The following is a 57,391-nucleotide window of genomic DNA, read 5'->3' on the forward strand; positions in this document are numbered from 1 at the left end:
GAACGGCTCAAGCAACTTCCCAACGAAAAACGGCCCGGACGCTCTTGCGTTCGGGCCGTCAAATCCAGACCATTTCGTTATACCGTTCGAGTCCTCAAAAGAGACCTTAACTGAACGGCATTAGGCCTCGAGCCGGTTTTTTCATTTCCGCGTTAGTCTTTCCAGCGCCGCTCCGATCGAATGGAGCAGCGCATCAAAAGGGCACAGCGGTTTTAGCTTAGAACTGATCCCAGCCGTCATTCGCGCTGGCCGCCGCAGCACTCGTCGCGCTCGCCAGCGCAGCGACCGGCGCCACAGTCGCCGCGCGTGCAACGTGTTGCTCCGGTGCCGCCTTGTCCCGCCGAGGCATTTCTTTCCGCGCGGCGAGAGTAGAAGTGGAAGCGCCAGCCCGAGCAGACCCCATACCCGAACCCGCCGCGGCGAAGCCATCGCCAGCCCCCATCATCACCGCGTTTCCGGCCACCCGAAAAAACGCCACCGCTTCATTCAACTGCTGCCCCTGGTCCTCCATCGAGCGCGATGCGGCCGCCGCCTGCTCGACCAGCGCCGCATTCTGCTGCGTGACGTTATCCATCTGCGTGATCGCGAGATTGACCTGCTCGATGCCGCGGCTCTGTTCGGTCGATGCCGCCGCGATCTCCGCCATGATGTCGGTCACGCGCGCGACCGCCTGCGTGACTTCGGTCATCGTCTCGCCCGCCTGGCCCGCGAGCGTCGAGCCGTCGCGAATCCGCTCGACCGACGCCGCGATCAGATCCTTGATCTCTTTGGCCGCGCTCGACGAGCGCTGCGCGAGGCTGCGCACCTCGCTCGCAACCACTGCGAAGCCGCGGCCCTGTTCGCCGGCGCGCGCCGCTTCGACGGCCGCGTTCAGCGCGAGGATGTTGGTCTGGAACGCGATCCCTTCGATGATGCCGGTGATGTCGGCGATCTTTGTCGAGCTGTCGCTGATCTCCTGCATCGTGCTGACGACCTGGCCGACCACCGTGCTGCCTTTCTGCGCGACCGCCGACGCATTCGACGCCAGCGTGCTGCCCTGTTGCGCGTTCTCCGCATTCTGTCTGACCGTCGAGGTCAGTTCCTCCATGCTCGACGCGGTTTCCTGCAGCGACGCGGCCTGCTGCTCGGTGCGCTGGCTCAGGTCCATGTTGCCGGCGGCGATCTCGCGCGCCGCGCCGGCGATGCTCGTGCTGCTATCGCGCACCCGCGTGACGATCGCCGTGAGCCGCTCGTTCATCTCGCGCAGCGCGCCGAGCAGTTTGCTGGTTTCGTCCTTGCCGTCGACGCTGATGCGCGTGCGCAGATCGCCTTGCGACACCGTGCGCGCGACGTCGATCGCAAAGCCGAGCGGGCCGGTCACCGCGCGCGCGATCAGCCAGCACGCGCCGATCGCAAAGCCGACCGCGACCACGCAGACCGCGATCAGCAGGTTGCGCTGGCTCTGGTAGTGCGCGGCGTAGTCGCTGATCCGCTGCTCCTGACGGCTGCGCGTGTACTCGGCGTAGGTATCGGTCGCGCGAACCAGCGCGGCGAGCAGCGGGCGGCACTTGTCGTCGATTTCGACGCTCGCCTGCTCACGGTTGCCGTCGAGCGCAAGGCCGACGATGCGGGTCGCGACCGGCCCATACTGGGCTTCGATGCGATTGATCTCGGCCACCAGTTCGCGCGCCTTCTCCGACGTATCGGTCGCGCTCGAGATCATGTCGTTGAGCTGCTTCAGATGCGTCTGGACGTCGGCATGCGCGCGCAGCACCTCGGCCTTTTCCAGTTCGATGTCCTGGGCTTTGGTCACGAGCACCAGATTGCGCGCGGCGATCGCGCGCCGGTCGATCGCGGTTCGCACCTGCACGACCATGTCGGCGCGCGCGTTGATGCCGCGCACGTATTGGGTAAAGCCGTCGGTCGAATCGCTCAGCGCTTTCAGCGAAAGCCCGGATACCGCGACGACGATCAGCGAGAGCATGCCGAAGCCCGCAATCAGCTTGCTTTTGATGGTGAGGCGGTTGAAGTTCACTTGTTATTTTCTCCAGTACCGAACGCAAAGCGTTCGTCATGGACTCTCAGGTCCGGGTCCGTGGGGCACGTTTTGAACACCGCTGTTGGTCGCCGCGGTTTTCCGCGTTTTTTTGCCCGCTCTGCATCGCCGCTCACGCGACGGTGCAGATCGGTGCCCCACCTACTGGATATCGGATCGCGCCGATCGGACTTGAGCAAAACCGGGTTTCTCCGGACAAGCTTTCACGCGATGAGCGAAGAAGGCGGAATGTTTCATTGTTTTATGCGCATGATGAAAACGTTTTCTTTCGATTGGTTTTCATCCGCCGCACCCGGCGCGGGCCGTTGGCAAGCCAGCGCGGCCCGTGCGCGGCGGCGTTTCCTTGCGGGCGCAACGGTTTGTTGCGCGCCGACAATGTTTTTGTTCCGCTGCGCAGTTCGGACCCGATTGAGGTAGGCTTGCGAAATCACAATGTCCCCCGTTTCGCGTTGCTATAGGAAGCCCTGGCGCGCGAGCCCCTGGTAGTCTGTCTCTACGTATGCGATCAACATCGGAGCCTAACAACCGCGATATCGGTGCCGCGTTGAGCGACCTGGATGGCGCGCGCGACTGGATGGCGTCGATCTGCGGCCCGCACGGGCTGCAGGTCAGCCGGCCGGAACGGCTGCGGTTTCACCAGTCGGGCACCGTGCTGCGCTCGATGGCGACCACGATCGGCTACGTCGAGTACGGCACCGACGTGACGGTCGCAGTGCGTGAGAACAGCCCGCTGAACTGCTACAGCGTGAGCCTGCCGGTGGTCGGCGAGCAGGAGCTGGCCGCGCACGGCAAACGCTGGCTGTCCGATCAGGATCGCGGCGTGATCGTCAGTCCGCAGGAATCGCAGGATCTCTCGATCACCGGTAATTGCCGCAAGCTGCACGTCGCGATTCCGCGCTCCGCGCTTCAGCAGGTGCTGCAAACGATGCTCTCGCGCCCACTCGAATCTCCGCTCGTGTTTCAGCCCGACATGGACGCCGCCGCCGGCGACCAGGCGTCGTGGTGGCGCATGGTCAAGTTTCTGGTCGGCGAAATGGAGCGCAGCGGGCCGTCGCTCGGGCATCTTTATATGTCGGGCGAACTGGAGCTGACCTTGCTGAAAGGCCTGCTGCTGTCGCAGCCGCACAACTACAGCGAGCAACTGGCCAACGCGTCGGCATTGACTCCGCCGCATTACCTGACCCGCGCACGCCAGTTCATCCACGACAACGCGCGCGAGCCGATCGCGCTCGAAGACATCGAACGCGCGGCGGGCGTGTCACGCTTCAAGCTGTTCGACGGTTTTCGCCAGTACTTCGGGTGCGCGCCGATCGCGTATCTGAAGCGTTACCGGCTCGAATCGGTGCGGCGCGAGATTCTCGAAGACCGCTCGGTGCGCAATATTTCGTCGGTGGCGTTGGGGTGGGGGATGTCGCATCTGGGCCGCTTCTCGACCGAGTACAAGGCGCTGTTCGGCGAGTCGCCGTCCGATACGCTCAAGCGCGCAGCCAGACGCTGAACGCGCACCGCGACGCGCGCCACGCGACGCCCACCACGCGACGCGCACAACGCTAGGCGCACCGAAATATCCGCAGCAAAGAAAATGTCCCGCCCGGCGCTGTCGCGCCGGCACGGGACATTCGGGCATTGCAGCGCACCCGCTTAACGCGCGTTGCTCTCGCCGAACTTCTCGTAGTACAGCCGGTAGTCCTGAATACCTTGCTCGCCGAGCCAGCCCTTGATCGCTTCGACCATCGGCGGCGGTCCGCACACGTACATGTCGAAGCCGTTCGATTCGAGGAACGCGCGGTTGAAATGCTCGGGGATCAGACCGGTTTTGCCGGACCATTGCGGCGCCGGATTCATCACCACCGTCTCGACCGCGAAGCCTTCGATGCTGGCCTTGTAGTTATTGATGCGCTCGGTCTCGCACAGATCGGCGGCATGGGTGACGCCGTAGTACAGGTGCACCGGCTGCGCGCAATTGCGCTTCGCCGCAAGCTCGTCGAGCATGCCGAGGAACGCCGACAGACCGGTGCCGCCCGCGACCATCACCAGCGGACGTTCGACCTGGCGCAGATAGAACGCGCCGAGCGGCGCTTCGAACTCGATCGTGTCGCCGACCTTGCAGCGCTCGCGCAGATAGTTGCTCATCGCGCCGTTCGGCAGCAGGCGGATCAGGAACTGCAGCTCGTTGCGCTCGTTCGGATGATTGGCGAACGAATACGAGCGCCAGTCTTCGGTGCCCGGCACCTTCACGCGCGCATACTGGCCCGGCAGAAAATCGAGCTGACGGGCGTACGAACTCGCGTCGACGCGCAGGATCGCGGTGGTCGCCGACACCAGCTCCACGCCGCTCACCGTCGCGCTGACCGCGGCGGTGCCGGCGCCTTCGCACAGCGTCGAGTCAAAGTCGAAAAAGAACGACGCATCCGACTTCACGCGGGTCTGGCACGACAGGATCTTGCGCTGCGCGAGATCTTCTTCGCTCAGCGTTTCCTCGTCGACGTAATCGAGCGTGTATTCGCCCGCCTCGCAGCGGCCCTGGCAGGTGCCGCACACGCCTTCGCGGCAATCGAGCGGAATGTTCACGCCGTTGCGCAGCGCCGCGTCGAGCAGCAGCTCGTTCGGGCCGACGTCGAAGAAGGCGGTTTTGCCGTCGGCGAAATTCAACGCGACTTTATGTTTCATCGTCGTGCTCCCGCTTACAGATGATAGAAGTCCAGCACGGCGTTGATGTGGTCGTTCAGCAGCAGCACGTGCTTGCGCGTGATCTTCCAGCTCTCGCCCGCGGGCTTCAGGTCGTACACCGCGCGGCCGTAGAAGTAGTCGGTCGAGCCGTGACGGGTGTACATCGTCGACCAGTTCACCGCGGCTTCGACCAGCGAGTCAGCGCGCTCGGTCAGACGCACGTTGCTGATCTGGTGCATCGTGCGCGGCAGCGGCGTCGACGCGGCCGATTTACCGGTGCGCAGACGGAACACGCGGTCTTCGAGGCCGGCGCGATCCGAGTAATAAATCAGCGACATGCCCTGCTTCGGATCGGTCGTGTACACGTGCTCCGAATCCCACTGCGGGACGTGGAACGTGCTCTGTTCATCGAACAGGTCGAGGTACTCGTCCCATTGCTGCTTGTCGCACAGGTCCGACTTCAGATACAGAAACTGCTCGACGGAATGTTGGAGTTGGCTCATGCCTGCTCTCCCTTCGATTCGTTGGATTTAGCGAGGCCCTTCAGGATCGTGTCGCGCCAGGTGCCGTGCTGGTTCACGTACAGCCCTTCGTGGGTCAGTTCGGTGCCGGTCAGGTTCGGCTTGATGCCGAGCAGCGTGGTGTTGCGCGTCTCGCCCGCTTCCCACTTGTGATGGCCGCGCGAGATGTCGCTCCAGCGCTCCAGACGCGCCTGGAAGCCGCGCTGCTGCTCGCGGAATTCGACGAGGTCGTCGGGCGTGCCCATGCCGGACACGTTGAAGAAGTCCTCGAACTGACGGATGCGGTTCTCGCGATCCTCGGCCGACTCGCCCTTCACGCCGATGCACTGGCTGATGATCTCGGTCTTGTTCCACGCGAGCGGACGCACGATGCGCAGCTGCGAGCTGATCTGATCCATGAAGAACAGACTCGGGTACACGTTCAGGTTGCGCAGCCGGTGCATCATCCACTCGGCCTTGTCCTTGCCGTACGCTTCGACGAGGCGCGGCATCACGCTCTTGTAGCCGGGGCGCACGTCCGGGTTCGGCATGTCGCTGAACAGCACGCTGTGGCCGTTTTTGAACGCGAACCAGCCATCGTCGGTTTCCGCGTCGCCCGCGCCGAGCTTGCTGTAGTCGAGCGTGCCGCTCGGCGTCTCGCCTTTCTTCGCGTTCGATTCGATACGGTGCTGCACGGTCGCCACGTAGTTATAGTGCACGGTGCTCACGTGATAGCCGTCGAGACCGTTTTCGTTCTGCAGCTTCCAGTTGCCGTCGAACGTGTACGTCGACTTGCCCGGCAGCACTTCGAGTTCGCCGGTCGGCGATTGCGCGACCATCATGTCGAAGAAGATGCGCGCGTCGCCCAGGTACTCTTCGAGCGTGTCGGTGCCGTCCACATCGAGGCTCACGAACACGAAGCCCTTATAGCTTTCGATGCGTGCTTTCTTCAGGCCGCGCGTCGACTTGTCGAAGTCTTCGCAGTATTCGCCCGGCGCTTTCACCTTCACGAGGCGGCCGTCGTTCTTGTAGCACCATGCGTGGAACGGGCAGGTGAAGGTCGACTGGTTGCCCTTGCTCATCCGCGTGAGCGTCGCGCCGCGGTGCTGGCACGCGTTGATCATCGCGTTCAGTTTGCCGGCGCTGTCACGCGAGATGATCAGCGGCTGGCGGCCGGCGCGCATCGTCAGAAAGTCGTTGTTGTTGGCGATCTCGCTTTCGTGACATGCGTAGATCCAGGCCTTCTCGAAGATGTGTTCCATCTCGAGCGAGAACAGCTCGGGCTCCGTGAACATTTCCCGGGCAATCCGGTAGACCCCTTCCGCCGGCCGGAAGTCCAGACAGCCGCTGACGAATTCGCTCCATTCGGAGGCACTGCGTTGCTCGCTCATGATGTGTCCACTCCTTGTCAAATCGTTTGAATAACGACATGCCCGATTGAATACCCAATCGACGGGGCGAACTATCCAGTCAATTTGCATTCGCTATCCGATAAATTTGGCGGCCTCCGGGCAACCGGATAGAGCGGCGCGGGCACCGGCCGGCCCGGGCTTTGCCGGCGCGGCAAAGCGGCCGAAACGGCGCGCGGATCGGCAAAAACCCGGCTGTTCGCTCGATTGAGCGGCAAAGGGTCTGCTACGCTAGTTATTCGAGGGCCGTGAACTCAGGGTAATTACCGAGGCGCGGCCGTTTTTTCACGCGCGGGGTTTCGCGCATGTCAGAACGAACAACGAATGGTGACGCGCCGACCGAACGCCGTGATTGGGATCAGCATCGTGCTCGCCGGCGCGATTCTCGCGATCGCCGTCGCGCTGCTCGCGCAGATGCGCATGGATGCGTTGCGACGCGCGCAGGATGCGATCTTCAACGTGTCGTTGCTGGTCGAGCGCGACGTGTCGCGCAATCTGGAGATCTACGATCTGTCGCTGCGCGCGGTGATCGATGGTCTGAAGCAGCCGGGCGTGCTCGAACTGCCGCCGCAAATCCGCCAGATGGTGCTGTTCGACGGCTCGATCAGCGCGAAGGACATGGGCTCGGTGTTCGTGCTCGACGAACACGGCGACGTGCGCTTCGATTCGCGCGAATGGCCGCCGCGCCCGGCCCATCTCGCCGACCGCGATTTCTTCACCGCGCAGCGCGACGCGCCCGACCGTGGCCTCTACATCAGCCATCCGTTCAGCCCGAGCGGTAAAGAGGAAGATCTGCGCATCGCGTTGAGCCGGCGCATCGCGCGGCCCGACGGCGGCTTCGGCGGCGTGGTGGTCGGCACGTTGCGGCTGACTTACTTTCACCGGCTGTTCGACGGCATGAAGCTCGGGCCGAGCGGCTCGATGGCGCTGATGCTCAGCGACGGCACGATGCTGATGCGCCGGCCGTACGAAGCGAAAACGATCGGCATCAACCTGACCGGCACCGCCAACTTTTCGCGCTTCGTGCAGCGGCCGAGCGGCGACTTTTACGGCACCGCGGCGATCGACCATGTCGAGCGCTGGTACGCGTTCCGTCATATCGACATCTATCCGCTGATCCTCGACGTCGCGCTGTCGACCAACGACATCTACATTGAATGGCGGCGGCGCGCGTGGATCATCGGCACGCTGATCGCCGCGCTCGACGTGACCATCATCACGCTCGCGATCCTGTTCGCGCAGCAGTTGCGGCGGCGCCGCGCGGCCGAGGAAGAACTGCGCGAACTCGCGCGTACCGACGGCCTGACCGGGCTGAACAACCGCCGCGCATTCGAGGAGCACCTGAACGCCGAATGGCGGCGCGCGCAGCGCAACGACCGGCCCCTGTCGGTGCTGCTGATCGACGTCGACAACTTCAAGGGCTTCAACGACCTGTACGGCCATTCGGCCGGCGATGAAGCGCTGGTCGGCGTGGGCCGCTGCATCGCTCAGAACGTGCGGCGCCCGGGCGACACCGCCGCGCGCTACGGCGGCGAGGAGTTCGCAGTGCTGCTGCCGGACACCGACGCGGCCGGCGCGCTGCAGATCGGCGAGCAGATCCGCGCGGCGGTGCAGGCGTTGCAGTGCCGCCATGTGGCGAGCGCGCATCACGTGCTGACGGTGAGCGTCGGCGTGGCGACCGCGCAAGGCGCGGGCTTCGCCAGCAGCCGCGCGCTCGTCGACGCGGCCGACCACGCGCTCTACCGCGCGAAGGACGCGGGCCGCAACCGCGTGCTTGCAGATGAGGAAGCGGTGGACGCGGCGGACGGCGGGGAGGCGGCCGATCGCGCGCTGAGCACGCCGGATACGGAAGGGCGCACGCGCTGAGCAAGCGGCTGCGCTTGCGGGGTGCGCCGCATGCCGAACGGTCCGCCGGCGGGGGCTCCCGGCTCCGCCGAAACGATTCACCGCCGCGCCCGCCGCTGCCGCTTGCCAGCCCTTATTGCTCTCCGTAAACTCGCGCGTAATCTGCCGGACCGCCCGTTTCCGGGCGCGCCGCCGGCCTATAAGCAAACCACCAAACCACGCCGCCCCCACCAGGAGAATCCCCGCGATGGCCGCATCCTATTTCCCCCGCTGGCGCCGCCAGCCCGCCGCCGCCGAGGGCACCATCGTCGGTATCGACGAGCGGCTCGGCTGGCCGCAGATGGTCGCGATGGGCGTCCAGCACGTGGTCGCGATGTTCGGCTCGACCGTGCTCGCGCCGCTGCTGATGGGTTTCGATCCGAACCTGGCCATCTTCATGTCGGGGATCGGCACGCTGCTGTTCTTCGTGCTGGTCGGCGGCCGGGTGCCGAGCTACCTCGGGTCGAGCTTCGCGTTCATCGGCCTCGTGATCGCCGCGACCGGCTACGGCGGCCACGGCCCGAACCCGAACATTCCGGTCGCGCTCGGCGGGATCATCGCGTGCGGGGTCGTCTATGCGGTGATCGGCCTGATCGTGTCGGCGGTCGGCACGCGCTGGATCGAAACGCTGATGCCGCCGGTCGTGACCGGCGCGATCGTCTGCGTGATCGGTCTGAATCTCGCGCCGATCGCGGTGCGCGGCGTGAGCGGCAGCAATTTCGATTCGTGGATGGCGCTCGTGACCGTGCTGTGCGTCGGCGCGGTCGCGGTGTTCGCGCGCGGGATGCTGCAGCGTCTGCTGATCCTGATCGGCCTGCTGCTCGCGTACGCGATTTACGCGATCGTCACCAATGGCCTCGGCATCGGCGGCAAGCCGATCGATTTCTCGATCGTCGCGAACGCCGCCTGGTTCGGCATGCCGCACTTCATGGCGCCGGTGTTCGACCCGCACGCGATGGCGCTGCTCGCGCCGATCGCGGTGATCCTCGTCGCCGAAAATCTCGGCCACATCAAGGCGGTCAGCGCGATGACCGGGCAGAACCTCGATCGCTATATCGGCCGCGCGTTTCTCGGTGACGGCCTCGCGACCATCGTGTCCGGCTTCGCGGGCGGCACCGGCGTGACCACCTACGCGGAGAACATCGGCGTGATGGCGGTGACCAAAATCTATTCGACGCTGGTGTTCGTGATCGCCGCGCTGATCGCGCTGCTGCTCGGCTTCTCGCCGAAGTTCGGCGCGGTGATCCAGACGATTCCGGGGCCGGTGCTCGGCGGCGTGTCGATCGTCGTGTTCGGGCTGATCGCGGTGACCGGCGCGCGCATCTGGGTCGTCAACAAGGTCGACTTCTCCGACAATCGCAACCTGATCGTCGCCGCCGTCACGCTGGTGCTCGGCGCCGGCGATTTCTCGCTGAAGCTCGGCGGCTTTGGGCTCGGCGGGATCGGCACGGCGACGTTCGGCGCGATCATTCTATATGCGCTGTTCAGAAGGAAGCCGGTGCAAGGGCCGGTGGCCTGAGCCCAGGTTTTACCGGCGCCGGTGCCCCTGCCGCTGTTGCGGACGCCGGCACCGGCACCGGCAGCAGAGTCTCCCCGGTTTATCTCTTACGCGCGGTCAGCGCGGTCTCCGACAAGTCCACCTCGCGCATCAGCTTGTTCATCGTTTCGTCGTTGATCCGCTGACTGTCGCGCAATTCGAGCAGCGTCTTTCGCTCGGCGCGCATCGCCGCGAGCTTCATCTGGAATTCGAGCGCGTCGGCGCGGCGCGCGAGTTCGCGCGGTTCCTGCTCGCCGTCGAGCGTCGCGAGGCGGCGCCGGTACAGGTCCATCACGCGCGCGGTCACATCGGCCGCATACGCGGCCGCCGACTCTTCGAGGTTCGCGCATTCCTTGTCGTGGACCTGATCGACCGCGCGGATCGCCGCCTGCGCGGACAGCGTGCGCGCGAGGTTTTCCTCGGCCGCATGCGGGTCCTTGCCGCGGCGCCAGCCGCGCAGCAGCATCGGCAATGCGACCACCGCGATCAGCAGCGACAGCAGGATCACGCCCGACGCGATGAAGATCGCCAGATCGCGCCCCGGCAGCGGCGTCCCGTTCGGCAGCAATTCCGGCAGCGACAGCACGCCCGCGAGCGTGACCGCGCCGCGCACGCCGGCCACCGTCGTCACCGACACCATACGCAGCCCCGGCACCGCGTTCGAGACGCCCTGTTTGGCCGCGCCGCGGCTCGCGAACCAGCGCAGCATCCACACCCACACGAAGCGCATCGCATACAGCGCGAGCGCGACGGCGACGATGTAGCCGATCAGCCGGCCGACCTGCGCGTCGCCGCTGGTATGGTGCGCGTCGAGCAGCGCGCGGCCGAGAATGTGCGGAAACTGCAGCCCCAGCATGATGAACACCATGCCGTTGAACACGAACTCGATCATCGTCCACGTGCTGCTCGCGCGCACTCGCGACGACACCTGCCCCTGATTGACGATGCTGGTGTAGTTCATCGTCATGCCGGCCGCGACCGCGGCGAGGATGCCCGACAGCTCGAAGCGCTCCGCGCACAGATAGGCGGCGAACGGGATCAGCAGCGTCATCACGACGCCGGGGGCCGGGTCGCCTTCCTCGGTCAGACTCAGGAACCGCGTGGACACATAGCTGAATGCCGCGCTGACCGCCGCGCCGACCGCGAGGCCGCCCGCCGCGATCACGACGAAGCTGATCGACGCGTCGCGCAATGAAAACACCCCGGTCAACGCGGCGGCGATCGCGAACTTCAGCGCGACGAGGCCCGACGCGTCGTTCATCAATGCCTCGCCTTCGAGGATGTGCATCAGCTGCCCCGGAATCTTGCCCTTGCCGGCGATGCCGGACAGCGCGACCGCGTCGGTCGGCGACAGCACCGCGGCGAGCGCGAACGCGACCGGCAGCGAGATTTCCGGCACCAGCGCGTGCACGAAGTAGCCGACCACCAGCACGGTCATGAACACGAGGCCGAGCGCGAGCATCACGATCGCGCGGCGCGCCATGAAGAACTCGCGCTTCGGAATGCGCCAGCCATCCGCGAACAGCAGCGGCGGGATGAACAGCAGCATGAAGATTTCCGGGTCGAACTTGACGTGCAGATCGAAGCGCGGCCACGCGAGGATCGCGCCGATCGCGATCTGCACGAGCGGCAGCGGCAGTTTGAACGGCAGCGCGCGGGTCAGCACGCCGGAGCCCGCGACCGCGAGCAACAGGATCAGGACGGTAAAGACGATTTCCATCGGATGTTATCGGCGGATTGAGGTTTTCTGTTGGTGGGCGGGCCACCACGAGCAGGTTGGAGTGTAGCCCGGCTGCGGCCGGCCCGGCCGTCACGCGGGCAACGCGGCGGGCTGGGCGCGACGCACCGCAACGGTGCGCGCCGCGCCCAGCGGCGGCGCATCGGCCGTATCGCCGTGCAAGTCTTTCGGTCGAATTACAGCGCTATGTGCGTCAGCGTGCGCATGGAGCTTGCTTAAGCGTTGTCGATGACGCACATTTTCAGAATCGGCGCGGGGCTGTCTGCTTCCGCGTTCGGACCGGCCGGTTCTGCGTGAGAGGACTGCATGACGATTGCGCAACAGGACAGAGCGGCGAGCGTGCCGCATGGCTTCGAAGTGGAGATGACTTCGGGCCTGAATCGCTATTCGGTGCAGCATGGCGAGCTGACGTTGAGCAGCGTGTTCCAGCCGATTTTCAGCCTGTCGCATATGCGGGCGGTCGGCTACGAGGGCTTGCTGCGCGCGCACGATGCGTTCGACCGGCCGGTCTCGCCGCTCGACGTGTTCGGCGACGCCGCGCGCGTCGGCGAAGCGCTGCAGATCGACCGGCTCGCGCAGACGCTGCATCTGGAGAACTTCAGGGTGCTCGGCGCCGAGCGTGAGTGGCTGTTTCTGAACGTGCACCCGGGCGTGCTGACCGATCCGTATCTGGCGGCGGCGCTGCTCGCCAACTTGCGGCGGCTGGAGCTGTCGCCGCGACGGGTGGTGCTCGAAGTGCTCGAGCAGAGCGCGGCGGACCTCGAACGTCTGGCCGATGCGGTGCGCGAGTTTCGCGAGCGCGGCTTTCTGATCGCGCTCGACGATTTCGGCGCCGGCCATTCGAACATCGAACGGATCTGGCAACTGAATCCCGATATCGTCAAACTCGATCGCATCATGCTGTCGCACGCCGCGCATCGCGCCGACATGGCGACGATCCTGCCGGGCCTCGTCGCGCTGCTGCACGAGGCGGGCAAGCTGGTGCTGATCGAGGGCGTCGAGACCGAGCACGAAGCGCAGATGGCGCTCGCGTGCAACGCCGACTTCGTGCAGGGCTTTTTCTTCGGCCGGCCGGGTCCGGGTCTCGTCGACGCGAGTCATGCGGCGGCCTGCATCGGCGAAGTCACCGAACGCTACCGCGACCAGGCAGAGGCGCGCGAGCGCCGCAGCGCGCGACGGCTCGCGCCGTATCTGCGCGCGTTCGAGCGCGCGGCCGAGCGGCTCGCGGCCGGCGAACCGCTCGACGAAGTGTGCTGGAACTTCCTCGCGCTCGATCACGCGGCGCGCTGCTTCCTGCTCGATGCGAAGGGGCGCCAGGCGGGCCGCAACGTCGTGCTGCGCGCCGATCGCGCGGCGCACGAAACGCGCTTTTTGCCGCTCGCCGATGCGCAGGGCGCGAACTGGCTGCGGCGGCCGTACTTCAGCACCGCGATCAATGCGCCGGAGCGCGTGCACGTGACGCGGCCGTATCTGTCGATCAACGAGGCGTTGCCGTGCGTGACGCTGTCGGTGGCAACGCGCGTCGGTGAACAGATCTGCGTGTTGTGCGGCGATATCGATTGGGTCGACGACGAGCGCTGACGCCGTCCGCGCGCCTGGCGCTTCTGCGATGATGTCGTTTTCAACGACCGCCGGTTGCGCTCATGTCCGTGCTGCTCGAAGTGATTGCCACCACCGTCGCCGATGCGCGCATTGCCGCGCGCGCGGGCGCCGACCGTCTCGAACTCGTGACCGCGATGGGCGAGGGCGGGCTGACACCGAGCGCCGGGTTGATCGAGGCGGTGGTCGCTGCGGTGGAAATTCCCGTCAATGTGATCGTGCGGCCGCATAGCCGCGGCTTTGTCTACGATGCCGACGACTATGCGGTGATGCTGCGCGACATCGGCGCGGCGCGGGCGGCGGGCGCGAACGGGATCGTGATCGGCATGCTCGGCGCTGACCGCACGATCGATCGAACCGGACTCGCGCGTGCGTGCGAGGCCGCCGCTGGACTCGCGGTGACGTTTCATCGCGCGTTCGATGAAGCGCGCGATCTGCGCGAAGCGCTCGATGTGCTGCTGTCGTTCGACGCGGTCACCAACGTGCTGACGTCCGGTGGAAAACCGTCGGTGTTGCAGGCGCAAACGACGATCAGCGAACTCGTGCGCCAGGCCGCCGGCTCGCATTGCACGGTGCTCGCCGGCGCGGGTTTGACGATCGATGCGGTTGCGCCTTTCGTTCAGAGCACGCGGGTCGAGGCGGTGCACTTTGGCTCGGGCGTGCGGGTGGGCGGCAATGGGCTGGCGCCGGTCGACGAGGAGAAAGTGGCGCGGGTGAGGGCGTTGCTAGATGCGATAGCGCATTGACGCGAGAGGGCGAAGCGGCCGTGCACTAAAGCGCGCGCCCAACAAAAAGCCGCTTCGGCCCTGAATCGAAGCGGCTTTTTCATCGCCACGCCGCGCGAGTCAACCGCGCATCGTGAGTTACTTCGCGACCACCACTGGAATCCCGCGCAACTGCCCGGCGCCCTTCATCTGTTCCAGCGATTGTTTCACCGCCGCGCCGGTCGCCGCGTCGATCCGCAAGCGTGCCGCGAGATCGCGTTCGCCGCGCTTCACGCCCGCCAGATTCGCGAGCTTCACGTGCCCATAGCCGCGCACCCGCGCATACAGTTCCGCGAGCTTCGCGACATCGTCGAGGTTGTCCCCCTCGAGCCGTTCGAGCGCGCGCGTCAGCGTGGTTTCGTAATCGCTCGCCAGTTCTCGTTCCATCTTGCGTTCGAGCGTGCGGCCGAACGGATCGAGCGGCGTGCCGCGCAGAGCGCGCCACCTGGCGAGCACGCCCAGCACTGGCCACAGCCACTGACCGAAGGTTTTCTTCTTCGGCGCCGCGCCGTGCTGCGCGCGCGTGAGCGCCGGCGGCGCGAGGTTGAAGCGGATCGTGAAGTCCTTGCCCGCCGTGCCTTCGAATTGCGCTTCGAGCGCGTCGCGGAACGCGGCATCGGTATGCAGACGCGCGACTTCGTATTCGTCCTTCACCGCGAGCAGTTTGTAGAACGTCGTCGCGACCGCGCGGGTTACGCGCTCGCTGTTTGCATCGACCGCTGCTTCCGCGCGTCGCGTCGCGTCGACCAGTGCGCGATAACGCGTCACATAAGCCGCGCCGCCATAGGCCAGCAGCCTGGCTTCGCGATGCGCGATCAGTTCGTCGAGCGTATCGACGCGCAGCGCGGGCTGCACCGTATGACGCGTCTGCCACAGCGATTCGAGCGCGGCGGGCGCGGCGGCGGCCATCCGGCCGATCGAAAACGCCAGCTGATTCATCTGCACGGCGACGTTATTCAGTTCGATCGCGCGCATCAGCGCCGCGAACGACACCGGCACCAGACCCAACTGCCACGCAAAGCCGAGCATCAGAATGTTCGCGCCGATCGTGTCGCCCAGAAATCGCGTCGCCAGCGCCTGCGCGTCGCAGGTCGACATCCGCTCTTCGCCGGCCGCGTGACGCATCTTGTCGAGCAGCGCGTCGGCATGCAGCGTCGCATCCGGGTTCTGCACGAAGCTCGCGTTCGGAATCGCATGCGTGTTGACGACGATCCGGGTGCGGCCATGCCGGACCGTCTGCAACGCATCGGCGCTCGCGCCGACCACCATGTCGCAGGCGAGCAGCACGTCGGCCTGCTGTGTGTCGATGCGCACCTGGTTCAGCCATTCGTCGCGCGCGGCGAAGCGCACGAACGACAGCACCGAACCGCCTTTCTGCGCGAAGCCCATGAAGTCGAGCACCGACGCGCTCTTGCCTTCCAGATGCGCGGCCATGCTGATCAGCGCGCCGACCGTGACGACGCCGGTGCCGCCGACGCCGGTCACGAGAATGTCGTACGGCGCGGCATCGAGTTGCGTGGCCGGCAGCGGCAGGCCGGCAACGTGGGCGGCGAGTGCCTGCGGATCGAACGCGGCGCCGGCGGCCTTCTTCAGCTTGCCGCCTGCGACGGTGACGAAGCTCGGGCAAAAGCCGTTCACGCACGAGTAGTCCTTGTTGCAGGACGACTGATCGATGCGGCGCTTGCGGCCCAACGCGGTTTCCACCGGTTCGACCGACAGGCAGTTCGACTGCACCCCGCAATCGCCGCAGCCTTCGCAGACTTCCTCGTTGATAAAGAGACGCTTGTCCGGATCGGGGAATTCGCCTTTCTTGCGACGGCGCCGCTTTTCGGCCGCGCAGGTCTGATCGTAGATCAGCACGGTCACACCGTCGGTGTCGCGCAATTGGCGCTGCACCGTGTCCATTTCGCTGCGGTGATGGAAGGTCGTGCCTTGCGGAAACAGGCCGTGATGGCCGTCGTATTTTTCCGGCTCGTCGCTGACCACGACGAAGCGCGACACGCCTTCCGCTTCCACCTGACGCGCGATCTGCGGCACCGAGATGCTGCCGTCGACCGGCTGGCCGCCGGTCATCGCGACCGCGTCGTTGTAGAGAATCTTGTAGGTGATCGTCGCCTTCGCGGCGACCGCCTGGCGGATCGCCAGAATGCCGGAGTGGAAGTAGGTGCCGTCGCCCAGGTTCTGGAACACGTGACGCGTTTTCGTGAACATCGAATGCGACGCCCAGTCGACTCCTTCGCCGCCCATCTGGATCAGGCCGGTGGTGTCGCGCTCCATCCACGACGCCATGAAGTGGCAGCCGATGCCGGCCTGCGCGATCGAACCGTCCGGCACTTTGGTCGACGTGTTGTGCGGGCAGCCGGAGCAGAAGTACGGCGTGCGCTTCACGCTGTCGGCCGCGTTCGACAGGATTTGCGGCGCGACCAGATCGACCACGCGTTCACGGCGGTCGAGCGCGGGTTTGTGCTTCGCGAGCCAGTTCGCGAACACCGGCAGGATGCGCGACGGCCGCAGCTCGCCGAGATCGGACAGCAGCAGCGTGCCGTCAGTGTCGTGCTTGCCGATCACGGCCGGGCGCGCACCTTGAGTGCGGTTGTACAGGTAGTCCTTGATCTGCTGTTCGATCACCGGGCCTTTCTCCTCGATGACCAGGACTTCCGATAGCCCGGCGACGAACGCATCGATGCGCGTCATTTCGAGCGGGAACGACAGCCCGACCTTGTAGATGCGCACGCCGGCCGCGTCGAGATCGGCGACCGTCAGATCGAGCCGGCGCAGCGCCTCCATCAGATCCAGATGCGCCTTGCCGCAGGTGACGATGCCGACGTTCGCGTGCGGGCTCGGCGCGATCCATTTGTCGATGCTGTTGGTGCGCGCGAAGCGGCGCACCGCGTCGAGCTTCGCATGCAGGCGCGCTTCGATCGTCAGGCTCGGCAGATCGGGCCAGCGGTTGTGCAGGCCCCCTGCGGGTGCTTCGAAATCCTCAGGAACGGTCCACTCGGTGTGCAGCGCGTCGAGATCGACGGTCGAGCCCGATTCGACGGTCTCCGAGATCGCCTTGTAGCCGACCCATGCGCCGCAGAAGCGCGACAGCGCCCAGCCGTACAGGCCGAATTCGAGCATGTCGGCGATGTTCGACGGATTCACCACCGGCATGTGCCACGACATCATCGCGAAGTCGCTCTGATGCGGCATCGACGACGACACGCAGCCGTGATCGTCGCCGGCCACCACCAGCACGCCGCCATGCGGCGACGAGCCGTACGCGTTGCCGTGCTTGAGCGCATCGCCGGCGCGGTCGACGCCCGGGCCCTTGCCGTACCACATCGCGAACACGCCTTCGACGGTGCGTTCCGGATCGGCCTCGACGCGCTGCGTGCCGAGCACCGCGGTGCCGCCCAGTTCTTCGTTGATCGCCGGCAGAAAGCGCACGTCGCTCGCGGCGAGCAGTTTCTTCGCTTTCCATAACTGCTGGTCGACCATGCCGAGCGGCGAGCCGCGATAGCCGCTGATGAAGCCGGCGGTGTTCAGCCCGCGCGCCTGGTCGAGCGCGCGCTGCATCAGCGGCAGGCGCACGAGCGCCTGGGTGCCGGTCAGGAAGATGCGGCCGCGCGTCGCGGTGAGATTGTCGGACAGCCGGTAGTCGGCGAGAGCGGGCGTGCCGTCGATGGGCAGGCGGGCGGTCATGGGGAGTCTCTCCAATGTTCTTTATATCCGCGCGCGGGTGGTGGGGGCACCAAGGCGACATCGCGGAAGAGACTCTATTTTTTAGCGCGCCGTGGAGAGGAATTTTTCTTCTTTAATCGGCCGCTGACGAATGCGCGCGACGAGCCGCGCGTTTTACCGCGCTTTTGAGCCGGATTTGCCACGCGGCGGCGCGCTTCGGGTATCCCCTGGGGTATTCCTGGCTGTCCGATGCATCTGCGCCGCGCCCTTCGCGGCGGGCGCGCGAAGTGTTCATTCAGTTACGCTAAGCGTCGTTCGTATCGTCAGCGCCGCGCCGCGCCGCGCGCGACCACGCCCGGATCGAGCGGCGCCGCATCGAGCGGCACGATCTCGTCGAAATGCGCGTAGTCGATATGGCTGACGCCGTCGCGCTCGCTCATGATGTCGACGAAACGGTACTGCCAGAAAATCTCCTCGCAGGTCCACATATAGCGCGCCTGCATCGTCTGCGACGTCGATTCGTCGATCCCTTCGAGCGTCAGCAGCAGCGACAGGCCGCTGCCCTTCAGCGTTTGCGCGTTCTCGCCGAACAGCGGACTGCTTTCGTCGATCACGTGCATCAGCACCCAGCCGAGCTTGAACACCGGATGCTGGTCGCGCACCAGCGTGAGGTCGTAGAGCTTGCGCAGCGTATAGCCTTCGACGGAGGTTTCCTCGCGCAGAATGCGCAGCCGCGCGCGGGCTTCGGCGATCACGTTCTGCCGCGCGTTGGCCGCGCGCACCATCAGCGTCATGCGGCCGTCGATCGGCCGGATCACCGCGTAGCGCGCGAACATGATCTTCGCGTGCGGACGCGAGAAGCGCGCGAAGATCAGCCCGGTCGCCAACGCGATTCCCGACATGCCGACGAAGATCTCGAGCGTCGCGATCGCGTGCGCGTAGAAGGTCTGCGGATGCATGTCGCCGTAGCCGACGGTCGCGAGCGTTTCGACGCTGAAGAAAAACGCGCCGGGAAAGCCGGCCGGAAACTGATTGGCGATCGGCGCGCTGCCGAGCATGTAGAGGCCCGCGAACAGCGCGTTCAGCAGCAGGAACAGCACCGCCAGCGACACGAAAAACACCGGCCAGCGCACGCCGAGCGCGCGGTGATACAGGTCTTGCCAGAGCGGGGTCGGCATTCCGTGCGCGATGACGACGCGATCGTCCAGACGCATTTCACGGCTGCCGCGCGCGCGCCGCGGCGCAGCGCTGGCGCCGGTGGCATCGCTGGTACCGGTGGTATGGGTGGCGCCGGTGGCGGTAGGCGTCGCAACACGGTCGGACGATTCGCTGGCCATCGCGGCGCTCGGGAAGATAAAAGGGGGACAGCGTAGCACGGTGGCCGGCGCCGGCGCGTTAAGCGCCCTCGGCGCACGGCGCGGGCACGCGCCCGTCGATCCTCACCCCTCACCGCTCACGGAAACGCATGCGGCTTCGGAATTCCCGCGCCATGGTCGATATCGTCGACCGCCTGACGATGCGCGCTCGCGACCGCCTCGGCCTCGTCCGCGTAACCGGCGTCCCCGCCGACCGTGGTCCACGGCTTCACCGCTTTGTCGCGCTGACGGATTTCGTATTCCGCGTCCCAGCGTGCGCCGTTCAGTTCGAGCGGGCGCACGTGGATCGAATACACGCCGTGTTGGAACAGTTGTTCATCCATGATCGCCTCCACAGCCGGGCGCTCCGGCTGATCCGGCAGCGGCGCAGTAGCCGCCGCCCGCTTCGGCGCACGCGCGGGCATGCAAACCTGCCGCGCGCCGCGCATCGCCCGGCCTACAGTTCGAGTTCCCCGAGGATACGATGGGCGAGCGCTTTGGCTTCTTCGAGCGCTTCTAGCGGCGTCGACGACGTCGCTTCGACTTCATAGACGGTGGTTTCCGGATCGGTGCCTTCGCCTTCGTCGCGTGCGAGGGTGACGATGCCTTGCCAGGTATCCTGGCCGACGTCCCTGATCGATGCAGTGGCGGTGTACAGCCCTTTGGTGTAGGTGACGTCTTCCATGGCCTCGCTCCTTTTCGCAAGGGAATGAGTGTTCATCCTAGCACCGCGGTGCGGATTCGGCTGAGCGCGACAGCGGCGACCGCGTTACAGCAGCGCGACCACTTCATCGAGCGTCGGCGCATGCGCGCCCGCATGCCCGCAGGCCGCCGCGCCGGCCGCCAGCGCGAACGCCAGATGCTCGGCCCACGTGCGCTGCGGCGCGCTCATCAGACTGAACAGCAGACCGCCGATCGACGCATCGCCGGCGCCGACCGTGTCGACCACCTCGACGCGCGGCGGCTTCGCCTCGATCAGCGCGGCGCCGTCGATCAGCAGCGCGGTCTCCGGCCCGCGCGTGACCAGCACGGTGGCGGCCGGATTCAGCGCGCGCAGTTGCGCGAGCGCGGCGGCTTCGTCGTCGGTCTTGAAGATCAGGCGCAGGTCTTCGTCGGAGACCTTGATCAGGTCCGCGAGCGCGGCCATCTTGCGCAGCGTCGGCTCGTAGCCGTGCTCCATCAGATTGCGATAGTTCGGATCGAAGCTGATCTTCACGCCCTGCGCGCGCAGCTGCGCGGCGAGCGCCGCGAGCGTGTCGCCGAGTGGCTGGCGCACGAGGCTGATGCAGCCGAAGTGGGCCCACTTCACGTGCTCGATCCAGCCGGCCGGCAGCCGGGCCGGATCGAACGCGAGATCGGCGCCGTTCTCGCCCATGAAGAAGTACGCGGGCGGATGGGTCCGATGGACGATCGCGAGCAGCGGCGGCCGCTCGACGCGCTGCAGGAAGCGCATATCGAGACCGGCGGCGACGCTCGCGTCCCACAGTTCGTCGGAGAAATTATCGACGCCGAGCGAGCCGGCGCAGGCGGTCGGCAGCCCGAGCCGCGCGACGCAGCGCGCGACGTTCCAGCCGGCGCCGCCCGGGCGCGACAGCCACTGCGACGCGCCGCTGCGCACGAGGTCGGTGAGGATGTCGCCGGCGGAGACGAAAACGGGGAGGTCGGTGGCCGCGCTCATCATGCTTTCTCCGCTGGGGTCGCGGCCGGGTTCGCCGCTGCATTGGTCGCATCGGCGCCGGCGGACGCCGCGCCCGCCTCATCGCCGAGCGCATGGGCGAGCACTTCGTAGCACGCGCCCATCGTGTGATAGTCGGTCTTGCCGGCCGGGCTCTTTTCGTCGCTGTACTTGCGGTTGTCGCAAGTGAGGATTCGATACCACGCGCCGTACTTGTGATCGACGAAGTGCGCCCAGCAATAGCGCCAGATCTCGTCGTACCAGTCCCAGAAGCGCTCGTTGCCGGTGCGCTTGCCGAGCAGTGCGGCGGTCGCGAAGGTTTCGGCCTGCACCCAGAAGTACTTGTCGTGATCGCACACGGTGCCGTCCGGGCCGAAGCCGTAGTAGAGGCCGCCGTGATCTTCGTCCCACGCGTGGGTCATCGCCGCGTCGAACAGTTCGATCGCGCGCGGCAGCAGCCACGGCAGCGGCCGGAAGCGTTCGAGAATCAGCAGCAGCTTCGCCCACTCGGTCTGATGGCCGGGCTGGAAGCCCCACGGCCGGAAGATGTTCGAGCTGTCTTCCTCGTTGTAATGCCAGTCGACCGACCAGTCCGCGTGAAAGTGCTCCCACACGAGCCCTTGCGACAGCTTCGCCTGACGCAGCGTGATGTTGGTCGCGACCCGTTCCGCGCGGTCGAGATAGACCAGATGGCCGGTCGCCTCGTGCGCGGCGAGCAGCGCTTCGGTCGTGTGCATGTTCGCGTTCTGGCCGCGATACGAGCTGACCCGCCATTCGGCCGATGCATCGTCCGCATAGAGGCCGGCGGCCGGGTCCCAGAAGCGGTGCTCCATCAGCTCGAAGGTCGCGCCGATCATCGGCTTCGCTTCCTCGATGCCGGCCATCGCCGCATGCGAGTACGCGAGCAGCACGAACGCGAGGCCGTAGCAGTGGCGGGTCGCGTCGAGCGTGCGCTTCTTGCCGTCGCGCCATTCGAGTTCCCAGTCGTAGCCCTCGTGCTGCGCGTCCCAATGGGCGTCGCGCAAAAAGCGCAGGCCGTGGCGCGCGTACTCGAGATGTTTGGGATCGCCGAACTGGCGATACGCCATCGCGTAGTTGAACACGTAGCGGCAACTGCTCACCAGATGGCGCGTGGTGCGGTCGTAGATCGAGCCGTCGTCGCGGAAGAAGTGGAAGAAGCCGCCGCTCGGGTCGAACACGTTCGGCGCGTAAAAGCGCAGCGTGTCCTCGATGTGGCCGAGCAGGAAGTCGCGGCTGCGGAAGCTGGCGACGGGCGGAGCCTTCGCGGCGTCGCCGGAAGGGTGCAGCGGAGCGGATTGCGTCATGGCGTTTTCACCAAAGTACTGGCACGGGCAACGAGTTGAACGGGCAAGCGGACTTCGAGTTCGGCGGGCGCTTCTTCGAGCAGCAGTTCGACGCCGCGGCGGCCGAGCGCGTCCTTGTCGACGGCGATCGTCGACAGCGGCGGGGTGGCGTGGGCGGCGGCGGGGATGTCGTCGAAACCGATGATCGCGATGTCGTCGGGCACCCGCAGGCCGCGCGCGAGGCACACGCGCAGCGCGGCGAGGGCGGCCGCGTCGTTGAACGCGAACACCGCGTCGGGGGCCGGGCCGGGCGCGTCGAGCAGACGCTGCATCGCGCGCGCGGCGCCGGTGTCGGGGTCGAGGCCGGCGTCGATCGTCACTTCGAGCGACGGGTCGAACAGCAGCCCCGCTTCGAAGAACGCGCGCCGGTAGCCGAGCGCGCGCTCGGCGATGCTGAAATGCGCGAGTGAGCCGCCGATGAACGCGACCCGCTTGCGCCCCTGTTCGAACAGATGGCGCATCGCGAGGCGCGCGCCGGCGGCGTTGTCGAGATTCACCGAGCGCAGGCCCGGCGACCACAGGTCGATCAGCACCAGCGGGCGCTGCATCGCGACCAGCGTGGCGAGCGTCTCGGGCTCGACGAAGCCGGCGATCGCGACCGCGTCGGGCGCATGCAGGCGCATCTGGTGGATCACGTCCTCGGTCGGACCGGCGGTCAGCACCGACGGCACGATGCCGCGCTCGCGGCAGGCGTCCTCCACGCCGTGCAGCACGTGCGAGAAGAACGGGCTGGCCGCGAAATTGTTGTGCTGACGATGCAGCAGGAAGGTCAGGCGGCGGATGCGCGGACGCAGTTGTGCCGGGTCGTAGCCGAGCTGACGCGCGGCTTCGACCACGCGCTCGCGGGTGGCCTCCGAGAGGCCGGGCTGGTTTTTCAGCGCGCGCGACACGGTGCCGATCGAAACGCTGGCCGCGCGGGCGACGTCGCGGATGGTTGTAGCCATCGAGTCAGACTGCCGCGCGGGGCGCGGCCTTCGCAGTTCAGGTTCGGGCGATTGTATAGTAAAACGCCGGACAAACAGCTTCATAAAGCCAGCTTAGACACCGGTAAATACCCGTATTTGATGGGCTTTCAGGTCAATTTGTTGTTTAGTAAAAGGTGCTAAACAATGTCCGAAAAGCAGGGACCGGCAGCGGTCAGCAATCGTCCTATCCCATCCGGCCGAGGCGACAGCGGCGCCGTTTGCGCGTGAAATAACCTCCATGTCGACGCGCGGCCCAAAAGAAAAAAGCCGCGCGAGGCGGCTTCTTTCACTCGGACAAACGACGCTCAGGGAGGGCGCTTATGGATGTCCTGTTGACAGCGCGGGACGTGTCAGCGCCGCGCGACCGCGGCGGCCGGGCGCGTGGCGCCGCTCCCGCTCTCGCCGCTGGTGTCGCGCGCGCCCCAGCGCTGTGCGAGCGCGGCGCACACCATCAGCTGGATCTGGTGGAACAGCATCAGCGGCAGCACGATCGCGCCGACCGCGTGCGCGGCGAAGATCACCTTGGCCATCGGCACGCCGGCGGCGAGGCTCTTTTTCGAGCCGCAGAAGATGATCGTGATCTGGTCCGCGCGGTTGAAGCCGAGCCGCTTGCTGACGAACATCGTCACGGCCAGCGCCACCGCGAGCAGCACCGCGCTCACCACCACGAGGCCGCCGAGCGCGGACAGGGGAATGGTGTGCCACAGGCCTTCGTTGACCGCCTCGCTGAACGCGCCGTAGACGACCAGCAGGATCGAGCCCTGGTCGACGAACTTCAGCACGCCGCGGTTGCGCTCGATCCACTTGCCGATCAGCGGACGCAGCAACTGGCCGGCAATGAACGGCACCAGCAGTTGCAGCACGATGTTGCCGATCGTGTGCCACGGCGAGGTGCCGCCGCTCGCCGCCTGATTCGTGACGATCAGGCTGACGAGCGCTGGGGTCACGAAGATGCCGAGCAGACTCGACGCGGACGCGCTGCATACCGCGGCGGGCACGTTGCCCTTGGCAATGGACGTGAACGCGATCGACGACTGGACCGTCGACGGCAGCGTGCAGAGGAAGAGGACCCCGGCGTAGAGCGACGGCGTCACAAGGGGCGAAAGAACCGGTTTAAGCGCGAGTCCGAGCAGCGGAAACAGCGCGAACGTGCTCAGCAGCACCACCAGATGAAGCCGCCAGTGCGTCGCGCCCGCAATGATCGCTTCGCGTGAGAGCTTGGCTCCGTGCAGAAAGAACAGCAGGCCGACCGCGATGTTGGTCACCCAGTTGAAGCCCACCGCGGCTTGTCCGTGCACCGGCAGCAGGCTGGCGAGGATCACGGTGCCGATCAGGCACAGGGTGAAGTTATCGGGCAGGTATTTCGGTCGGGCCATAGCGGAATCTCGATTCGATGACGCGGAACTAGCACGGGGCGGGCCTGGCGGGCGCCCGGGCCGTTGATGGAAAGCGGCTATTGTTGTCGAAAATCGATTGAATAGGCAAATTCATTTACTGAATCGATTAATGAATGCCGCGCATTGGAGCACGCGCGGGGCGCGGTTAGCTCGGCCTTCCGACGCGCTTGCGGGTAAGTGCAGCATTCAGTATTGGCGACGGTTACGCGTGGGGCCAGCCCGCTATTGATGCCTCCAACTCGAACGGTGGTTTTTACGCATTTTGCGCAGTCGCTCCTAAGCGGCGCGCGGGCTCGCCCACAAGCCGTTCCGGGCGCTTCGCGCGAGCGCCACACGCCGCGTCGCGCAAGGCCTCTGTCGTAGAAAAACGTCGCAGTAACAAGGTGTTACATCCGCCGACGCGGCATAACACTTTTTGGCTCGACACCCTCTGCCGACGCCCATAAATTACCGTTCAATGGCCGCAGGGATACCCGGCGCCGCGACAGCAGCGCGGCACTTTTTACTTCAGTCCCGCTACAGGTCCATCGCAGCTCGAACGGTGGATTTCAGGCAAGTCTTCGGGCGTGAGAGTCACAAGGTGGACGGGTTGTCGAGAACGAGGCACTGGGCGTGGGGCGCGGTCATCGCCGTACTGTGTTCGTTCGCCTATGCAAAAGGGGCGGGCGTGCCGCACGGCGGCGGTGGCGCATATGCGCGCGGCGGCGCGGACCGCGCGACGCACATGCCGGCGCACGCGCAAATGCGTGGCGGCGGTCCTTATGGCGCAATGGCGGCCCAGTGGGGTTTGCGTGATCCGCTGGCCGGTCGTGACCCGCGTTCCCTGCGCGGCGGCGGTATCGCCGAAGCGACCTACAGTTACGGCTTCAACGGTTCGAAATCGGGTGTGCGGCGGGTCGGTGAGCCGTCCGGCCGTGCCGGCGAGCGCGGCCGGATGCAATACCCGGGAGTCATCACGCCGGTCAGCGCCGAGACGCGTCCGGTGCCGCGCTCGCAGCAGAACGTGCCGATGCGCAACGGCTCGATCCGCGCCGACGTCGCCCGTTATAACGAAGAGCGCGGCCCCGGCCGCGCGTTCCAGCGGCCGAACGACGATCCGCGCCAGCCCGAAGGCTCGCCATACCGCAATTAGCTCAAGCCGGTGTACCGCGAAGCCGTGCCCGCTTCGCGACCGCGCTTCGCTTTTCTCCCTTCGCTCTCCTGAGCTGTCGGATTTCCCCAATCTGACGTATCGACACCACACTTTTTTGAAAAACGCTCGGCATCGCAGTACCCGCCGGCGTTAAATCCTGGCATTCTGCCGCGTCGCATCATCGGCCCTGTTTCGAGTCGTCTCTGCGCTGGTCCGCGTGAGGTTCGCGCGGGGTTCGAGGCTTGGCGGCGCGTTCGCGCAGCCGCCGGATGCCCGCCTCCCGTTTTCGCAAGCGCGCATATCAGGCCGATAACCGGCGAATCTATTCAGATCGATATACCCGCAATAAGCAGCGATATTTTTGTTCATAAAAATGATCCGCAAAGATGACCAGGCCCAGATTGGCTCGGCCGTCGACCGGATAACAACAATGGTTAGCGCGAGCACCCCCTTTTCGCACAGCCACACCCTTTTGACAAAGCATTGGAGATCCCATGAATAAAAGCCTCAGCAGCGCGCTGAAGTTCACCCTGAAGGCCGGCGCGTACGCGGCCGTTCTGGCCGGCGCGTCGTCGGCGTTCGCGCAGTCGAGCGTGCAGCTCTATGGCCAGGTCGACGAATGGGTCGGCTCGCAGAAATTCCCGGGCGGTAAGACGGCGGTGGTCGTCTCCGGCGGCGGCATGTCGACCTCGTACTGGGGCTTCAAGGGAACGGAGGATCTCGGCAACGGCTATAAGGCGATCTTCCGGCTCGAAGGCTTCTTCCGTGCGCAGACCGGCTCGTATGGCCGCTTCGACGGCGACACCACGTTCTCGCGCAACGCCTACGTCGGCATCGAGGCGCCGTGGGGCACGGTGACGGCCGGCCGTCTGACGACGCCGCTGTTCGTGTCGACGATCCTGTTCAATCCGTTCATCGATTCGTACGTGTTCTCGCCGATGGTCACGCACACGTACCTGGGCCTCGGCACCTTCCCGACCTACACGACCGACCAGGGCGTGACCGGCGATTCGGGCTGGAACAACGCGGTGTCGTATTCGTCGCCGAACTTCAACGGGCTGTCGGCGACCGCGATGTACGCGCTCGGCAACACCACGCAGAACGGCGCGAAGAAGTGGAGCGGCCAGGTGCTGTATTTCCACGGCCCGTTCGCGGCGACCGCGGTGTACCAGTACGTGAACTTCAACAACACCCCGGGCGACCTCGGCAGCTTCGAGACCTCCGGCGTGCCGGGTCTGCGCAGCCAGAGCGTCGCGCAGGCGGGCGTGTCGTACGACCTGAAGTTCGTCAAGCTGTACGGTCAGTACATGTACACGTACAACAACCAGCAGGTCACCAGCTGGCATGTGAATACCGGGCAGGGCGGCGTGACCGTGCCGTTCGGGCCGGGGTCGGTGATGGCGTCGTACGCGTACTCGCGCAACAGCGGCGGCCTGAACCAGACCCGTCAGACCGCGGCGCTCGGTTACGACTACCCGCTGTCGAAGCGCACCGATGTGTACGCCGCGTACATGTTCGACAAGTTCACCGGCCAGTCGAGCGGCAATACGTACGGCGCGGGGCTGCGCGCGAAGTTCTAAGCGCGGCGGCTGCCCCGGCCGCTTGTCAGACTTTGACCGCGAGGCCCGCGCTCCTTTGCCTGGAGCGCGGGCTTTGTCGTTTCTGGCGGGCGCTCGTCCCGCATTCAGCGCGCGTTCGTTCGCGACGCGCGCGGCTCGGCGATTCCGCGCGCACTCACCCGCTCGCCACACTTTGCTCACCGTATCTTGATAAACCCGGCAAAATGGCGGCGATTGATTCCCCCAGCGAGCGATCGAGATGGATACCCTCGTCAGCATGAAAGTGTTTCGTCACGTGGTCGAGGCCGGCAGCTTCGTCGGCGCGGCGGAGCGGATGGAGATGTCGGCCGCGATGGCGAGCAAGCACGTAATGCATCTCGAACAGCAGCTCGGCGCGCGGCTGCTCAACCGCACCACGCGCCGGGTCGCGCCGACCGAGGCGGGCCGCGAATACTACGAGCGGCTCAGCCAGGCGCTCACCGAGCTCGACGAAGCCGGCCAGGCGGTCGGTGCGGCGAGCGTGGTGCCGCAGGGGCGGCTGCGGGTGTCGTCGCTGTCGGCGTTCGGGCTCAATCACGTGATGGCCGCGGTCGCCGACTACGCCGCGCAGTATCCGCAGGTCACCGTCGACATGACGCTGTCCGACCGGGTCGTCGAGCTGATCGACGAGGGCTTCGACGTGGCGATCCGCGCGTCACCGGGCGGGCTGAAGTCGTCGTCGCTGATCGCGCGGCAGATCGCGACCGCGCACCTCGTGCTGTGCGCGTCGCCTGCTTATTTGCGCCGGCACGGCGCGCCGAAGAGCGTCGCCGATCTGGCGCGGCACAACTATCTGCAATACGCGGGCGTGTCGGCGCTGGAGGTCGCGACCGGCGATGCGTCGTCGCGCGTGCGGCTGTCGGGCAATCTGATCGTCAACCAGCTCGAAGCGCTGCGGGTGGTCGTGCTGCACGGCGCGGGCATCGCGGTGCTGGGCACCGAGGTGATCGGCAGCGATCTCGCCGAGGGGCGGCTCGTGCCGCTGCTGGTCGACGAAGTGCCGCCGCGCGAGCTGCCGATTCACGTGATGTACACGAGCCGGCGGCATCTGTCGGCGAAGGTGCGCTCGTTCGTCGATTTTCTGGCGGCGCGTTTTGCGAACGAGGCGCTGTGGCCGTCGCTGGAGCAGATCAAGGCGTTGGCGGCGCGCTAGCCCACCCTCACTGCCGCCATACCCCATTTAGCTATACTGATCGGCAACACCCATCAGCTAGATGAACTGGGGGAGACATGACCGATCTGTCCACGCCGCAGCGCGCCGGCAGCCACGAGCTGCCCGCCGGGCGGCGTCTGCGTTTCGTCACCGCCGCCGCATTGTTCGACGGCCACGACGCGTCGATCAACATCATGCGGCGCATCCTGCAGGCGAGCGGCGTCGAGGTGATCCACCTCGGCCATAACCGCTCGGTCGCCGAAGTCGCGGCCGCCGCGCTCGACGAGGACGCCGACGGCGTCGCCGTGTCGAGCTACCAGGGCGGCCACAACGAATATTTCCGTTACCTGGTCGAGTTGCTGCGCGCCGGCGGCGGCGAGCGCATCAAGGTGTTCGGCGGCGGGGGCGGCGTGATCGTTCCCGAGGAGATCGCCGCGCTCGAACGCGATGGCGTCGAGAAAATCTATTCGCCGCACGACGGTCAGCGGCTGGGCCTGCAAGGGATGATCGACGACATGATCGCGCGCTGCGTCGAAGGCGCGCGCGCGGCCGAAGCGGCGCGGCCCGCGCCGGTTGATGCATGGCTCGGCGAACTGGCCGCGCAACGTTCGACACCGCCCACCACGGCCACCTTCCGGCGCCTCGCGCAACTGATCAGCGCGTTCGAAACCGGCACGGCCGATTCCGCGTCGCGCGACCGGCTCTCGGCCATCACGCAAAGCGCGCAAGTCCCGATCCTCGGCGTCACCGGCACCGGCGGCGCCGGCAAATCTTCACTGACCGACGAGCTGATCCGCCGCTTTCGCCTCGACTACGGCGACACGCTGACGATCGCGGTGCTCGCGATCGACCCGTCGCGCCGCAAATCCGGCGGCGCGCTGCTCGGCGACCGCATCCGCATGAACGCGATCGGCGAGTGGGGTAACGGCGCGCACGGCGGCGCCCGCGTCTACATGCGCTCGATGGCCACCCGCGAGGCATCGAGCGAAGTGTCCGCGTCGTTGCCCGACGCGCTGCGCCTGTGCAAGGCGGCCGGCTTCGATCTGATCGTGGTCGAAACCTCGGGGATCGGTCAGGGCGACGCGGCGATCGTGCCGTTCGTCGATGAATCGCTGTACGTGATGACGCCCGAGTTCGGCGCCGCGAGTCAGCTCGAAAAGATCGACATGCTCGATTTCGCGAGCTTCGTCGCGATCAACAAGTTCGACCGCAACGGTGCGCAGGACGCGCTGCGCGACGTCGCCAAGCAGGTGCAGCGCAATCGCGCGCAGTTCGCGACGCCGCCCGAAGCGATGCCGGTATTCGGCACGATCGCGTCGCGCTTTAACGACGATGGCGTGACCGCGCTGTACCGGCACATCGCCGCCGCGCTGCGCCGCCACGGTCTGCGCGACGGCGGCGGCCGGCTCGGCGCGGCCGACGGCCTGCGCTTTTCGAGCAACCTGCACGCGATCGTGCCGCCTGCGCGGGTCCGCTATCTGGCCGACATCGCGCAGACGCTGCGCGGCTATCGCGAGCGGGCCGACGCGCAGGCGCGCATCGCGCGCGAGCGCTGGCAACTGGGCGAAGCGCGCCGGATGCTGGCCGAAACGAACAGCGCAGCCGCGGACCAACTGAGCTGCCTCGACACACTGATCGAACAACGCAACACCGCACTCGGCGAGCGCGAGCGCGAGCTGCTCGACGCATGGCCGCAAACGGTCGCCGCGTATTCCGGCACCGAACACGTGGTGCGAATCCGCGACCGCGAAATCCGCACCGCGCTGGCGGTAACCACGCTGTCCGGTTCCGAGGTCCGCAAAGTTTCGCTGCCGAAATTCGTCGATCACGGCGAAATCCTGCGCTGGCTGATGCTCGACAATCTGCCCGGCTATTTCCCGTTCACCGCCGGCGTGTTTCCGTTTCGCCGCGAGAACGAAGACCCGACGCGGATGTTCGCGGGCGAGGGCGATCCGCAACGCACCAACCGCCGCTTCAAGCTGCTGTCCGACGGGATGCCGGCCAAGCGTCTGTCCACCGCATTCGATTCGGTGACGCTGTACGGCGAGGAGCCGCACGAGCGCCCCGATATCTACGGCAAGGTCGGCAACTCCGGCGTGTCGATCGCGACGCTCGACGACATGAAGACGCTGTACGACGGCTTCGACCTGTGCTCGCCGGAAACCTCGGTATCGATGACGATCAACGGCCCCGCGCCGACCATCCTCGCGATGTTCTTCAACGTCGCGATCGATCAGCAGATCGCACTGAAGGAACAGCAACAAGGCCGCCCGCTCACCGCCGATGAACTCGCGCAAACCCGCCGCGCCGCGCTCGAAAACGTGCGCGGCACCGTGCAGGCCGACATTCTTAAGGAGGACCAGGGACAAAACACCTGCATCTTCTCGACCGAATTCAGCCTGAAAGTAATGGGCGATATTCAGGCGTATTTCGTCGAGCACGGTGTGCGCAATTTCTATTCGGTGTCGATCTCCGGCTATCACATCGCCGAGGCCGGCGCGAACCCGATTTCGCAGCTCGCGTACACGCTCGCGAACGGCTTCACCTACGTCGAGGCGTATCTGGCGCGCGGCATGTCGATCGACGACTTCGCGCCGAACCTGTCGTTCTTCTTCTCGAATGGGATGGACCCGGAATACACGGTGCTCGGCCGCGTCGCGCGCCGCATCTGGGCGGTCGCGATGCGCGAGCGTTACGGTGCGAACGAGCGCAGCCAGAAGCTGAAGTACCACGTGCAAACGTCGGGCCGCAGCCTGCACGCGCAGGAGATCGATTTCAACGACATCCGCACCACGCTACAGGCGTTGATCGCGATCTACGACAACTGCAACTCGCTGCACACCAATGCATTCGACGAAGCGATCACGACGCCGACCGAGGAATCGGTGCGCCGCGCGGTCGCGATCCAGTTGATCATCAATCGCGAGTGGGGACTGGCGAAGAACCAGAATCCGAATCAGGGCAGCTTCGTGATCGACGAGTTGACCGATCTGGTCGAGGCCGCGGTGCTCGCCGAGTTCGACCGGCTGACCGAGCGCGGCGGCGTGCTCGGCGCGATGGAAACCGGGTATCAGCGCGGGCGGATTCAGGACGAGTCGATGCTGTACGAGCATCGCAAGCATGACGGCTCGTATCCGATCGTCGGCGTGAATACGTTTTTGAGCGCGCATCCGCACGAGGCGCCGCGGCCGCTGGTGCTGGCCCGTTCGACCGACGAGGAAAAGCGCAGTCAGCTGACGCGGCTGCGCGAGTTTCAGTCGAAGCACCGCGATGCCGCGCCGGCCGCGTTGGAGCGCCTGAAGCGCGCGGTGATCGACGACGCCAATGTGTTCGAGGTGCTGATGGACGCGGTGCGCGTGTGTTCGCTCGGGCAGATCACGCACGCGCTGTTCGAGGTGGGCGGGCAGTACCGGCGCAATATGTAGTGCCGGTGCAAGCGGGCGAGTGCAAGCGGGCGGGTGGCGCGACTCCTCGCGCCCCGGTCTTTTCAAGCGCGAATGACGCGGCTCGTGGCATGTGTATCGCGCCGCGAGCCGCCTCAGCGCTTCAATCACGCGTCAGCGCGCAATTCCCAGCCGCGCCTTCGCGTCGTCGTATTCCTTCTTGAGCCGCTGCACGAGTTCGGCGACGCTCGGCACGTCGTCCATCAGGCCGACGCCCTGGCCCGCGCCCCAGATGTCCTTCCACGCCTTCGCCTTGTCGCTGCCGAAATTCATCTTGCTCTTGTCCGATTCGGGGAGCGCGTCCGGATCGAGCCCGGCGTTCAGAATGCTCTCGCGGATGTAGTTGCCGTGCACGCCGGTAAACAGGTTCGTGTAGATGATGTCCGCGGACTTCGAGTTGATGATCGCCTGCTTGTACGCGTCGACCGCGTGCGCCTCTTTGGTCGCGATGAAGCGCGTGCCCATGTACGCGAGGTCCGCGCCCATCGCCTGCGCGGCAAGAATCGAGCCGCCGTTCGCGATCGAGCCGGACAGCACGATCGGGCCGTCGAACACGCGGCGCACTTCGCCGACCAGCGCGAACGGCGAGGTCGTGCCCGCATGGCCGCCGGCGCCCGACGCCACCAGAATCAGCCCGTCTACACCGGCTTCGAGCGCCTTTTGCGCGTGGCGCAGATTGATCACGTCGTGCAGCACGATGCCGCCGTAGCTGTGCACCGCATCGACGATCTCGCGCGCCGGCGCGCGCAGGCTGGTGATGAAGATCGGCACCTTGTGTTCGACGCACATGCGCACGTCCTGCTCGAGCCGCGCGTTCGACTGATGGACGATCTGATTGACCGCGATCGGGCCGATCACCGCGTCGGGGTTCGCCGCCTTGTGCTCGGCGAGCTGCCGCTGGATCTGCGTGAGCCACTCGTCGAGCAACTCGGCCGGGCGCGCGTTCAGCGCCGGGAACGAACCGACGATACCGGCCTTGCACTGGGCCAGCACGAGTTCGGGATAACTGACGATGAACATCGGTGAAGCGACGACGGGCAACGCGAGATTTTGCAGTACGGCGGGCAATGCCATGTTGAGTGTCTCCAGTGTCGTTATGAAGCGGCCGATACGATGCGCGCGAGCGGTGTAAGCGGTTGGCGTTCGATGAGTTTAGCGGCACCCGCCCGGCGGCGGGTTCGGCTTTCGCAAAGCCTGCCAGCGCAAAACCGAGAGGCGAATGCGGCCGCAATAAAGAACGATCGTTCGATTATATGCGAAGCAAATTGCACGTGCGTAACTGGGCGTTGGGAACAGTTGAAGGAGTGTTCAGGTTCTATGCATGCGTGGGTTAACCCACCTCGCGCGGACATATAGGGCTTCTACAATGCACAAACCTTCAAACGACCAACGAGACGTCATGGCCTTCGAGAACTTCTCGCCCTTTCGCGTCGCCGTTGGCGATGTCGATATTTTCGGAGTGAAGGGCGGTGCGGGGCCGCCTCTGTTGCTGCTGCACGGCCATCCGCAATCGCACCTGATCTGGGCGCGCAGCGCGGCGCCGCTCGCGCAGCACTTCACGGTGATCGCCACCGATCTGCGCGGCTACGGCGCGTCGGGCAAACCGGCGAGCGACCCGAGCCACGCTCCTTATTCGAAGCGCACGATGGCCGCCGATCAGGTCGCGGTGATGCGCGAACTCGGCTTCGAGCGCTTCCTCGTGTGCGCGCACGATCGCGGCGCGCGCGTCGCGCACCGGATGGCGCTCGATCACGCCGATGCGGTCGAGCGTTTGATGCTGCTCGACATCGCGCCGACGCTCGCGATGTACGAAGCCACCGACCGCGCGTTCGCGACGCATTACTTCCACTGGTTCTTCCTGATCCAGCCCGAGCCGTTGCCGGAGACGCTGATCGGCGCGAATCCGGCCGCGTATGTCGATGCGGTGATGGGCGGCCGCCACGCGGGGCTCGCGCCGTTCGAGCCGGCCGCGCTCGACGCGTATCGCGCGGCGCTCGCGCAACCGGGCGCGGTGCACGCGATGTGCGAGGACTACCGCGCGTCGGCGAGCATCGACCTCGAACACGACCGCGCCGATATCGAGCGCGGCAACAAGATCGGTTGTCCGCTGCGGGTGTTGTGGGGCGAGAAGGGCGTGATCGAGAAATGCTTCGATGCGCTCGCCGAATGGCGGCACGTCGCGCGCGATGTGAGCGGGCGCGCGTTGCCGTGCGGGCACTATCTGCCGGAGGAAGCGCCGGACGAACTGGTCGCCGAGATGCTGTCGTTTTTCGAGGCGGTTGAACGCTGAGGGAATGGCCGCGTCATGCGGCCGTTGCAACCCGGGGCCGTTGCGCGCAGCCCTCATCACTCAGGCCGCGCACGGCGGCCTTCCAATTCATTGTTCTTTATCCCAACGGCGGCAAGCGCCGCGCAACCGGCGTCGACTTGACGATCGCGGTGCTGGTTTCCGCGCGCTCGGTCACCTTCGCCAGAATCTCGTCCAGCTGCTCGATCGAATGCAGATATAGCCGGCAGATAAAGCAATCGTCGCCGGTGACCTTGTCGCATTCGACGAATTCCGGAATGCGCCGGATCACGTCCTCCACCAGATGCAGCTGACCCGGCAGCGGCTTCACGCGCACGATCGCCTGCAACGTGTAGCCGAGCGCGTGCGGGTCGATCTGCACGGTGAAGCGTTCGATCACCTGTTGCGCTTCGAGCCGCCGCACGCGCTCGGCGGTGCTCGGCGCCGATAGCCCGACCTGGCGCGCGAGTTCGCTGACCGGCTGGCGCGCGTCCTCGGCGAGCGCGGCGAGCAGCGCGCGGTCGGTTTCGTCGAGCGCGACGGGGGCGGGCGATACAACGCGTTTGCTCATGATGGCCTTCGTTTATTAGGTGAAAAGGCGGCAACGCTTAAGTTTAGCCATGTATTCGCGGGGACCGATTAATTACACTGCCAGTCATACAGGAATCAATCCGGGAATCGAATCATGGCTTCAGAGCAGATCGCTTCAAACCCGCCTTCAACCGGAGCCTCGCGCGGCGAGGCCAACGAAATCCGCCGCGGCGCGGCCGAGATGAGTATCGCGATGCTGATGTCGGGCACGATCGGCTGGCTCGTCGTGTCGTCGCAGCAAAGCCCCTTCAACGTGGTGTTCTTTCGCTGCCTGTTCGGCGGCGCGACGCTCGCGCTCGTGTGCGCGCTGCTCGGCCTGTTTCGCCGCGAGCTGTTCTCGTGGAAGATGCTCGGCCTCGCGCTGCTCGGCGGCGCGGCGATCGTCGCCAACTGGGTGCTGCTGTTCGCCGCGTATTCGCGCGCGTCGATTTCGATGGCGACCGCGGTCTACAACACCCAGCCGTTCATGCTGGTCGCGCTCGGCGCGTTGGTGTTCCGCGAACGCATCAGTGCGTCGACGATCGGCTGGCTCGCGGTCGCGTTCGCCGGCCTCGTGCTCGTCGTGCGGGTCGAGCCGGCCGTGCTCGCGCTGCCGGGCCAATACCTGACCGGCGTCGCGTATGCGGTCGGCGCGGCGGCGATGTACGCGCTGTCGTCGATCATCACGAAGCGCCTGAAGGGCACGCCGCCGCATCTGCTCGCGCTGATCCAGGTGTCGCTCGGCGTGCTGCTGCTCGCGCCGTTCGTGCGCTTCGACGCGCTGCCGGCGAGCGCGACGCAGTGGCTCGAACTGGTCGTGCTCGGCGTCGTGCATACCGGGGTCATGTACGTGCTGCTGTATGGCGCGATCCAGAAGCTGCCGACCTCGATGACCGGTGCGCTGTCCTTCATCTATCCGGTGGTGGCGATCATCGTCGACCGGATCGCGTTCGGGCAGACGCTTGCATGGCTTCAGGTGCTCGGCGCGGCGCTGATTCTGCTCGCGGCGGCCGGCGTCAATCTCGGCTGGCGCATCGTGCCGCGCGGCAAGCCGCTGTCGTCGGGTTCGACGTGATGCCGGCGTCTCGCGTTGAATCGGAAAATGCTACGGATTCCAGATTGATGCGCGCGCCAATCTTCATCGCGCCGCACCGATGTATACGCGCATTTGAAACGGTGCGCGCTCGCGGCGCGGCATGCAGGCAGCAGTAAAGTAATCGTTAAATTTCTGTAGGGAAATCACCGATGCTTTGCAAAAAGCCACCCGCGTATCATTGATAGCGACGCTGATCACGTCCAACAGATGTTCCGCCGCTCGCTTGTCGAGCGGCTTTTCTTTTTGTGGCGGCGGTTTTTTTGCGTGCGGGTTTGTGTGCGGGGTCTATGTGTGACCGCGTTCAGCCGCGCGCGAGAATGCGCGCGCCGTCCACGTCGAGCGGGCCGGCGGGCGTCGCCAGCTCCTTGACTATCCCCTCCAGTAATGCCGGCCATTGGTCGCGCGGCTTCAGCATCGACGCGGCGGCGCGCAGCACGGCCGCGTCGTCGCACATGCGCAGCAGCGTGTCGAAACTCATCTCGCGCACTTCGAGCAGTTTGAACACGATCAGCACTTTCAGCGCGTTCTTCGCGTTGCGAGCGGGATCGGCGCGCAACCATGCGATGCGCGACCACGCGCGTTCAAGCGCCTGTTCGAGATTGCCGAACGGCGTGCCATGGCCCGGAATCACGACGCGCACGTCGAGCGTCGCGATCGTATCGAGCACCGCCTGCTGCTCGGCGAAACCGCTTTCGCCTTCGAGCTCCGGAAAGATCACGCCGAAGCCGTTTTCCCACAGCGCGTCGGCGCTGATCAGCACGCGCTCTTCGGCGCAGTAGAGCATCAGCGAATGCGGGTCGTGGCCGGGCGCGCCAAGCACCTGCCAGTCGAGCGCGCCGAGCCGCAGCCGCGCGCCGGGCGCAATCGTGCCGGTGAAGCCGAACCGCTCGCAGCGTTGGCCGGTCGCGCGAAAGCTCAGACGCGCGTCGTCCCAGTCGCGCACCGCGCCGGCCTCGGACGCGGGGATCAGCGTGCGGCACGGCCAGGTGGATTGCAGCAGCGCGTTGCCGCCGCAGTGGTCCGAATGCAGATGCGTGTTGACGATCAGGTCGAGCGGCCGGGCACCCAGTGCATTGCGCACCAGCGCGACGGTTTGCGGCGCGTGCGTCGCATAGCCGGTGTCGATCAGCGCCGCGCATGCGCTGTCGATGAGCAGCACGTTGTTCGACGACAGCCAGCCGCGTTCGAACACGCGGATCGATGCCGGCAGCGCGATCATGGTGTCGCTGCCTGAGCGTCGACCGCGGCGTCCGAGCCTGGCTTCGGCATCACCAGAATCGTCGACGTGCCGGTCAGCATCAGCTCGCCGCGTTGATTGACGACCGAGCCCTCGAGCATCGTCAGATCGCCGTTCAGGCTCGGCTTCCAGTGCGCGTCGCGCACCCGCCATGTGATCGTCAGCGTGTCGTGCGCGTGCACCGCTTTTTTCAGCTTGATGTCGAATTCGAGCCCGAGGGGCTGCGCGTAGGTCGAAAAGTGCGTGGCGAGCAGCGCCATGAAATACGCGGTGGGCTGCGTGCCCGATGCGATCAGCCCGCCGAAGCGGCTTTGCGCGGCATACGCTTCGTCGTGATGCAGCGGATTGAAATCATGGACGAGCGTCGCGAATTGCCTGATCGATTCGACCGACAGATCGAGCGTCGAGCAGAAGGTCTCACCGATCGTGACGACGCGTGGCGCGGCTTTCATCGCGGCTCCTTCGAGGGTTTCGCATGGGCCGCCATGAACGTGAGATGACGGGTTTCGAGCACGTCCCACACCGCGCGTTTCGCGGCGTTGTCGAAGCCGGACCAGCCGGCGATCTCGTCGATCGTGCGCAGACACCCTTCGCACCAGCCGGTCGCCGCATCCATCCTGCACACGTTGATGCACGGCGACGGCACCGAGCCGTCGTCGTTCTCTTCGCCGTTGCTGGCGTGTGTTGTCGCCATCGCGCTCAGACGGGCTCGCGCAGTGCGACGTCAACGACCGGCGCGCCGGTCAGCGCGATCAGCTCCTGTGCGGTCAGATTGAACACCGCGTGCGGATGACCGGCGGCGGCCCACAGGCTATCGAGTTCGAGCAGGTCGGCGTCGATCAGCGTGACCGGTTCCGTGGCGTGACCGACCGGGCAGACTCCGCCGATCGCATAGCCGGTCTTTTCGCGCACGAACTTCGCGTCCGCGCGGCCGATCTCGCCGACCTGCGCGGCAACCTTCTTTTCATCGACGCGATTCGCGCCGCTCGCGATCACCAGCACCGGCGCGTCGTCGTCGCGCCGGCGAAACAGGATCGACTTGGCGATCTGCGCGACCGAACAGCCAAGTCCGGCAGCCGCTTCGGCGGAGGTCTTGCCGGTTTCCGGCAGCATCACGATGCGGCCCGCGTGACCGCGTTCGCGCAGCAGCAGCGCGACGCGGCGCGCCGTGTCGGGCAGCGCGGCGAGATCGTCGGATTCGAAGGACGCGAGTTCGTTCATCGTTGGAGATCCTGATTGAAAAGTGAGGTGATGTCAGTTGCCGCTCAGACGCAGCTGTTCGCTTCGCTGCGCGCCTTCGCGAGCAGCGCCTTGCCGGCACGCGAGACGGTGGGCCGGCCGATTGCGGTCGAAATGAAGTCGCCGATCTGCACCACTTGCGCGAGGTCGATACCGGTCTCGATGCCCAAGCCGTGCATCAGATACAGCACGTCTTCGGTCGCGACGTTGCCGGTCGCGCCCTTCGCATACGGACAGCCGCCGAGCCCGGCGACCGACGCGTGGTAAATCTCGATGCCTTCGAGCAGCGCCGCATAGATGTTCGCGAGCGCCTGGCCATAGGTGTCGTGGAAGTGGCCGGACAGCCGTTCGCGCGGGAACACCCTGGTGACCGCTTCGAACACTTCGCGGGTGCGCTGCGCGGTGCCGACGCCGATCGTATCGGCGATATCGATCTCGTCGCAGCCGAGCGCCGCGAAGCGTTCGACGACGTCGACCACCGACGCGACCGGCACCTCGCCCTGATACGGGCAGCCGAGCGCGCACGACACGCTGCCGCGAATGCGCAGACCGTGCTCCTTCGCGGCGGCCGCGACCGGCGCGAAGCGCTCGATGCTCTCGGCGATGCTGCAATTAATGTTCTTCTGCGAGAACGCCTCGCTGGCCGCGCCGAAGATCACGATCTCGTCCGCGCGCGCGGCGAGCGCGCCTTCGAAGCCGCGCAGGTTCGGCGTCAGCACCGAATAGATCGTGCCGTCGCGACGCGCGATGCCGCCCATCACGTCGGCGCCGTCGGCCATCTGCGGCACCCACTTCGGCGACACGAACGACGCGGCTTCGACATTGCGAAAACCCGCCGCGGACAGCCGGTCGATCAGTTCGATCTTGGTCGCGGTCGGGACGAATTCCTTTTCGTTCTGCAGTCCGTCGCGCGGACCGACTTCAACGATTTTCACCTGCTTCGGTAAGGCCATGATCTGTCTCCGGTCTCTAGCGATTCTGTTGCGGTTTCAGCGAATCCGTTTGCGGTCCGAACGTTGCGCGTCAATAGCCGCGCTCGAGCTGGACGACGCCGCTCACCGGCTCGCCGCGCATGAGCGCATCGATCTTGCGCGCGATCTGCGCGACGCTTTCCTCGCGCAACGTCAGCGCCGACACATGCGGGGTGATCGTGATGCGCGGCTCGCGCCAGAACGGGTGGTCGGCGGGCAGCGGTTCTTCATGGAATACGTCGAGCGTCGCGGCGCTGAGCTGGCCGCTCGCGAGCGCGTCGAGCAGATCCGCTTCGACCAGATGCGCGCCGCGCGCGACGTTGATCAGATAAGCGCCGCGCGCGAGCTTCGCGAAGCTTCGCGCGTTCAGTACGCCCTCGGTGTCGGGCGTGCGCGGCAGCAGATTGACCAGCACGCTCGCGCCGTCGAGAAACGCGTCGAATTGCGCTTCGCCCGCGAACGTCGTGATGCCGTCGATCTGCTTCGCGCTACGGCTATAACCGCGCACGGGCAGACCGAATGACGCGAGCGTTTGCGCGACCCGGATGCCGAGCACGCCGAGCCCGAGCACGCCGACGGTGAAGCGCTCGCGCGGATGCGGTTTCAGTACCTGCCAGCGACGTTCGCTTTGCTGTGCCTGGTATTCGTCGAAGCGGCGCAGATAACGCAGCACCGCGTACGTCACGTACTCGGCCATCTGCGCGCCCATGCCGGTGTCTTCGAGGCGAATCAGCGGCACGTTGCGCGGCAGTGTGCCGGGCCGTTCGCGTTCGAGCGCGAGCATCGCATCGACGCCGGCGCCGAGATTGAAGATCGCGCGCAGCGAGTCGCGGCCGGCCAGCATTTCGGCCGGCGGCCGCCAGACGATCGCGAAGTCGGCCGGCGCGTGGTCGCCCGGTTGCCATTCGCGCAGTTCGGCGGCCGGCAGCGCGCGGGCGAGATCGTGCAGCCACGCGGCGGCGTCGGTACTGGACTGGTAGAAGAGGACTTTCATCGGCTCGGGCTTGCGCAAGCGCTGAGGTTCGCGGCAGCGGGGCGGAGCCGGCTCGCGCCGGCGCAACGTGGCCGCGCCGCGGGCGGCGCGTGGCGTGCGTGGCTCGGGTGACGCGGCTGGGACAGCGCGTGCGGCATCGGGGTCTCCTCCCGCTATGGATAGGCGTCATTCTACTTTTTCGACGCCGATCGCGCGCACTTGCGCACGGACGTGCGTTTCGTCGCTCGCGCGCTGCGCCGCGTGAGGTGCCCGTATCGCCGATAACCAAAGCACAAAAACTTGGTTCGTGCGCGCGCGGTCGCGCGTGACAATGACTGCCCGGATTCTCGCAGCGAGGCACCGCTATGCTTTCATGCACCCGATCGACGTGGCCGCCGCGGCTCGTCACCGTTCCCGGCCTGCACGGCAGCGAAGGCGCGCATTGGCAAAGCTGGCTCGAGCGGCAGTTCGCGCGCTCGCTGCGGGTCGAGCAGGCCAACTGGGATGCACCCGATATCGCCGGCTGGGCGAACTCGCTGCGCGAGTTGCTCGCGCGCGAACGCGGCCCATTTGTGCTGGCCGCGCATAGCTTCGGCTGCCTCGCGACCGCGCACGCGCTGCAACAGAGTTCGCTCGTGAGCGACGTGGTCGGGGTGTTGTTCGTCGCGCCCGCGAGTCCGCGCAAGTTCGCGTTCGCCGGGCCGTTCGACGCGCGCCGGCTCGGCGTGCCGTCGATCCTGATCGGCAGCGAAACCGATCCGTGGATGTCGCTCGCCGACGCCCGCGATCTCGCGCACCGGTTCGGCAGCGCGTTCGTGAATCTCGGCGACGCGGGGCATATCAACACCGCGGCCGGCTTCGGGCCGTGGCCGCGCGCGAAGTATTTCATCGACACGCTGGTGCACTGCGCGGCGCCGCTGCGGTTTCGCGAAGAGGAGTTCGAGGTCGCGCAGCACGTGCTGATGTGAACGCCGCGTCGATCTGAGCGCAGCGCGATTGGTAAGCAATCCGTTAGAATCCCGCTTCACGCCGCAGGTGCGGCCACAGGTTTTCTTTACCGACAGGCGGGGACAGGATGAAGGGCAACACGGGGACAATGCGCTGGCTCGCAGCCGGCATCACGGCACTCACGCTCGCGAGCGGCGGCATGTCGAGCGCATACGCGGAAACGGCGCTGCTGAACGTGTCGTACGACGTGACGCGCGAGCTGTACAAGGACATCAACGCGGGTTTCATCGCGGCGTACAAGCAGAAGAGCGGCGAGACCATCGCGGTGCGCCAGTCGCACGGCGCGTCGAGCGCGCAAGCGCTGTCGGTGCTGCAAGGTCTGCAGGCGGACGTCGTGACGATGAACCAGCCGAACGACATCGATCTGCTCGCGGAGAAGGGCCATCTCGTTCCGGCGAACTGGCGTGCGCGCCTGCCGGACGACAGCGCGCCGTACACGACCACGATGGTGTTCCTCGTGCGCAAGGGCAACCCGAAGCACATCAAGGACTGGGACGATCTCGCGAAGCCGGGCATCCAGGCGGTGATCGCAAATCCGAAGACCTCGGGCAACGGCCGCTATTCGTACCTTGCCGCATGGGGTTTTCGCAAGCAGCACGGCGGCACCGATGCGCAGGCGCAGGACTTCGTGAAGGCGATCTTCCGCAACGTGCCGGTGCTCGATACCGGCGGCCGCGGCGCGACGACCACCTTCACGCAGCGCGGTATCGGCGACGTGCTGGTCACGTTCGAGAACGAAGTGTCGCTGATCGACACGGGCGTCGGCGCCGGCAGCTACGAAGCGGTGTATCCGTCGGTGAGCCTGCTGGCGGCGCCGCCGGTGTCGATCGTCGATAAGGTGGTCGACAAGCGCGGCACCCGCAAGGCGGCGCAGGCGTATCTCGACTATCTGTGGACGCCGGCCGCGCAGGAAATCATCGCGCAGCATCATCTGCGGCCGCGTAACAAGGACGTGTTCGCGAAGCACGCTGCCGAGTTCAAGCCGCTCAAGACCTTCACGGTCGAAGAGATGTTCGGCAGTTGGCAGAAAGCGCAGGATACGCATTTCTCCGACGGCGGTACGTTCGATCAGATCATCGTCGATCGCAAGTAAGGCCGGGAAGTTTGCTGCGAAATAAAAGGGCTGCCCCGCTGTGCGCGGGGCAGCCCTTTTTACATGCGCGCGTTTTTGCGGCGCGCGCTAGCGACGATGCCTAGTTCGTCGAAGCGTGAGCGTGCTCGGCATCACCGTGCGAGCAGCCGCGCTCGCAACCGCTTTGCTCGGCCGGCATCTGCTGCGCGGCCTCGGCGCGAATGCCCAGACGTTCGAGCAGCTTGCGGTCCGCTTCGGCCTGCGGGTTGCTGGTGGTCAGCAACTGGTCGCCGTAGAAAATCGAGTTCGCGCCGGCGAGGAAGCACATCGCCTGCAGCGCTTCGTCCATCTGCTCGCGGCCGGCCGACAGCCGCACCATTGCGCGCGGCATCGTGATACGCGCAATCGCGATCGTGCGCACGAATTCGAACGGGTCGATCGCCTCGGTGCCGGTGAGCGGCGTGCCTTGCACCTGCACGAGGTTGTTGATCGGCACCGATTCCGGATACGGCTCCATGTTCGCGAGCTGCGCGATCAGCCCCGCGCGCTCGCGGCGCGACTCGCCCATTCCGACGATGCCGCCGCAGCACACGTTGATGCCCGCGTCGCGCACGCGTTCCAGCGTGTCCAGACGGTCCTGATAGGTACGCGTCGAAATGATCTGGCCGTAGAACTCCGGCGACGTATCGAGGTTGTGGTTGTAGTAGTCGAGGCCCGCGTCGCGCAGCGCCTGCGCCTGGTGCGTCTCCAGCATGCCGAGCGTCACGCAGGTTTCGAGGCCCATCGCCTTCACGCCGCGGATCATGTCCTTGATCGGTTCGAGGTGGCGGTCTTTCGGATTGCGCCACGCGGCGCCCATGCAGAAGCGGGTCGCGCCGTTCTGTTTGGCGACCTGCGCGGCGGCCAGCACGTCGTCGACGGCCATCAGCTTGTCGGCTTCGAGGCCGGTGTCGTGATGGACCGATTGCGGACAGTACGCGCAATCCTCTTCGCAGCCACCGGTCTTGATCGACAGCAGCGTCGACAACTGCACCGCGTTCGCGTCGAAATGCTCGCGATGCGTTTGCTGCGCGCGGAACAGCAGGTCGTTGAACGGCAGTTCGTACAGCGCGACGATGTCGGCGACGCGCCAGCGCGCGAGCGATTTTGCATCGGCGGTGGTCGCGTTCGTGTTCGTGTGCGGGTTGATGGCGGCGGCCGTGTCGGCCGCGCTCGGGGTGATGTTCAGTTGGGTCATGAGTTCGATCCTCGTGTACGGATACGGATGAATAAGGTTCGGCGCAGCAATCCGGCGGTGTTATGCGTCGTGCGCTTCGCGCAGCGTCCGCAGCAGCCGTTGAATGTCGAGCTGTTCGGCGGCCTGCTCCGGCGAGCGCGGATTCAGATGCGGGACGATGCCGAGCAGCGGCGCGTCGTACGCTTGCGCCAGATGCGCGCGAATCGACGCGATGTTTTCGTCGGGAAAAGTCATTTCAGGGTCGATCCGGTTCGCAACCCAGCCCGCGAGCCTGAGCCCGCGCGCGGCGATCGCTTCGGCGGTCAGCAGCGCGTGGCTGATGCAGCCGAGCCGCATGCCGACCACCAGCACGACCGGCAGCTTCAGCGCGACCGCGAGATCGGCGGTGTCCTCGGTCGCGGTCAACGGCACCCGGAAGCCGCCGACGCCTTCGACCACCACCACGTCCGCAAGCTGTACCGCTTGCCGGTGGCATTCGACGATGTGCGCGAGATCGAAGCGCACGTTCTGCAGCGCGGCCGCGATATGCGGCGCGGCCGGTTCCTTCAGCAGATACGGGGTGCGCATTGCGGGCGGCAGCAGCACGCTCGATGCGGCGTCGAGCTGATCCGCGTCTTCGTTGTGCAGCACGCCGTCGAGTTCGAACGCGCCGGCCGCGACCGGCTTCATCGCGGCCGCCTGCAAGCCCGCGCGCACGAAGCCGCGCAGCAGCGCGGACGACACGAAGGTCTTGCCGATCTCGGTGTCGGTGCCGGTGACGAACAGTGACAGCGCGCCGTTGGCGTGATTCGCGTGGCTCATGCGGCGTTCGCTCCCAGTTGTTGCAGACCGGCTTCGAGCCGGTCGAGATCCGCGTGCGAGTGCGCGGCGGACAGCGAGATGCGCAGCCGCGAGGTGCCGGCCGGCACGGTCGGCGGCCGGATCGCGGGGACCCACAGCCCGGCGCGATCGAGCGACGCGGCCAGTTCTAGCGTCGCATCGTTCGCGCCGATGATCAGCGGCTGCACGGCGGTGTGCGAATCGACGGGCAACCACGGGGTTGCTTTCAGCAGCGCGCGGGTGCGTTCGATCAGCTCGCGCAGATGCGCGCGCCGCTGGTCGCCTTCCGCACCGCCGATGATCCGCAAACTCGCCGACACCCCATACGCGGCCGCCGGCACCGACGCGGTCGTGAAGATATACGGCCGCGCGCGTTGCACCAGCCATTCGATCACCGTCGCATGCGCGACGACGAACGCGCCGGACACGCCGGCTGCTTTGCCGAGCGTGCCGATCGAAATCAGATGCGGCGAGCGCAGCGCGGCTTCGGCGATCGCGCCGCGGCCTTGCGGGCCGAGCACGCCGAAGCCGTGCGCGTCGTCGACGATCAACCACGCGCCGTGGCGCTGCGCGAGTTCGAGCAGACGCGGCAGCGGCGCGACGTCGCCGTCCATGCTGAACACGGTGTCGGAGACGATCACCTTCACGTCCGCATCCGACGCTTCGAGCATCGCGCTCAACGCTTCCATATCGCAGTGCGGGTAGATCTGCACGTCGGCGCGCGACAGCCGCGCGCCGTCGATCAACGACGCGTGATTCAGCGCGTCGGAAAACAGCGTGGTGCCGCGGCCCGCGAGCGCGGTCAGCGTCGCGAGATTGGCCATATAGCCGGTGCTGAAGTAGAGCGCGCGCGGTTCGGCGACGAAGCCGCCGGCGAATTCAGCGAGGTCGTCTTCGAGCTGCGCGTGCGCGCGCGAATGGCCGCCGAGCAGATGCGAGCCGCCGCTGCCCGCGCCGTAACGGCGCGCGCCTTCGGCGATCGCGTCGATCAGCTGCGGATGCGCGGCGAGACCGAGATAGTCGTTGCTCGCAAAGCCGATGATCTGGCGGCCGTCGACGGTCATGTGCGCGGCGCACGGCGTGTCGGCAATGCGGCGGCGACGTCGCAACCCGCGCGCGTCGAGTTCTTTGAGCCCCTCGGAGAGCGTGTCGAGTAGATGCATCAGCAAAGCTCCGCGAGCGTGGCGTCGAAAGTTTCGCGCGTGCGGGCGGCGAGCAGCGCGAGTTCTTCGTCGTCGAGGATGTACGGCGGCATCAGATACACGGTGGTGCCGATCGGGCGCAGCAGCAGTTCGCGCTGCAACGCGTTTTCGAAGAAGCGCCGCGAAAACGTTTTGGCATGTTGAGGGTCGTCGAGCACCGCGTCGAACGCGAAGATCGTTCCGCATTGGCGCAGGTTGCGTACGTGCGGATGCTCGCGGAGCGGCGCGAGCGCGGCTTTCAGCGTCGCGACTTTGCGCGCGTTGGCGGCCAGCACGTCGTCGCTTGCGAACAGGTCGAGCGTGGCGAGCGCTGCGCGGCACGCGAGCGGGTTGCCGGTGTACGAGTGCGAGTGCAGGAAGCCGCGCGCGGTGTCGTCGTGATAGAAGGCCGCGTAGATTTCATCGCGCGACAGCACGATCGACAGCGGCAGATAACCGCCGCTGATCCCTTTCGACAGACACAGGAAGTCCGGCCAGACGCCGGCCTGTTCGCTCGCGAAAAAGGTGCCGGTGCGCCCGCAGCCGACCGCGATTTCGTCGGCAATCAGATGCACGCCGTAGCGGTCGCACAACGCGCGCAAACCCGCCACGTACGACGGATCGTGCATCGCCATGCCGGCCGCGCATTGCACCAGCGGCTCCACGATCAGCGCGGCGATCCTGTGCGCGCGCGCATCGAACAGCGTGCGCACGTTATCGAGCGCGCGGCGCGCGAGGTCGGCGGCGGATTCGCCGGCCTGCGCGAGCCGCGCATCGGGCGATGCAACCACGTGTGCATGACGGATCAGCGGATCGTATGCGTCCTTGAACAGCGCGACGTCGGTCACGCCGAGCGCGCCGATCGTCTCGCCGTGGTAACTGTTGGCAATGCAGACGAATTCCTGCTTGTCCGCATGGCCGCGATTGCGCCAGCTGTGAAAGCTCATCTTCAGCGCGATTTCGACCGCCGACGCGCCGTCCGACGCGAAAAACGCATGGCCGAGCGTGTCGCCGGTCAGCGCGCGCAGCCGCTCGGCGAGTTCGACCGCGGGCTCGTGCGTGCAGCCGGCGAGCATCGCGTGTTCGAGCGTGTCGAGCTGATCTTTCAGCGCCCCATTGATGCGCGGGTTCGCGTGGCCGAACAGATTGACCCACCACGAGCTGATCGCATCCAGATAGCGATGGCCGGCGCGATCGTAGAGCCACGCGCCCTGACCGCGCGCGACGGGGATCAGCGGCAGACGTTCGTGATGCTTCATCTGCGTGCAGGGATGCCATACCGCTTTCAGACTGCGGGCGACCCAGTCGTCGGCGACGACGGGCGGTGCAACGGAAGGTGCTGCTGAGTTTTCCAAAGGGGGTACTCCAGGATGCTTTTCTACCGCTGGCTCGCGAGGCGACTTTTGGGCCCCTGTTTGAAGGGGCTTTCGCGGCGCCGCGCAATTTTTCGGCCGGCGACGCGCGAGCCTCGACGAGCGCGCGGGGTCGAGATTAGCGGTTTCTCGGGCCGCGCGCACCTGGTCCGCAACGCCCGTTTTTCGTTGTCGCGCCGGGGTTTGGCGCTGTTCGATGCAGCTCGAATGACATCGCTAGCGAAGCTCGCAAATCGCCGCAGATGACGACGTCAAAGTAATGGGCGATTACTGGCGAGAATTTGGGGCGACGGGGCTTTTGGGGGACCGCGTAAGGTGAAAAGCGTGGGCGTGGCAGTGCTGCGCCGATGGCTGCGATCCAAAAGAAAAAGGCCTGCTGGTTCAGCAGGCCTTCGTCTCTTCGAGCGGAACTACTCGCGTGTCATTCGCGGCTCGCCAGCGCGCGGCGCTCGTCGCCATTCGCGTTACCCGCGTCGGCCGTGCGCGAATCCTGGTGGCCCCACACCACCGAGTTATCGACCGCGTACAGCTTGCACGGATCGGCGCTCTGCTTCTGGCAATTGTTGATCGCGACCGACATCGGATTGTCGCCGCCCTCGGCCCACGACCATGCGCCCGAATCCGACACCGCGAACGCGCGGCTCGGGTACTGATGCAGGAAGTTGCGATAGCCGTTGCGGCCCGCTTCGTCGAGGTACGGCACCGCATCGATCGCGTCGAGCGCGGCGAAGCCGGTCGCCTTCGGCGCGGCCGGATCGGCGACCTGATACTGCACCGCGGTCGGCATGCCGGCGCGCGCGAGGAACGCTTCGACCGACGGCCACCACACGTGCACGCCGTCGCGATCGCCGACGAGCCGATGCGCGTCGTTCTTGTAGTTGCCGAAATCGACCATCTTCACGTTCGCGCCGTGCGCGCGGTACGCGGCGTACATGCCGGCGACGAGCGGGGCGTTCCACACCGAATCGTTATTGCCGTACAGCCACAGCGACGGAACTTTGGTGTGCTCGCCATAGCTGCCGAACGCGCGGGTCAGATTGCCCTGCCAGTCGGTGCACGCGTCCTGACGCAGGCCGCCCGAGAAATTGATCAGCGCGCGCACGCCGGGCATCGCTTCGGTGCCGTACGCGATCGTCGCGAGACCGCCGTGCGAGGTGCCGGCCACCGCGATGTGAGTGGCGTCGACATACGGTTGCTTCGACATGTAGTCGATCGTCGCGGCGACGTCGCCGGCCTGGCTCAGGCCATTGGCTTCGACATCGCAGCCGTCCTGCTGGTACACGCCGCCCGACTCGCCGAAGCCCTGGCGGTTCGGCGCGACCACCACGTAGCCGCGGCGCACGAATTCGCGCGCGAACGGCAGCGGGTCGCTGCGTTCCTGGGTGCGCGGGTCGCCCTGGATCTTGCCGTGGTTGAACACGATCATCGGGAACGGGCCGCGGCCGTCCGGTTTGTAGATCGTCGTTTCGAGCGTGATCGAGCCGTCGGCGTCGACCGGCACGCGAATGATCTGTTCGTTCAGGTGGGCGACGGGCAGATAGGCGTCGTCGAGCGCGAGGCGCGGCACGCGGGCGCTCGACAGCGGTCCCTGGGTGTCGGACAGCGGCGTCGCATCGACGGCGGCAGCGGGCGTCGCGCGCAGCGGATCGGCGTGCGCGATCGCGACAGCACAAGTGGCCGCGGCGCAGATCGCCGCACACTGCTTCAGTACCTTGCTCAACACCATTGACGCACCTGCCTGAAAGACCTGTCCCGAACTCCGTGCCCTCTGGTTGCCGAATCGCACTGCTTTTTTCGACAAACAGATTCACTCGCGTGCGTTGTGCGCAAAGCGCACGCACGCCAGTCGAGATCGCACGGGATGAACCCAACGGCCGACGCGACCCCACGCGCCGATGATGAGCGTCACTGGATGCACGTCGAACCGCCGCGGCTCGCGAGTACGTGGCGGCCGGCACGGTTTCCTGCACATCTTGCGGAGCGGGTGTGACTCGCTCTCGCAACGTGACGTCATGAAACTACGGACTCATCCTGGCACGACAATTTTGTTTTGTGCAATCAAGGAGAACCCGGGCCGAAAAAATTTCTGCCTTGCTGGCTGACGCTTCGAAGGCATGGCCGGCGAGGCTTGGGGCGCGGTGGCGGGAGGTGATGGGGAAAGGTCGTGTAAGCGCTGTGGCGCGGGGCCAACAGGGGAATGTTCAATGCAGCGCTTAAAGAAAAGGCCTTCGATGAAGGCCTGATGTAAAGCTCTGCTAACTACGCCGAGGGATCGTGAAAGACAGCGGAAAGATTCGGCGTTCAATGCAGTGAGCGCTTAATGAAACAGAATGATTGCCTAGTCATTAACGTCGCCATCAACATAACGCCAGCGTCCATCGTCACCGCGCACGAAGCGGCTCAATTCGTGCAGCCGATGCGCGCGTCCCGCCACTTTGTAGCGGGCGATGAATTCGACCGTCGCGTGCCCGGCGTCGCTTTGCGCGAACGATTTGATCTGCAGTCCGAGCCAACGCGGCGCATCGGGCGCGGCCGGATCCGCGTCGAGATCGGCGGGGCAGGTGCGCGGATCCCAGGTCGCGCGCAGGTAGTCGGTTGCGCCCAGGACATACGCGCTGTAGCGCGAGCGCATCAGTTCGAGCGCGCGCGGCGCGGCTTCGCCGCCGTCGATATAACGGCCGCAGCACTCGGCGAAGCGCGGGGCCCTGGCGGCCGCGCCGCTGCGGGTTTCGGGTGTCGTGCCGCCGCACGGACAGTCGACAGGTCGTTGCTTGGACAACAATGGCTTATTCATCAAGTTCAGTGGTTGAGCGCGCGGGCGATCAGAATCTTCTGGATATCGCTGGTGCCTTCGTAGATCTGGCACACGCGCACGTCGCGGTAAATCCGCTCGACCGGGAAGTCGCTCAGATAGCCGTAGCCGCCGTGAATCTGCAGCGCGGCCGAACAGATGCGCTCGGCCGCTTCGGATGCGAACAGCTTGGCCATCGCCGCTTCGGTCAGGCACGGCTGGCCGGCGTCTTTCAGCGACGCCGCATGCCAGATCAGCTGGCGCGCGGCTTCGAGTTGCGTCGCCATCTCGGCAAGGCGGAACTGTACCGCCTGATGCGAGAACAGCGGCGCGCCGAAGCTCTCGCGCTCCTTCGCGTAGCTCAGCGCGGCCTCGAACGCGGCGCGCGCCATGCCGACGCTCTGCGCGGCGATGCCGATGCGCCCGCCTTCGAGACCCGACAGCGCGATCCGGTAGCCTTCGCCCTCCGCGCCGATCAGGTTCGCGGCCGGCACGCGGCACTCGTCGAACACGATCTGCGCGGTGTCCGACGAATGCTGGCCGAGCTTTTCTTCGACGCGGGCGACCACGTAGCCGGGCGTCGCGGTCGGCACGATGAACGCGCTGATGCCGCGCTTGCCGGCCGTTTTATCGGTGACGGCCATCACGATCGCGACGTCGCCGTTCTTGCCGCTGGTGATGAACTGCTTGACGCCGTTCAGCACGTACGCGTCGCCGTCGCGGGTGGCGGTGGTGCGCAGCGCCGACGCGTCCGAGCCCGCTTGCGGTTCGGTCAGGCAGAACGCGCCGAGCATCTCGCCGCGCGCGAGCGGGGTGAGCCAGTCGCGTTTTTGCGCGTCGTTGCCGTAGCTGAGCAGGATGCTGCACACCGGGCAGTTGTTGACCGAGATCGCGGTCGAGGTGCCGCCGTCGCCGGCGGCGATTTCCTCGAGGATCAGCGCGAGCGCGAGCGCGTCCATGCCGGCGCCGCCATACGCTTCGGGCACCAGCACGCCGTATGCGCCGAGTTCGGCGAGCTGCTTGTGCACGTCGCGCGGGAAGGTGCGGTCGCGATCCCATTGCGCCGCGTACGGCGCGATCGCGTCGCGAACGAAGGTGCGCAGCGCGTCGCGCACCATCAGGTGGTCCTGGTCAAGCACCATGTGGGTGTCTCCTCGCGTTGCTCACCAATCGAGTTGCGTGCCGTCGTACTGGAAGAACTTGCCGTTGAACGCTTCGCGCGACGCCGCCGCCTGCGCCAGTACTTCGCGCATGCCGGTGACGCTGCGCGACGGGTCGAGCGCGGCCTGCGAGCCGCCCATATCGGTGCGGACCCAGCCCGGATGCAGCGATACGCAGGTCGCGCGCCGCGCTTCGAGCGACGTGAGTTTCAGCACGTTGTTCAGCGCCGCCTTGCTCGCGCGATACAGCCAGCCGGTCGTGCCGGTCGCATCGGTGGTGCTGCCCATATGGCTCGAAATCACCGCGAGCACGCCACCCGCTTCCTCGACCAGCGGCAGCAGCACCGGCAGCAACTGCATCGGGCCGCGCACGTTGGTGTGCATCACGTGGTCGAAGTCTTCGGCGGTGATCGTTTCTATCCCTTCGGTGCGCGGGCCGTACACGCCCGACACGACGATCGCCGCATCGAGCCGTTCGCCGTCGAGCTTCCAGCCGAGCGCGGCGATTTCGTCGGGGGCGGTCACGTCGAGCGCGAAAGTGTGCGCGCCGAGTTCGGCGAGCGCATCGAGCGCGGCGCCGTCGCGCGCGGTGGCTAGCACGCGCCAGCCGCTCTTCTGGTACTGGCGGACGAATTCCTGGCCGATGCCTCGCGATGCACCGACGATCAATACTGTTTTCATCGTATTCCTCAAGGTTTTGCCGAGTCTCTTGCCGAATCTTTTGCCGAGCCGCGGCGGATGCCGCGCGTCAGACCAGTTCGATACCCATCGCGGTCGCTTCGCCGCCGCCGATGCACAAGGTTGCGACGCCGCGCTTGCCGCCGCGTTTTTTCAAAGCGCCGATCAGCGTGACCAGAATGCGCGCGCCCGAAGCGCCGATCGGATGGCCGAGCGCACAGGCGCCGCCGTTCACGTTGACCTTGTCGTGCGGCAGGTCGTGTTCCCGCATCGCCGCCATCGTGACGACCGCGAACGCTTCGTTGATCTCGTACAGATCGACGTCGGCCGCGCGCCAGCCGTTCTTCTCGAACAGCTTGCGGATCGCGCCGACCGGCGCGGTGGTGAATTTCGACGGCTCCTGCGCGAAGGTCGAATGACCGACCACGCGTGCGAGCGGCGTGACGCCAAGACGCTTGGCGGTCGATTCGCGCATCATCACCAGTGCGGCCGCGCCGTCCGAAATCGACGACGAGTTCGCCGCGGTCACGGTGCCGGTCTTGCTGAACGCGGGCTTCAAGGTGGGGATTTTGTCGAGGTTGGCCTTGAACGGCTGCTCGTCGTGCGTGATCGTGATCTCGCCTTTGCGGTCCGCCACTTTCACCGGCGCGATTTCCCAGTCGAACGAGCCGTCCTCGTTTGCGCGCTTCGCGCGGTTCAGCGACTCGACCGCGAACGCGTCCTGCGCTTCGCGAGTGAATTCGAACGACGCCGCGCATTCCTCCGCGAACGTGCCCATCAGGCGACCTTTGTCGTACGCGTCTTCGAGGCCGTCGTAGAACATGTGGTCGAGCACCTGGCCGTGGCCCATGCGCATCCCGCCGCGTCCCTTCGGCAACAGATACGGCGCATTGGTCATGCTTTCCATCCCGCCGGCGACGATCACGTCGAGCGAGCCGGCGGCGAGCATGTCGTGCGCGAACATCGCCGCGCGCATCCCCGAGCCGCACATCTTGTTGACCGTCGTGCAGCCGGCCGCGAGCGGCAGCCCCGCGCCGAGCGAGGCCTGACGCGCGGGCGCCTGGCCGAGACCGGCGGGCAGCACGCAGCCCATCACTACTTCGTCGATCTGTTCCGGTTTGAGCCCGGCGCGCCGCACCGCGGCTTCGATCGCGACCGCGCCGAGCTGCGGCGCGGTCAGGGTCGCGAAGTCGCCCTGAAAGCCCGCCATCGGCGTGCGCGCGGCGCCGACGATGACGATCGGGTCCGACGGGTTTGCAGCGAGATTTGCATCACTCATCATCAAGCTCCTTGAGTGCCCGGCCGCCGACGCGACCGGACCGTTACCTGAGAGTCGGGCTTACGCCGCGCGCGCGTCGGGTGCATCCGCTCGCGTGTTGCCGGGCGCGGCGGTGAAGCGTTCCGGATAGCGCACGCAAAAACGCACGCTCTGGTCGTACGGAAAAAAGTCGGGCAGCTCGCCCTTCAACAGATGATCCTTGTGGGTTTGCCACAACGCGGGCTCGAAAAAGTCCGCGTGATGCTGCATGAACGAACGGCGCACGCGCGGATCGCCAAGCAGGAACGTGCCGTAGGTTTCCGGAAAAATATCGTGCGGGCCGACCGCGTACCACGGCTCGCCCGACATTTCGTCTTCCTCGTTGCGCGGCGGCGGCACCGCGCGCACATTGCAGTCGGTCAGGTACTCGATTTCGTCGTAGTCGTAGAACACCACGCGGCCATGACGGGTGACGCCGAAGTTCTTGTACAGCATGTCGCCGGGGAAGATGTTCGCCTGGATCAGTTCCTTCACTGCATTGCCGTATTCCTTGATGCCGTGCTCGACGTCGGCGTCGTTGCCGTTTTGCAGGAACAGATTCAGCGGCACCATGCGCCGCTCGATGTACAGATGGCGAATCACCAGATTGTCGCCGTCGTATTCGAGCAGCGACGGCACTTCCTTTTTGAGCTCGCGCAGCAGCGCGTCGTCGAGTCGCGACAGCGGCAGCGCGACGCTCGAATATTCGAGCGTATCGGCCATTCGGCCCAGCCGGTCGTGACGTTTGACCAGTTGATACTTTTCCTGGATCTTCTCGCGGGTGGTTTCCTTCGGCGGCGGGAAGTTGTCCTTGATCACCTTGAACACATACGGAAACGACGGCAGCGTGAACACCAGCATCACGAGTCCCTTGATGCCGGGCGCGACGATGAATCGATCGCTCGAATGCGACAGGTGATGCAGCAGATCGCGATAGAACAGATTCTTGCCCTGCTTCTGCAGACCCAGCGACGTATAGATTTCCGCCTTCGGTTTGCCCGGCATGATCGTGCCGAGGAACTGGACGTACGCGGACGGCACTTCCATGTCGACCAGAAAGTATGAGTGCGAGAAGCTGAAGATGATCAGCAGCTGTTCGCGCCGCAGCAGCACGGTGTCGAGCGCGAGTACGCCGGGGCGCACGTGACGCAGCGGCACAGCGAACGGCAGCAGCGCGTCGCCGTTGATGATGCGGCCGACGATATGCGCGGCCTTGTTGCGAAAGAACAGCGACGAGAGCACGTGAATCTGGAAGTTCGGCGCTTCGTCGAATACGCCGAACGCGTCGTGGATCGATTGCACCACGCAGCCGACGTCGCGTGTCAGGTCCTCGAACGGCGCGTCGAGCTGGAAATTCGTGACGATTCGCTCCAGCGTCGCGGCGAGTCCGTCGGTACCCGGGTAATACGCGCGATACGTCGGCTTCGCGGCCGGCTCGTCGTTCTCGATGTATTCGGTCGAGATGGCCGGGCGCACGAAGATGAAGTCGTTGTTGAAATACGAGCGGTGCAGAATCTTGCAGCACACCGAATTAAAGAACGTTTCCGCGCATTCGGGCTGGCGATGCGAGGTCAGCAGACCGATGTAATGCAACTTGATCTGCTGCCAGACTTCGCTGTCGATGTTCTCCGCGTCGTATTCGTCTTCGAGCCGGACCACGCATTCCTTCACGCGCTCGTCGTAAGAGGTGATGCGCTCGCGTGCGAGCCGTTGCAGACCGTGCCAGTCGCCGGTTTCGAACAGTGTTTTCGCGCGAATCGCGGCGTCGCGAAAGACCCGGTAATGGCGGTCGAAACCTTCGAGCATCGTCTGCGCGACGTCGAAGCCGATTTGCGACGACAGCAGTTTGGGAAAGTGATTCATAAAGCGCGAACTCCCGGGGCGCCGGTCAAAGTCAGGCAGGCTTCGCGTCGTGCTTGCCGTTCTCGAGCAACGCGCGCGCCTGTGCTTCGTACTGCGAGAGATCTTCGAGCGTTGCGTCGAGATCTTCGCGCTGACGCTCGAGTACTTCGCGATGACGCGCGACGGTCGCGAGAAACGCGTGCAGTTGCGGCACGGTGTCGGTCGGCGATTCGTAGACGTCGAGCAGGTCGCGGATTTCGGACAGCGTGAAGCCGAGCCGTTTGCCGCGCAGCGTGAGTTTCAGGCGCGTGCGATCGCGGCCCGAATAGACGCGCCGCAAGCCGCTCGAACCTTCGCGGCTCGGCGAGAGTAAACCCTGATCCTCGTAGAAGCGGATTGCGCGTGGCGTCACGTCGAATTCGCGCGCGAGCTCGGTGATCGTGTATTGGGTATTCATCGGGAGATCTCGTGGCCGCCGGTGGCCGCGCATGACCACGCGTGGCGGTGGTGCCCGGCACAAAAGCGGATTGAACGATAGAATCGACGTTTACGTTATCGTCAAGTAGAGCGGAAAGCAACCACAACCAGGCCGACCGGTATCGCATACCTCGCCATGCCGGAAGGTCGACGGAGGAAGACAGTCCCCATGAATGCACTCGAACACCAACTCCAATATCCCTTCAACGACACGATGCCCGACTCGGGCCGCACGATGGAAGTCGCGCCTGGCGTGCTGTGGCTACGGATGCCGCTGCCGTTCGCGCTCGACCATATCAATCTGTGGCTGCTGCGCGATGAGATCGACGGGCAGCAAGGTTGGACCGTGGTCGATTGCGGGATTACGTCGGACACGATCAAGCAGAACTGGGAGAACGTGTTCGACACGGTGCTGGGCGGGCTGCCGGTGTTGCGGGTGATCGTCACGCATTGTCACCCGGACCATATCGGCCTCGCGCACTGGGTGTGCAGCGGCGGCGACAAACAGCGCTGGGATGCGCGCTTGTGGATGACTCACGGCGAATACATGCAGGCACGCGTGATGGCGACCGGCGACGGCTCGAACGCGGGCGGCGAGGCCGCGGCGCGGCACTTCGCGCGGCATGGTTTGAACGATGCCGAGTCGCTCGACAAACTGCGTAATCGTAAGAGCTACTACACGAGTCTGGTACCGGCGATTCCCGCGCAGTACCGGCGTCTGCGCGAAGCGGACGAACTGACGATCGGTGCGCGCACATGGCGTGTGGTGACGGGCTTCGGCCATTCGCCTGAGCACTGCGCGCTGTATTGCGAAGAGACCGGCACGCTGATTTCGGGCGATATGGTGCTGCCGCGCATTTCGACGAACGTGTCGGTGTTCGATATCGAACCGGAAGGTTCGCCTTTGGCGCTGTATCTCGGTTCGCTCGGCCGCTATGAAGAGATGCCTGAGGATACGCTGGTGCTGCCTTCGCATGGCAAGCCGTTTCGCGGCGTGCGCACGCGCATTCAACAGTTGCGCGAGCATCACGACGCGCGGCTCGCGGAAGTGCGCGACGCATGCGCGGAAAAACCGTGCAGTGCGGCCGATATCGTGCCGATCATGTTCAAGCGTCAACTCGATATCCATCAGATGACGTTTGCAATGGGCGAGGCGCTCGCGCATTTGCATCTGTTGTGGTTTGCCGGTGAGTTGAAGCGGACGCAGGATCAGGATGGGGTGATCCGCTTTTCGGCTGGTTGAGCGGCGACGGTTTTTTAGTCCTTTAATTCGTTGAGTAGGTGAGAGGCCCGGTTGCGCTGGTTGCGCAACCGGGCTTTTCTTTTAGGACTCGGCTTATTTGGTGAAATAGGACTATTGATCGATATCAAGGTTCTTGCGGAAAAAATAAGGAGATGTCCGCTGGTTGGTGTTTCGCGATTAGGATTCGGGTCTCGTTTGGCGAAACGCGAGGTGCGGAGTCCTGATGGTCTTTAGTCGAAGTTTGATGCACATAGAGGATGGGTGGTCGTTTTCCGTGGCCTCCTATTGGCGTCTGATTAACCCGCAACCTGATCGCGAGGAGCTCGCCGAGGTCGAGCAGGCATTGAAAGCCGCGCATGATGACTTTATGCGGGACGTGAGTCCGTGGTCATGGACGTCGAGCAGTTGGGACATGCATAAGCTGCGGGGGCTGTTGAGCAATACAGATCCCAGTACTCAACGCGTTCACATGAAGAGCGACCATCAGGTGGCTCGGGAGATTTATGAACTGCTCGAGCGTCGCAAGCTGATTTTTGTGCCCGCTCCGTGGGAGTTGAAACGGTTTATCGACGAGGAGAGGGTGAAGAAGGCGAGGGGGCTTGGGGGGGAGTTGGGTGGGGCGGCGGTGCGGGACCAGGCGGGTACTGTGGAACGAAGTGCTGTGAGCGTTTTGCGGAGGCCCGTGGCGCCTGCGCCCGTGGCAGAGTTTTTGGAGAAGGAGGTCGGAGAGGATGTTAGAGCGTTGCTCCGGAAGTCTCCGAGTCTGGTGGTTGACCTGAAAACATTGGGGGACGCGGGGTGGGAAATGGAGTATGGCGAAGCGGGGAAGGGTTCGCACGTGAATCGCTACCTGCAGATCATCATTCTCGACTCCGGCCTAAAGAGGCGCCCAACTAGTTACGCGCAGGTTTTGTCTCATGAAGTCGGTCACGCAATGAATCCGTACGAGCCCGACT

The 57,391-nt window shown here is 65.7% G+C and carries 49 protein-coding genes (1 of these 49 cut by a window edge); 16 read left to right on the top strand and 33 right to left on the bottom strand.

Annotated elements, in window-relative coordinates; all coding sequences use genetic code 11:
* Positions 1–217: 217 nt before the first annotated feature.
* A complete protein-coding gene (locus LJ656_RS33005) occupies positions 218–2,014 on the bottom strand; it encodes a methyl-accepting chemotaxis protein (RefSeq protein ID WP_230513640.1) in 1,797 nt (598 codons plus the stop codon).
* Positions 2,015–2,052: 38 nt separating this feature from the next.
* Between LJ656_RS33005 and LJ656_RS33010 the strand changes: the two genes are divergently transcribed.
* Positions 2,053–2,493 (top strand): hypothetical protein, encoded by a 441-nt coding sequence (locus LJ656_RS33010; protein ID WP_230513641.1) that lies wholly within the window; start codon positions 2,053–2,055, stop codon positions 2,491–2,493.
* Positions 2,494–2,579: 86 nt separating this feature from the next.
* Entirely contained in the window at positions 2,580–3,533 is a 954-nt protein-coding gene (locus LJ656_RS33015) for an AraC family transcriptional regulator (RefSeq protein WP_230513642.1), read from the top strand.
* Positions 3,534–3,676: 143 nt separating this feature from the next.
* Here LJ656_RS33015 and antC read toward each other — a convergent pair whose 3' ends face one another.
* From antC to antA, 3 genes are read right to left on the bottom strand one after another with little or no spacing between them, the layout of a single operon-like run.
* Positions 3,677–4,705: an anthranilate 1,2-dioxygenase electron transfer component AntC gene (gene antC, locus LJ656_RS33020; RefSeq protein ID WP_230513643.1), complete on the bottom strand. Its 1,029-nt coding sequence runs from the start codon at positions 4,703–4,705 to the stop codon at positions 3,677–3,679.
* Positions 4,706–4,719: 14 nt separating this feature from the next.
* The gene (gene antB / locus LJ656_RS33025) at positions 4,720–5,208 is read right to left on the bottom strand and encodes an anthranilate 1,2-dioxygenase small subunit (protein ID WP_075294921.1); all 489 of its coding nucleotides are present in this window, start codon (positions 5,206–5,208) and stop codon (positions 4,720–4,722) included.
* Entirely contained in the window at positions 5,205–6,596 is a 1,392-nt protein-coding gene (antA, locus tag LJ656_RS33030) for an anthranilate 1,2-dioxygenase large subunit (RefSeq protein WP_230513644.1), read from the bottom strand. The genes antB and antA overlap by 4 nt, the downstream gene beginning before the upstream one ends.
* A 342-nt stretch (positions 6,597–6,938) precedes the next feature.
* Between antA and LJ656_RS33035 the strand changes: the two genes are divergently transcribed.
* Both LJ656_RS33035 and LJ656_RS33040 read left to right on the top strand, forming a co-directional pair.
* The gene (locus tag LJ656_RS33035; protein WP_230513645.1) at positions 6,939–8,480 is read left to right on the top strand and encodes a sensor domain-containing diguanylate cyclase; all 1,542 of its coding nucleotides are present in this window, start codon (positions 6,939–6,941) and stop codon (positions 8,478–8,480) included.
* 226 nt (positions 8,481–8,706) lie between these two features.
* Entirely contained in the window at positions 8,707–10,017 is a 1,311-nt protein-coding gene (locus LJ656_RS33040; RefSeq protein ID WP_230513646.1) for a solute carrier family 23 protein, read from the top strand.
* Positions 10,018–10,096: 79 nt separating this feature from the next.
* Here the strand turns inward: LJ656_RS33040 and LJ656_RS33045 are convergent, their stop codons facing one another.
* Complete coding sequence (locus LJ656_RS33045) at positions 10,097–11,755, bottom strand: Na+/H+ antiporter (RefSeq protein ID WP_230513647.1); 1,659 nt, start codon at positions 11,753–11,755, stop codon at positions 10,097–10,099.
* A 324-nt stretch (positions 11,756–12,079) separates the two neighbouring features.
* Here LJ656_RS33045 and LJ656_RS33050 point away from each other — a divergent pair, with 324 nt between their 5' ends.
* Both LJ656_RS33050 and LJ656_RS33055 read left to right on the top strand, forming a co-directional pair.
* Positions 12,080–13,354 (top strand): EAL domain-containing protein, encoded by a 1,275-nt coding sequence (locus tag LJ656_RS33050; protein ID WP_230513648.1) that lies wholly within the window; start codon positions 12,080–12,082, stop codon positions 13,352–13,354.
* 62 nt (positions 13,355–13,416) lie between these two features.
* The gene (locus tag LJ656_RS33055; RefSeq protein WP_230513649.1) at positions 13,417–14,118 is read left to right on the top strand and encodes a copper homeostasis protein CutC; all 702 of its coding nucleotides are present in this window, start codon (positions 13,417–13,419) and stop codon (positions 14,116–14,118) included.
* Between the two features lie 117 nt (positions 14,119–14,235).
* Here the strand turns inward: LJ656_RS33055 and LJ656_RS33060 are convergent, their stop codons facing one another.
* The 8 genes from LJ656_RS33060 to LJ656_RS33095 all read right to left on the bottom strand — a co-directional run bounded on the left by LJ656_RS33060 (position 14,236) and on the right by LJ656_RS33095 (position 24,537).
* Positions 14,236–17,823: an indolepyruvate ferredoxin oxidoreductase family protein gene (locus LJ656_RS33060; protein WP_230513650.1), complete on the bottom strand. Its 3,588-nt coding sequence runs from the start codon at positions 17,821–17,823 to the stop codon at positions 14,236–14,238.
* 302 nt (positions 17,824–18,125) lie between these two features.
* Positions 18,126–19,139, bottom strand: a complete 1,014-nt coding sequence (locus LJ656_RS33065; protein ID WP_230513651.1) for an ion channel — start codon at positions 19,137–19,139, stop codon at positions 18,126–18,128.
* 116 nt (positions 19,140–19,255) lie between these two features.
* Complete coding sequence (locus tag LJ656_RS33070; protein WP_230513652.1) at positions 19,256–19,501, bottom strand: hypothetical protein; 246 nt, start codon at positions 19,499–19,501, stop codon at positions 19,256–19,258.
* 113 nt (positions 19,502–19,614) lie between these two features.
* Positions 19,615–19,842 (bottom strand): hypothetical protein, encoded by a 228-nt coding sequence (locus tag LJ656_RS33075; protein ID WP_230513653.1) that lies wholly within the window; start codon positions 19,840–19,842, stop codon positions 19,615–19,617.
* An 84-nt stretch (positions 19,843–19,926) separates the two neighbouring features.
* Positions 19,927–20,835: a carbohydrate kinase family protein gene (locus tag LJ656_RS33080; RefSeq protein ID WP_230513690.1), complete on the bottom strand. Its 909-nt coding sequence runs from the start codon at positions 20,833–20,835 to the stop codon at positions 19,927–19,929.
* Positions 20,835–22,157, bottom strand: coding sequence for an AGE family epimerase/isomerase (locus LJ656_RS33085; RefSeq protein ID WP_230513654.1), 1,323 nt, complete (start codon positions 22,155–22,157; stop codon positions 20,835–20,837). Before LJ656_RS33085 ends, LJ656_RS33080 begins: the two co-directional genes overlap by 1 nt.
* Positions 22,154–23,140 (bottom strand): LacI family DNA-binding transcriptional regulator, encoded by a 987-nt coding sequence (locus LJ656_RS33090; protein WP_230513655.1) that lies wholly within the window; start codon positions 23,138–23,140, stop codon positions 22,154–22,156. The genes LJ656_RS33085 and LJ656_RS33090 overlap by 4 nt, the downstream gene beginning before the upstream one ends.
* A 371-nt stretch (positions 23,141–23,511) precedes the next feature.
* Positions 23,512–24,537 carry a bile acid:sodium symporter family protein gene (locus LJ656_RS33095; RefSeq protein WP_230513656.1) on the bottom strand — a complete coding sequence of 342 codons (1,026 nt, stop codon included), beginning with the start codon at positions 24,535–24,537 and terminating at the stop codon, positions 23,512–23,514.
* 601 nt (positions 24,538–25,138) lie between these two features.
* On the opposite strand from LJ656_RS33095, the gene LJ656_RS33100 reads away from it, so the two are divergent.
* The 4 genes from LJ656_RS33100 (at position 25,139) to icmF (ending at position 31,866) form a co-directional block, all read left to right on the top strand.
* Positions 25,139–25,690 carry a hypothetical protein gene (locus LJ656_RS33100; protein WP_230513691.1) on the top strand — a complete coding sequence of 184 codons (552 nt, stop codon included), beginning with the start codon at positions 25,139–25,141 and terminating at the stop codon, positions 25,688–25,690.
* 494 nt (positions 25,691–26,184) lie between these two features.
* Positions 26,185–27,270 carry a porin gene (locus LJ656_RS33105; RefSeq protein WP_230513657.1) on the top strand — a complete coding sequence of 362 codons (1,086 nt, stop codon included), beginning with the start codon at positions 26,185–26,187 and terminating at the stop codon, positions 27,268–27,270.
* Between the two features lie 238 nt (positions 27,271–27,508).
* Complete coding sequence (locus tag LJ656_RS33110; RefSeq protein ID WP_230513658.1) at positions 27,509–28,441, top strand: LysR family transcriptional regulator; 933 nt, start codon at positions 27,509–27,511, stop codon at positions 28,439–28,441.
* 77 nt (positions 28,442–28,518) lie between these two features.
* Positions 28,519–31,866 (top strand): fused isobutyryl-CoA mutase/GTPase IcmF, encoded by a 3,348-nt coding sequence (gene icmF / locus LJ656_RS33115; RefSeq protein ID WP_230513659.1) that lies wholly within the window; start codon positions 28,519–28,521, stop codon positions 31,864–31,866.
* 132 nt (positions 31,867–31,998) lie between these two features.
* On the opposite strand, the gene LJ656_RS33120 is transcribed toward icmF, so the two are convergent.
* A complete protein-coding gene (locus LJ656_RS33120) occupies positions 31,999–32,958 on the bottom strand; it encodes an NAD(P)H-dependent flavin oxidoreductase (protein ID WP_230513660.1) in 960 nt (319 codons plus the stop codon).
* A gap of 325 nt (positions 32,959–33,283) precedes the next feature.
* On the opposite strand from LJ656_RS33120, the gene LJ656_RS33125 reads away from it, so the two are divergent.
* A complete protein-coding gene (locus tag LJ656_RS33125; protein WP_230513661.1) occupies positions 33,284–34,174 on the top strand; it encodes an alpha/beta fold hydrolase in 891 nt (296 codons plus the stop codon).
* Positions 34,175–34,271: 97 nt separating this feature from the next.
* Here LJ656_RS33125 and LJ656_RS33130 read toward each other — a convergent pair whose 3' ends face one another.
* Positions 34,272–34,742 (bottom strand): Lrp/AsnC family transcriptional regulator, encoded by a 471-nt coding sequence (locus LJ656_RS33130; protein WP_230513662.1) that lies wholly within the window; start codon positions 34,740–34,742, stop codon positions 34,272–34,274.
* 201 nt (positions 34,743–34,943) lie between these two features.
* Between LJ656_RS33130 and LJ656_RS33135 the strand changes: the two genes are divergently transcribed.
* Positions 34,944–35,816, top strand: coding sequence for a DMT family transporter (locus LJ656_RS33135; protein ID WP_425606064.1), 873 nt, complete (start codon positions 34,944–34,946; stop codon positions 35,814–35,816).
* Positions 35,817–35,879: 63 nt separating this feature from the next.
* Here LJ656_RS33135 and LJ656_RS33140 read toward each other — a convergent pair whose 3' ends face one another.
* From LJ656_RS33140 to LJ656_RS33170, 7 genes are all read right to left on the bottom strand, one after another.
* The gene (locus LJ656_RS33140; RefSeq protein WP_230513664.1) at positions 35,880–36,041 is read right to left on the bottom strand and encodes a hypothetical protein; all 162 of its coding nucleotides are present in this window, start codon (positions 36,039–36,041) and stop codon (positions 35,880–35,882) included.
* A 97-nt stretch (positions 36,042–36,138) separates the two neighbouring features.
* Positions 36,139–37,056, bottom strand: coding sequence for an MBL fold metallo-hydrolase (locus LJ656_RS33145; protein WP_230513665.1), 918 nt, complete (start codon positions 37,054–37,056; stop codon positions 36,139–36,141).
* Entirely contained in the window at positions 37,053–37,526 is a 474-nt protein-coding gene (locus LJ656_RS33150) for a MaoC family dehydratase (RefSeq protein ID WP_230513666.1), read from the bottom strand. The genes LJ656_RS33145 and LJ656_RS33150 overlap by 4 nt, the downstream gene beginning before the upstream one ends.
* Positions 37,523–37,768, bottom strand: coding sequence for a DUF1289 domain-containing protein (locus LJ656_RS33155; protein WP_230513667.1), 246 nt, complete (start codon positions 37,766–37,768; stop codon positions 37,523–37,525). Before LJ656_RS33155 ends, LJ656_RS33150 begins: the two co-directional genes overlap by 4 nt.
* 5 nt (positions 37,769–37,773) lie before the next feature.
* On the bottom strand, positions 37,774–38,295 hold the full coding sequence (locus tag LJ656_RS33160) for a YbaK/EbsC family protein (RefSeq protein WP_230513668.1): 522 nt from the start codon (positions 38,293–38,295) through the stop codon (positions 37,774–37,776).
* Positions 38,296–38,339: 44 nt separating this feature from the next.
* On the bottom strand, positions 38,340–39,266 hold the full coding sequence (locus LJ656_RS33165) for a hydroxymethylglutaryl-CoA lyase (protein WP_230513669.1): 927 nt from the start codon (positions 39,264–39,266) through the stop codon (positions 38,340–38,342).
* 70 nt (positions 39,267–39,336) lie between these two features.
* On the bottom strand, positions 39,337–40,278 hold the full coding sequence (locus LJ656_RS33170) for a 2-hydroxyacid dehydrogenase (protein WP_230513670.1): 942 nt from the start codon (positions 40,276–40,278) through the stop codon (positions 39,337–39,339).
* A gap of 344 nt (positions 40,279–40,622) precedes the next feature.
* On the opposite strand from LJ656_RS33170, the gene LJ656_RS33175 reads away from it, so the two are divergent.
* The gene (locus LJ656_RS33175) at positions 40,623–41,225 is read left to right on the top strand and encodes an RBBP9/YdeN family alpha/beta hydrolase (RefSeq protein ID WP_230513671.1); all 603 of its coding nucleotides are present in this window, start codon (positions 40,623–40,625) and stop codon (positions 41,223–41,225) included.
* Positions 41,226–41,332: 107 nt separating this feature from the next.
* Positions 41,333–42,358, top strand: coding sequence for a sulfate ABC transporter substrate-binding protein (locus tag LJ656_RS33180; RefSeq protein WP_230513672.1), 1,026 nt, complete (start codon positions 41,333–41,335; stop codon positions 42,356–42,358).
* Positions 42,359–42,458: 100 nt separating this feature from the next.
* On the opposite strand, the gene bioB is transcribed toward LJ656_RS33180, so the two are convergent.
* From bioB to LJ656_RS33235, 11 genes are all read right to left on the bottom strand, one after another.
* Positions 42,459–43,574 (bottom strand): biotin synthase BioB, encoded by a 1,116-nt coding sequence (bioB, locus tag LJ656_RS33185; protein ID WP_230513673.1) that lies wholly within the window; start codon positions 43,572–43,574, stop codon positions 42,459–42,461.
* A gap of 60 nt (positions 43,575–43,634) precedes the next feature.
* Positions 43,635–44,375: a dethiobiotin synthase gene (gene bioD, locus LJ656_RS33190; RefSeq protein ID WP_230513674.1), complete on the bottom strand. Its 741-nt coding sequence runs from the start codon at positions 44,373–44,375 to the stop codon at positions 43,635–43,637.
* The gene (gene bioF, locus LJ656_RS33195) at positions 44,372–45,556 is read right to left on the bottom strand and encodes an 8-amino-7-oxononanoate synthase (RefSeq protein WP_230513675.1); all 1,185 of its coding nucleotides are present in this window, start codon (positions 45,554–45,556) and stop codon (positions 44,372–44,374) included. The genes bioD and bioF overlap by 4 nt, the downstream gene beginning before the upstream one ends.
* On the bottom strand, positions 45,556–46,929 hold the full coding sequence (gene bioA / locus LJ656_RS33200; protein ID WP_230513676.1) for an adenosylmethionine--8-amino-7-oxononanoate transaminase: 1,374 nt from the start codon (positions 46,927–46,929) through the stop codon (positions 45,556–45,558). Before bioA ends, bioF begins: the two co-directional genes overlap by 1 nt.
* Before the next feature lie 439 nt (positions 46,930–47,368).
* Positions 47,369–48,673 (bottom strand): dienelactone hydrolase family protein, encoded by a 1,305-nt coding sequence (locus LJ656_RS33205; protein ID WP_230513677.1) that lies wholly within the window; start codon positions 48,671–48,673, stop codon positions 47,369–47,371.
* A gap of 612 nt (positions 48,674–49,285) precedes the next feature.
* Complete coding sequence (locus LJ656_RS33210) at positions 49,286–49,741, bottom strand: YchJ family protein (RefSeq protein ID WP_230513678.1); 456 nt, start codon at positions 49,739–49,741, stop codon at positions 49,286–49,288.
* Positions 49,742–49,746: 5 nt separating this feature from the next.
* Complete coding sequence (locus tag LJ656_RS33215) at positions 49,747–50,880, bottom strand: acyl-CoA dehydrogenase family protein (protein ID WP_230513679.1); 1,134 nt, start codon at positions 50,878–50,880, stop codon at positions 49,747–49,749.
* Between the two features lie 21 nt (positions 50,881–50,901).
* Complete coding sequence (locus LJ656_RS33220) at positions 50,902–51,579, bottom strand: SDR family oxidoreductase (RefSeq protein WP_230513680.1); 678 nt, start codon at positions 51,577–51,579, stop codon at positions 50,902–50,904.
* A 67-nt stretch (positions 51,580–51,646) separates the two neighbouring features.
* The gene (locus tag LJ656_RS33225; RefSeq protein ID WP_230513681.1) at positions 51,647–52,855 is read right to left on the bottom strand and encodes an acetyl-CoA C-acetyltransferase; all 1,209 of its coding nucleotides are present in this window, start codon (positions 52,853–52,855) and stop codon (positions 51,647–51,649) included.
* 60 nt (positions 52,856–52,915) lie between these two features.
* Entirely contained in the window at positions 52,916–54,736 is a 1,821-nt protein-coding gene (gene aceK / locus LJ656_RS33230) for a bifunctional isocitrate dehydrogenase kinase/phosphatase (RefSeq protein ID WP_230513682.1), read from the bottom strand.
* Positions 54,737–54,767: 31 nt separating this feature from the next.
* Positions 54,768–55,172 (bottom strand): MerR family transcriptional regulator, encoded by a 405-nt coding sequence (locus LJ656_RS33235; protein WP_230513683.1) that lies wholly within the window; start codon positions 55,170–55,172, stop codon positions 54,768–54,770.
* 189 nt (positions 55,173–55,361) lie between these two features.
* Here LJ656_RS33235 and LJ656_RS33240 point away from each other — a divergent pair, with 189 nt between their 5' ends.
* Together LJ656_RS33240 and LJ656_RS33245 are read left to right on the top strand one after the other, a co-directional pair.
* The gene (locus LJ656_RS33240; RefSeq protein WP_230513684.1) at positions 55,362–56,435 is read left to right on the top strand and encodes an MBL fold metallo-hydrolase; all 1,074 of its coding nucleotides are present in this window, start codon (positions 55,362–55,364) and stop codon (positions 56,433–56,435) included.
* A gap of 223 nt (positions 56,436–56,658) precedes the next feature.
* Positions 56,659–57,391, top strand: the 5' portion of a protein-coding gene (locus LJ656_RS33245) for a hypothetical protein (RefSeq protein WP_230513685.1). 296 nt of this gene lie beyond the right edge of the window; the window shows 733 of its 1,029 coding nt (coding positions 1–733); the start codon lies at positions 56,659–56,661; the stop codon falls past the right edge of the window.

The sequence above is a fragment of the Paraburkholderia sejongensis genome (assembly GCF_020880815.1).
Classification (GTDB): domain Bacteria; phylum Pseudomonadota; class Gammaproteobacteria; order Burkholderiales; family Burkholderiaceae; genus Paraburkholderia; species Paraburkholderia sejongensis.

Excerpts from the sequence above, each read along its gene's own strand:
- LJ656_RS33010 (WP_230513641.1), top strand. The coding sequence starts at position 2,053 with ATGGACTCTCAGGTCCGGGTCCGTGGGGCACGTTTTGAACACCGCTGT.
- antC (WP_230513643.1), bottom strand. The coding sequence starts at position 4,705 with ATGAAACATAAAGTCGCGTTGAATTTCGCCGACGGCAAAACCGCCTTC.
- antB (WP_075294921.1), bottom strand. The coding sequence starts at position 5,208 with ATGAGCCAACTCCAACATTCCGTCGAGCAGTTTCTGTATCTGAAGTCG.
- antA (WP_230513644.1), bottom strand. The coding sequence starts at position 6,596 with ATGAGCGAGCAACGCAGTGCCTCCGAATGGAGCGAATTCGTCAGCGGC.
- LJ656_RS33035 (WP_230513645.1), top strand. The coding sequence starts at position 6,939 with ATGGTGACGCGCCGACCGAACGCCGTGATTGGGATCAGCATCGTGCTC.
- LJ656_RS33040 (WP_230513646.1), top strand. The coding sequence starts at position 8,707 with ATGGCCGCATCCTATTTCCCCCGCTGGCGCCGCCAGCCCGCCGCCGCC.
- LJ656_RS33045 (WP_230513647.1), bottom strand. The coding sequence starts at position 11,755 with ATGGAAATCGTCTTTACCGTCCTGATCCTGTTGCTCGCGGTCGCGGGC.
- LJ656_RS33050 (WP_230513648.1), top strand. The coding sequence starts at position 12,080 with ATGACGATTGCGCAACAGGACAGAGCGGCGAGCGTGCCGCATGGCTTC.
- LJ656_RS33055 (WP_230513649.1), top strand. The coding sequence starts at position 13,417 with ATGTCCGTGCTGCTCGAAGTGATTGCCACCACCGTCGCCGATGCGCGC.
- LJ656_RS33060 (WP_230513650.1), bottom strand. The coding sequence starts at position 17,823 with ATGACCGCCCGCCTGCCCATCGACGGCACGCCCGCTCTCGCCGACTAC.
- LJ656_RS33065 (WP_230513651.1), bottom strand. The coding sequence starts at position 19,139 with ATGGCCAGCGAATCGTCCGACCGTGTTGCGACGCCTACCGCCACCGGC.
- LJ656_RS33070 (WP_230513652.1), bottom strand. The coding sequence starts at position 19,501 with ATGGATGAACAACTGTTCCAACACGGCGTGTATTCGATCCACGTGCGC.
- LJ656_RS33075 (WP_230513653.1), bottom strand. The coding sequence starts at position 19,842 with ATGGAAGACGTCACCTACACCAAAGGGCTGTACACCGCCACTGCATCG.
- LJ656_RS33080 (WP_230513690.1), bottom strand. The coding sequence starts at position 20,835 with ATGAGCGCGGCCACCGACCTCCCCGTTTTCGTCTCCGCCGGCGACATC.
- LJ656_RS33085 (WP_230513654.1), bottom strand. The coding sequence starts at position 22,157 with ATGACGCAATCCGCTCCGCTGCACCCTTCCGGCGACGCCGCGAAGGCT.
- LJ656_RS33090 (WP_230513655.1), bottom strand. The coding sequence starts at position 23,140 with ATGGCTACAACCATCCGCGACGTCGCCCGCGCGGCCAGCGTTTCGATC.
- LJ656_RS33095 (WP_230513656.1), bottom strand. The coding sequence starts at position 24,537 with ATGGCCCGACCGAAATACCTGCCCGATAACTTCACCCTGTGCCTGATC.
- LJ656_RS33105 (WP_230513657.1), top strand. The coding sequence starts at position 26,185 with ATGAATAAAAGCCTCAGCAGCGCGCTGAAGTTCACCCTGAAGGCCGGC.
- LJ656_RS33110 (WP_230513658.1), top strand. The coding sequence starts at position 27,509 with ATGGATACCCTCGTCAGCATGAAAGTGTTTCGTCACGTGGTCGAGGCC.
- icmF (WP_230513659.1), top strand. The coding sequence starts at position 28,519 with ATGACCGATCTGTCCACGCCGCAGCGCGCCGGCAGCCACGAGCTGCCC.
- LJ656_RS33120 (WP_230513660.1), bottom strand. The coding sequence starts at position 32,958 with ATGGCATTGCCCGCCGTACTGCAAAATCTCGCGTTGCCCGTCGTCGCT.
- LJ656_RS33125 (WP_230513661.1), top strand. The coding sequence starts at position 33,284 with ATGGCCTTCGAGAACTTCTCGCCCTTTCGCGTCGCCGTTGGCGATGTC.
- LJ656_RS33130 (WP_230513662.1), bottom strand. The coding sequence starts at position 34,742 with ATGAGCAAACGCGTTGTATCGCCCGCCCCCGTCGCGCTCGACGAAACC.
- LJ656_RS33135 (WP_425606064.1), top strand. The coding sequence starts at position 34,944 with ATGAGTATCGCGATGCTGATGTCGGGCACGATCGGCTGGCTCGTCGTG.
- LJ656_RS33145 (WP_230513665.1), bottom strand. The coding sequence starts at position 37,056 with ATGATCGCGCTGCCGGCATCGATCCGCGTGTTCGAACGCGGCTGGCTG.
- LJ656_RS33150 (WP_230513666.1), bottom strand. The coding sequence starts at position 37,526 with ATGAAAGCCGCGCCACGCGTCGTCACGATCGGTGAGACCTTCTGCTCG.
- LJ656_RS33155 (WP_230513667.1), bottom strand. The coding sequence starts at position 37,768 with ATGGCGACAACACACGCCAGCAACGGCGAAGAGAACGACGACGGCTCG.
- LJ656_RS33160 (WP_230513668.1), bottom strand. The coding sequence starts at position 38,295 with ATGAACGAACTCGCGTCCTTCGAATCCGACGATCTCGCCGCGCTGCCC.
- LJ656_RS33165 (WP_230513669.1), bottom strand. The coding sequence starts at position 39,266 with ATGGCCTTACCGAAGCAGGTGAAAATCGTTGAAGTCGGTCCGCGCGAC.
- LJ656_RS33170 (WP_230513670.1), bottom strand. The coding sequence starts at position 40,278 with ATGAAAGTCCTCTTCTACCAGTCCAGTACCGACGCCGCCGCGTGGCTG.
- LJ656_RS33175 (WP_230513671.1), top strand. The coding sequence starts at position 40,623 with ATGCTTTCATGCACCCGATCGACGTGGCCGCCGCGGCTCGTCACCGTT.
- LJ656_RS33180 (WP_230513672.1), top strand. The coding sequence starts at position 41,333 with ATGAAGGGCAACACGGGGACAATGCGCTGGCTCGCAGCCGGCATCACG.
- bioB (WP_230513673.1), bottom strand. The coding sequence starts at position 43,574 with ATGACCCAACTGAACATCACCCCGAGCGCGGCCGACACGGCCGCCGCC.
- bioD (WP_230513674.1), bottom strand. The coding sequence starts at position 44,375 with ATGAGCCACGCGAATCACGCCAACGGCGCGCTGTCACTGTTCGTCACC.
- bioF (WP_230513675.1), bottom strand. The coding sequence starts at position 45,556 with ATGCATCTACTCGACACGCTCTCCGAGGGGCTCAAAGAACTCGACGCG.
- LJ656_RS33205 (WP_230513677.1), bottom strand. The coding sequence starts at position 48,673 with ATGGTGTTGAGCAAGGTACTGAAGCAGTGTGCGGCGATCTGCGCCGCG.
- LJ656_RS33210 (WP_230513678.1), bottom strand. The coding sequence starts at position 49,741 with ATGAATAAGCCATTGTTGTCCAAGCAACGACCTGTCGACTGTCCGTGC.
- LJ656_RS33215 (WP_230513679.1), bottom strand. The coding sequence starts at position 50,880 with ATGGTGCTTGACCAGGACCACCTGATGGTGCGCGACGCGCTGCGCACC.
- LJ656_RS33220 (WP_230513680.1), bottom strand. The coding sequence starts at position 51,579 with ATGAAAACAGTATTGATCGTCGGTGCATCGCGAGGCATCGGCCAGGAA.
- LJ656_RS33225 (WP_230513681.1), bottom strand. The coding sequence starts at position 52,855 with ATGAGTGATGCAAATCTCGCTGCAAACCCGTCGGACCCGATCGTCATC.
- aceK (WP_230513682.1), bottom strand. The coding sequence starts at position 54,736 with ATGAATCACTTTCCCAAACTGCTGTCGTCGCAAATCGGCTTCGACGTC.
- LJ656_RS33235 (WP_230513683.1), bottom strand. The coding sequence starts at position 55,172 with ATGAATACCCAATACACGATCACCGAGCTCGCGCGCGAATTCGACGTG.
- LJ656_RS33240 (WP_230513684.1), top strand. The coding sequence starts at position 55,362 with ATGAATGCACTCGAACACCAACTCCAATATCCCTTCAACGACACGATG.